General features: G+C 73.3%; 46 protein-coding genes, 3 tRNA genes and 2 pseudogenes (1 of these 51 running past the window's edge). 31 read left to right on the top strand and 20 right to left on the bottom strand.

The annotated features are described in order from the left end of the window. The 3 genes from ACFCY7_RS16590 to ACFCY7_RS16580 all read right to left on the bottom strand — a co-directional run. Positions 1-79, bottom strand: partial view of a TetR family transcriptional regulator gene (locus ACFCY7_RS16590; protein WP_376485462.1) — the start only. It extends 512 nt beyond the left edge of the window; the window shows 79 of its 591 coding nt (coding positions 1-79); its start codon is at positions 77-79; its stop codon lies off the left edge, out of view. A gap of 44 nt (positions 80-123) precedes the next feature. Then, positions 124-1,149 carry an aldo/keto reductase gene (locus ACFCY7_RS16585; protein ID WP_376485460.1) on the bottom strand — a complete coding sequence of 342 codons (1,026 nt, stop codon included), beginning with the start codon at positions 1,147-1,149 and terminating at the stop codon, positions 124-126. Between the two features lie 70 nt (positions 1,150-1,219). Next, positions 1,220-2,764 carry an MFS transporter gene (locus tag ACFCY7_RS16580; RefSeq protein ID WP_376485459.1) on the bottom strand — a complete coding sequence of 515 codons (1,545 nt, stop codon included), beginning with the start codon at positions 2,762-2,764 and terminating at the stop codon, positions 1,220-1,222. Positions 2,765-2,877: 113 nt separating this feature from the next. On the opposite strand from ACFCY7_RS16580, the gene ACFCY7_RS16575 reads away from it, so the two are divergent. The 4 genes from ACFCY7_RS16575 to ACFCY7_RS16560 all read left to right on the top strand — a co-directional run bounded on the left by ACFCY7_RS16575 (position 2,878) and on the right by ACFCY7_RS16560 (position 9,755). Continuing rightward, positions 2,878-3,840, top strand: coding sequence for a helix-turn-helix domain-containing protein (locus ACFCY7_RS16575; protein WP_376485465.1), 963 nt, complete (start codon positions 2,878-2,880; stop codon positions 3,838-3,840). Between the two features lie 63 nt (positions 3,841-3,903). Then, entirely contained in the window at positions 3,904-5,040 is a 1,137-nt protein-coding gene (dusB, locus tag ACFCY7_RS16570; protein ID WP_376485458.1) for a tRNA dihydrouridine synthase DusB, read from the top strand. A 356-nt stretch (positions 5,041-5,396) separates the two neighbouring features. Next, complete coding sequence (gene ppdK / locus ACFCY7_RS16565) at positions 5,397-8,108, top strand: pyruvate, phosphate dikinase (RefSeq protein WP_376485456.1); 2,712 nt, start codon at positions 5,397-5,399, stop codon at positions 8,106-8,108. 612 nt (positions 8,109-8,720) lie between these two features. Then, positions 8,721-9,755: a helix-turn-helix domain-containing protein gene (locus tag ACFCY7_RS16560; protein ID WP_376485454.1), complete on the top strand. Its 1,035-nt coding sequence runs from the start codon at positions 8,721-8,723 to the stop codon at positions 9,753-9,755. On the opposite strand, the gene ACFCY7_RS16555 is transcribed toward ACFCY7_RS16560, so the two are convergent. Continuing rightward, positions 9,725-10,882 carry an alkaline phosphatase PhoX gene (locus ACFCY7_RS16555; protein ID WP_376485451.1) on the bottom strand — a complete coding sequence of 386 codons (1,158 nt, stop codon included), beginning with the start codon at positions 10,880-10,882 and terminating at the stop codon, positions 9,725-9,727. The genes ACFCY7_RS16560 and ACFCY7_RS16555 overlap by 31 nt on opposite strands. 251 nt (positions 10,883-11,133) lie before the next feature. On the opposite strand from ACFCY7_RS16555, the gene ACFCY7_RS16550 reads away from it, so the two are divergent. Beyond that, complete coding sequence (locus ACFCY7_RS16550; protein WP_376485449.1) at positions 11,134-11,583, top strand: group III truncated hemoglobin; 450 nt, start codon at positions 11,134-11,136, stop codon at positions 11,581-11,583. Positions 11,584-11,672: 89 nt separating this feature from the next. Further along, complete coding sequence (locus ACFCY7_RS16545; protein ID WP_376485448.1) at positions 11,673-12,086, top strand: VOC family protein; 414 nt, start codon at positions 11,673-11,675, stop codon at positions 12,084-12,086. 54 nt (positions 12,087-12,140) lie between these two features. Here the strand turns inward: ACFCY7_RS16545 and ACFCY7_RS16540 are convergent, their stop codons facing one another. The 6 genes from ACFCY7_RS16540 to ACFCY7_RS16515 form a co-directional block, all read right to left on the bottom strand. After that, the gene (locus ACFCY7_RS16540) at positions 12,141-12,902 is read right to left on the bottom strand and encodes an SDR family NAD(P)-dependent oxidoreductase (RefSeq protein ID WP_376485445.1); all 762 of its coding nucleotides are present in this window, start codon (positions 12,900-12,902) and stop codon (positions 12,141-12,143) included. A gap of 23 nt (positions 12,903-12,925) precedes the next feature. Next, positions 12,926-14,305: an MFS transporter gene (locus ACFCY7_RS16535; protein ID WP_376485443.1), complete on the bottom strand. Its 1,380-nt coding sequence runs from the start codon at positions 14,303-14,305 to the stop codon at positions 12,926-12,928. An 84-nt stretch (positions 14,306-14,389) separates the two neighbouring features. Then, positions 14,390-14,974 carry a TetR/AcrR family transcriptional regulator gene (locus ACFCY7_RS16530; RefSeq protein ID WP_376485440.1) on the bottom strand — a complete coding sequence of 195 codons (585 nt, stop codon included), beginning with the start codon at positions 14,972-14,974 and terminating at the stop codon, positions 14,390-14,392. Between the two features lie 37 nt (positions 14,975-15,011). Further along, positions 15,012-15,383 carry a nitrite reductase small subunit NirD gene (nirD, locus tag ACFCY7_RS16525; protein WP_376485437.1) on the bottom strand — a complete coding sequence of 124 codons (372 nt, stop codon included), beginning with the start codon at positions 15,381-15,383 and terminating at the stop codon, positions 15,012-15,014. Further along, positions 15,383-17,941 carry a nitrite reductase large subunit NirB gene (nirB, locus tag ACFCY7_RS16520; RefSeq protein ID WP_376485435.1) on the bottom strand — a complete coding sequence of 853 codons (2,559 nt, stop codon included), beginning with the start codon at positions 17,939-17,941 and terminating at the stop codon, positions 15,383-15,385. The genes nirD and nirB overlap by 1 nt, the downstream gene beginning before the upstream one ends. 1 nt (position 17,942) lies before the next feature. Beyond that, positions 17,943-19,133 (bottom strand): NAD(P)/FAD-dependent oxidoreductase, encoded by a 1,191-nt coding sequence (locus ACFCY7_RS16515; protein ID WP_376485433.1) that lies wholly within the window; start codon positions 19,131-19,133, stop codon positions 17,943-17,945. Between the two features lie 197 nt (positions 19,134-19,330). On the opposite strand from ACFCY7_RS16515, the gene ACFCY7_RS16510 reads away from it, so the two are divergent. From ACFCY7_RS16510 to ACFCY7_RS16500, 3 genes are read left to right on the top strand one after another with little or no spacing between them, the layout of a single operon-like run. Next, entirely contained in the window at positions 19,331-20,830 is a 1,500-nt protein-coding gene (locus tag ACFCY7_RS16510) for a ferric reductase-like transmembrane domain-containing protein (RefSeq protein WP_376485431.1), read from the top strand. Then, positions 20,823-21,002: a hypothetical protein gene (locus ACFCY7_RS16505; protein WP_376485429.1), complete on the top strand. Its 180-nt coding sequence runs from the start codon at positions 20,823-20,825 to the stop codon at positions 21,000-21,002. The genes ACFCY7_RS16510 and ACFCY7_RS16505 overlap by 8 nt, the downstream gene beginning before the upstream one ends. 46 nt (positions 21,003-21,048) lie before the next feature. Further along, a complete protein-coding gene (locus ACFCY7_RS16500; RefSeq protein ID WP_376485427.1) occupies positions 21,049-21,834 on the top strand; it encodes a sulfite exporter TauE/SafE family protein in 786 nt (261 codons plus the stop codon). 18 nt (positions 21,835-21,852) lie between these two features. On the opposite strand, the gene ACFCY7_RS16495 is transcribed toward ACFCY7_RS16500, so the two are convergent. The 3 genes from ACFCY7_RS16495 to ACFCY7_RS16485 all read right to left on the bottom strand — a co-directional run bounded on the left by ACFCY7_RS16495 (position 21,853) and on the right by ACFCY7_RS16485 (position 24,114). After that, positions 21,853-22,470 (bottom strand): class F sortase, encoded by a 618-nt coding sequence (locus ACFCY7_RS16495; RefSeq protein WP_376485425.1) that lies wholly within the window; start codon positions 22,468-22,470, stop codon positions 21,853-21,855. 87 nt (positions 22,471-22,557) lie between these two features. Further along, entirely contained in the window at positions 22,558-23,070 is a 513-nt protein-coding gene (locus ACFCY7_RS16490) for a hypothetical protein (protein WP_376485423.1), read from the bottom strand. Positions 23,071-23,340: 270 nt separating this feature from the next. Further along, positions 23,341-24,114 carry an aminotransferase class IV gene (locus ACFCY7_RS16485; protein ID WP_376485421.1) on the bottom strand — a complete coding sequence of 258 codons (774 nt, stop codon included), beginning with the start codon at positions 24,112-24,114 and terminating at the stop codon, positions 23,341-23,343. A 92-nt stretch (positions 24,115-24,206) separates the two neighbouring features. On the opposite strand from ACFCY7_RS16485, the gene ACFCY7_RS16480 reads away from it, so the two are divergent. The 3 genes and pseudogenes from ACFCY7_RS16480 to ACFCY7_RS16470 all read left to right on the top strand — a co-directional run. After that, the gene (locus ACFCY7_RS16480) at positions 24,207-24,821 is read left to right on the top strand and encodes an NADPH-dependent FMN reductase (protein ID WP_376485419.1); all 615 of its coding nucleotides are present in this window, start codon (positions 24,207-24,209) and stop codon (positions 24,819-24,821) included. Positions 24,822-25,119: 298 nt separating this feature from the next. Then, positions 25,120-25,431 (top strand): annotated as a pseudogene (gene cutA / locus ACFCY7_RS16475) (divalent-cation tolerance protein CutA); the annotation flags it as partial. A 57-nt stretch (positions 25,432-25,488) separates the two neighbouring features. Next, positions 25,489-25,845 (top strand): annotated as a pseudogene (locus ACFCY7_RS16470) (gamma-glutamylcyclotransferase family protein); the annotation flags it as partial. A gap of 66 nt (positions 25,846-25,911) precedes the next feature. Here ACFCY7_RS16470 and ACFCY7_RS16465 read toward each other — a convergent pair. From ACFCY7_RS16465 to ACFCY7_RS16455, 3 genes are all read right to left on the bottom strand, one after another. After that, a complete protein-coding gene (locus tag ACFCY7_RS16465; protein WP_376485417.1) occupies positions 25,912-28,017 on the bottom strand; it encodes a molybdopterin oxidoreductase family protein in 2,106 nt (701 codons plus the stop codon). 72 nt (positions 28,018-28,089) lie between these two features. Then, positions 28,090-28,785 carry a vancomycin high temperature exclusion protein gene (locus ACFCY7_RS16460; RefSeq protein WP_376485414.1) on the bottom strand — a complete coding sequence of 232 codons (696 nt, stop codon included), beginning with the start codon at positions 28,783-28,785 and terminating at the stop codon, positions 28,090-28,092. A gap of 38 nt (positions 28,786-28,823) precedes the next feature. After that, positions 28,824-29,546: an aquaporin gene (locus ACFCY7_RS16455; protein WP_376485413.1), complete on the bottom strand. Its 723-nt coding sequence runs from the start codon at positions 29,544-29,546 to the stop codon at positions 28,824-28,826. Positions 29,547-29,621: 75 nt separating this feature from the next. Here ACFCY7_RS16455 and ACFCY7_RS16450 point away from each other — a divergent pair, with 75 nt between their 5' ends. The 6 genes from ACFCY7_RS16450 to ACFCY7_RS16425 all read left to right on the top strand — a co-directional run bounded on the left by ACFCY7_RS16450 (position 29,622) and on the right by ACFCY7_RS16425 (position 36,970). Continuing rightward, positions 29,622-30,323, top strand: a complete 702-nt coding sequence (locus ACFCY7_RS16450; protein ID WP_376485410.1) for a hypothetical protein — start codon at positions 29,622-29,624, stop codon at positions 30,321-30,323. Between the two features lie 104 nt (positions 30,324-30,427). Next, complete coding sequence (locus ACFCY7_RS16445; protein ID WP_376485408.1) at positions 30,428-31,201, top strand: sirohydrochlorin chelatase; 774 nt, start codon at positions 30,428-30,430, stop codon at positions 31,199-31,201. A gap of 35 nt (positions 31,202-31,236) precedes the next feature. Next, positions 31,237-32,556, top strand: a complete 1,320-nt coding sequence (locus tag ACFCY7_RS16440) for a deoxyguanosinetriphosphate triphosphohydrolase (protein ID WP_376485406.1) — start codon at positions 31,237-31,239, stop codon at positions 32,554-32,556. 117 nt (positions 32,557-32,673) lie between these two features. Beyond that, positions 32,674-33,933, top strand: coding sequence for an NAD(P)/FAD-dependent oxidoreductase (locus ACFCY7_RS16435; RefSeq protein ID WP_376485404.1), 1,260 nt, complete (start codon positions 32,674-32,676; stop codon positions 33,931-33,933). A 29-nt stretch (positions 33,934-33,962) separates the two neighbouring features. Continuing rightward, on the top strand, positions 33,963-35,852 hold the full coding sequence (gene dnaG / locus ACFCY7_RS16430) for a DNA primase (RefSeq protein ID WP_376485403.1): 1,890 nt from the start codon (positions 33,963-33,965) through the stop codon (positions 35,850-35,852). Between the two features lie 113 nt (positions 35,853-35,965). Continuing rightward, positions 35,966-36,970, top strand: a complete 1,005-nt coding sequence (locus tag ACFCY7_RS16425; RefSeq protein WP_376485400.1) for an RNA polymerase sigma factor — start codon at positions 35,966-35,968, stop codon at positions 36,968-36,970. Positions 36,971-37,032: 62 nt separating this feature from the next. Here the strand turns inward: ACFCY7_RS16425 and ACFCY7_RS16420 are convergent, their stop codons facing one another. The 4 genes from ACFCY7_RS16420 to ACFCY7_RS16405 all read right to left on the bottom strand — a co-directional run bounded on the left by ACFCY7_RS16420 (position 37,033) and on the right by ACFCY7_RS16405 (position 42,800). Further along, the gene (locus tag ACFCY7_RS16420) at positions 37,033-38,958 is read right to left on the bottom strand and encodes an ABC transporter ATP-binding protein (protein WP_376485398.1); all 1,926 of its coding nucleotides are present in this window, start codon (positions 38,956-38,958) and stop codon (positions 37,033-37,035) included. Continuing rightward, on the bottom strand, positions 38,958-40,691 hold the full coding sequence (locus ACFCY7_RS16415) for an ABC transporter ATP-binding protein (RefSeq protein ID WP_376485395.1): 1,734 nt from the start codon (positions 40,689-40,691) through the stop codon (positions 38,958-38,960). Before ACFCY7_RS16415 ends, ACFCY7_RS16420 begins: the two co-directional genes overlap by 1 nt. 307 nt (positions 40,692-40,998) lie before the next feature. Continuing rightward, positions 40,999-42,438 (bottom strand): FGGY family carbohydrate kinase, encoded by a 1,440-nt coding sequence (locus ACFCY7_RS16410; protein WP_376485393.1) that lies wholly within the window; start codon positions 42,436-42,438, stop codon positions 40,999-41,001. A 50-nt stretch (positions 42,439-42,488) separates the two neighbouring features. Next, the gene (locus ACFCY7_RS16405) at positions 42,489-42,800 is read right to left on the bottom strand and encodes a YtxH domain-containing protein (protein ID WP_376485392.1); all 312 of its coding nucleotides are present in this window, start codon (positions 42,798-42,800) and stop codon (positions 42,489-42,491) included. Between the two features lie 136 nt (positions 42,801-42,936). On the opposite strand from ACFCY7_RS16405, the gene ACFCY7_RS16400 reads away from it, so the two are divergent. The 13 genes from ACFCY7_RS16400 (at position 42,937) to ACFCY7_RS16340 (ending at position 57,555) form a co-directional block, all read left to right on the top strand. Further along, a tRNA-Asn gene (locus tag ACFCY7_RS16400) sits at positions 42,937-43,009 on the top strand. 5 nt (positions 43,010-43,014) lie between these two features. Further along, positions 43,015-43,090: transfer RNA gene (locus ACFCY7_RS16395), tRNA-Asn, on the top strand. 162 nt (positions 43,091-43,252) lie between these two features. Next, positions 43,253-43,329: transfer RNA gene (locus tag ACFCY7_RS16390), tRNA-Ile, on the top strand. Between the two features lie 400 nt (positions 43,330-43,729). Further along, positions 43,730-45,391, top strand: a complete 1,662-nt coding sequence (locus ACFCY7_RS16385; RefSeq protein WP_376485389.1) for a peptidoglycan-binding protein — start codon at positions 43,730-43,732, stop codon at positions 45,389-45,391. After that, positions 45,388-46,101 (top strand): ABC transporter ATP-binding protein, encoded by a 714-nt coding sequence (locus ACFCY7_RS16380; RefSeq protein WP_376485386.1) that lies wholly within the window; start codon positions 45,388-45,390, stop codon positions 46,099-46,101. Before ACFCY7_RS16385 ends, ACFCY7_RS16380 begins: the two co-directional genes overlap by 4 nt. After that, positions 46,095-47,360, top strand: a complete 1,266-nt coding sequence (locus ACFCY7_RS16375; protein ID WP_376485384.1) for an ABC transporter permease — start codon at positions 46,095-46,097, stop codon at positions 47,358-47,360. The genes ACFCY7_RS16380 and ACFCY7_RS16375 overlap by 7 nt, the downstream gene beginning before the upstream one ends. Positions 47,361-47,608: 248 nt before the next feature. Beyond that, positions 47,609-48,025 carry a hypothetical protein gene (locus tag ACFCY7_RS16370; protein WP_376485381.1) on the top strand — a complete coding sequence of 139 codons (417 nt, stop codon included), beginning with the start codon at positions 47,609-47,611 and terminating at the stop codon, positions 48,023-48,025. Then, positions 48,022-49,038 (top strand): phosphate ABC transporter permease subunit PstC, encoded by a 1,017-nt coding sequence (pstC, locus tag ACFCY7_RS16365; protein ID WP_376485379.1) that lies wholly within the window; start codon positions 48,022-48,024, stop codon positions 49,036-49,038. The genes ACFCY7_RS16370 and pstC overlap by 4 nt, the downstream gene beginning before the upstream one ends. Beyond that, positions 49,035-50,294 (top strand): phosphate ABC transporter permease PstA, encoded by a 1,260-nt coding sequence (pstA, locus tag ACFCY7_RS16360; RefSeq protein WP_376485377.1) that lies wholly within the window; start codon positions 49,035-49,037, stop codon positions 50,292-50,294. The genes pstC and pstA overlap by 4 nt, the downstream gene beginning before the upstream one ends. 112 nt (positions 50,295-50,406) lie before the next feature. Then, positions 50,407-52,209, top strand: a complete 1,803-nt coding sequence (locus ACFCY7_RS16355) for a phosphate ABC transporter substrate-binding protein PstS (protein WP_376485374.1) — start codon at positions 50,407-50,409, stop codon at positions 52,207-52,209. Beyond that, positions 52,206-54,875 carry a hypothetical protein gene (locus ACFCY7_RS16350; protein WP_376485372.1) on the top strand — a complete coding sequence of 890 codons (2,670 nt, stop codon included), beginning with the start codon at positions 52,206-52,208 and terminating at the stop codon, positions 54,873-54,875. Before ACFCY7_RS16355 ends, ACFCY7_RS16350 begins: the two co-directional genes overlap by 4 nt. Positions 54,876-54,970: 95 nt before the next feature. Then, complete coding sequence (locus ACFCY7_RS16345) at positions 54,971-55,966, top strand: substrate-binding domain-containing protein (protein ID WP_376485370.1); 996 nt, start codon at positions 54,971-54,973, stop codon at positions 55,964-55,966. A 14-nt stretch (positions 55,967-55,980) separates the two neighbouring features. After that, positions 55,981-57,555, top strand: a complete 1,575-nt coding sequence (locus tag ACFCY7_RS16340) for an Ig-like domain repeat protein (protein ID WP_376485367.1) — start codon at positions 55,981-55,983, stop codon at positions 57,553-57,555. The last annotated feature ends 116 nt before the right edge of the window (positions 57,556-57,671 follow it).

The following is a 57,671-nucleotide window of genomic DNA, read 5'->3' as shown; positions in this document are numbered from 1 at the left end:
TCGCGGGGCCGTACCGTCGCAGCACCTCCTCGGTGGCTTCGAGGATGCGCTCGGCGGTCAGGGTCTCGGTGGCGGCCATGGGGTGACAGTACCCGTCAGCTGCGGGGGACCGGCGGGTGCCGGTCAGCGCTCGCTGTCCAGGTGGGCCATCTGGGCCGCGGGGTAGCGGTCGCCGGCGGCGGCGCCCGCGGGGACGGCCTCCTCGATGGCGGCCAGGTCGGCGGTGTCGAGGGTGAGGTCGAGGGCGCCGAGGGCCTCGGCGAGGCGGTCGCGGCGGCGGGCGCCGACGAGGGGGACGATGTCCTCGCCCTGGGCGAGGACCCAGGCGATGGCGGTCTGGGCGACCGTGGCGCCCTTGGCCTCGGCGACCTCGCGCAGCCGGTCCACCAGGTCCAGGTTGCGGCCGAGGTTGTCGCCCTGGAAGCGCGGGGACATGCCGCGGAAGTCGCCGGGGCCGAGCGCGCGGTCCCGGGTGAAGTGGCCGCTGATCAGGCCGCGGGAGAGGACCCCGTACGCGGTGATCCCGATGCCGAGCTCGCGGGCGGTGGGGAGGATCTTCTCCTCGATGGAGCGCGAGATCAGCGAGTACTCGATCTGGAGGTCGGCGATCGGGGCGACGGCCGCCGCCCGGCGCAGGGTGTCCGCGCCGACCTCGGAGAGGCCGATGTGCCGGACGTGGCCCTGCTCGACCAGTTCGGCGATGGCGCCGACGGTCTCCTCGATCGGCACGTCGGGGTCGACGCGGGCGATCCGGTAGATGTCGATGTGGTCGGTGCCCAGGCGCTGGAGCGAGTACGCCGCGAAGTTCTTCACGGCGGCCGGGCGGCCGTCGTACCCGGTGAAGCCGCCCTCGACGGTGCGCAGCGCGCCGAACTTCACGCTGGTCAGCGCCTGCTCGCGGGCGGCGGCGGGCGCGCTGCGCAGGGCCTCGGCGATCAGCAGCTCGTTGTGGCCCATCCCGTAGAAGTCGCCCGTGTCGAGCAGCGTCACGCCGGCGTCCAGGGCGGCGTGGATCGTCGCGATCGACTCGGCGCGGTCGCTCTCGCCGTACAGGGCGGACATGCCCATGCAGCCGAGGCCCAGGGCGGAGACGGCCGGGCCCGCGGTGCCGAGGGAGCGGGTGGTGAGGGGGTTCTGTGTCGTCGTCATGAAAGAAGAATGGCATGACCGATGACAGATTTCAATATCTGTCATTCCTAAGGTGGGGAGGGGGAGGCGCTCAGCTCACCGACCGGGGCAGCCGCAGCGCGAGCACCGCCGTCAGGAGCGCCATCGCCAGCTGGATGAGGAGGGTCACCGTCAGCGCCGTACCCGTCGACCCCGAGGCGGAGAGCGACAGGAAGAGGGAGCCGAGCGTCGCGACGCCCAGCGTGATCGCCGCCTGTTGGGTGGTCACCATCACGCCGCTGCCTACGCCCGCCCGCTCCGGCGGGACGTCGGAGAGCACCACCCGGAAGAGCACCGGGAGCTGGAGCCCCTGCCCCACCCCCGCGACCGCCATGCCGGGGATCAGGCCCGCCACCGACAGGTCCGGCCACGAACGCCCGGCCGCCAGCGCGATCAGCCCGAGACCGGCGGCCTGGAGCAGGGCGCCCACCGGGACCACCCGCGTGCCCCAGCGGCGGATCAGCCGGGGACCCGCGAGGGACGCCGCGAAGAAGGCCACCGCCATCGGGACCAGGGCGAGGCCCGAGGCCACCGCGCCGAGACCCAGACCCTGCTGGAGCGAGACCGCGATCACGAACATGAAGCCGCTGAAGCCCGCCGACAGCGGCAGCACGAGCACGAGGCCGCGCCGCAGTGACGTCAGGCCGAGCAGGCTCGGCGGCACCAGCGGGGTGCCGCCCGTGCGGTCGAGCCGCCGCTCCACCCACCAGAAGCCCGCGGCCACCGGCGGGAACGCCCCCAGCGCGACCCAGGTCCACAGCGGCCAGCCCGCCGCCCTGCCCTCCGTCAGCGGCGCGAGCAGGGTGAGCAGGGCGGCCGCGAGGAGCAGCGTGCCCGCCACGTCCACCGGCGCCGGCCGTTCCGAGCGGGTCTCCGGGACGGTCCGCGCGGCCAGCAGCAGGCCGATCGCGGCGATCGGCACGTTCACCAGGAACACCGCGCGCCAGCCCGAGCCCGCGAGGTCCGCCGCGACGAGCACCCCGCCCAGGATCTGGCCGCCCGCCATCGACAGGCCGGCGGTCGCCCCGTACAGGCTCAGCGCCTTCGCCCGCCGCGGCCCCTCCGTCGCCGCGTGGATGGTCGCGAGCACCTGCGGCAGCATCAGCGCCGCCGCGGCGCCCTGTGCCACCCGCGCCCCGACCAGGCTCCAGGCGTCCGGGGCGAGCCCGCAGGCGAGCGAGGTCAGGCCGAAGGCGGCCATGCCGGCGAGGAAGAGCCTGCGGCGGCCGAAGAGGTCGCCGAGCCGTCCGCCGAGCACGAGCAGCACGGCGTACGGCAGCCCGTACCCGGCCACGACCAGCTCCAGCATCACCGGGCCCGCGGCGAGGTCGTGGTCGATGGACGGCAGGGCGACGTTGACGATGAAGAAGTCGATCAGCGGCAGCGCGGCGCCGAGGAGGACGGTGAAGAGCCCCAGGGTGCCGAGCACGCCCGCCGCCGTGCCGGGCGCGGCGGTCGTCGTACGGCCGGAGGCGGGGGAGGAACCGGGGGCGGAGGCGCCGGGAGGGGCCGAGGCGGAAGCGGGGGCGGAGGGGCGGCCGGAGGCGGAGGCGCCGCCCGGGGCGGGAGTGCGGCCGGAAGCCGGGGTCGAAGTCACGCGTCCGACGATCCGCGTCCGCTCAGCCTGGTACCAGAGTGTCTTTATCCTGGTAGTACGAATACCTGGCAACGGGCTGACGGCCCCGGCACCCTGGGAGCGTGACGACAGCGATGACGGCGGCACCCGAGACCCGGCGGCACGAGCTCGCCGCCTTCCTGCGCAGCCGGCGCGAGCGCATCAGCCCCGAGCAGGTGGGCCTGCCCCGGGGCAGGCGCCGCCGCACGCCCGGGCTGCGGCGCGAGGAGGTCGCGCACCTCTCCGCCGTCGGCGTCACCTGGTACACCTGGCTGGAGCAGGCCCGGGACATCCAGGTCTCCCCGCAGGTCCTCGACGCGCTCGCCGGCGCGCTGCTCCTCGACCCGACCGAGCGGAGCCACCTCTTCGCGCTCGCCGGACAGGCCGACCCGCACCCCGGGGCGCCCTCCCCGGCCGTCACGCCCGCGCTGCGGACGCTCCTGGACCAGCTGGAGCCCGTGCCCGCGGCCGTCCAGAACAGCCGCTTCGACTTCCTCGCCCACAACCGGACCTTCGGGCACCTCTTCTGCGACCTGGACGCGCTGCCCCGCGAGGACCGCAACTCGCTCTGGCTGGCCTTCACGAACGAGGACTTCCGGGCCGCCGCCACCGACCTGCCGGACCTCCTGCCCATCCTGGCCGGGAAGTTCCGCGCCTCCATGGCCGAGCACCTGGCCGAGCCCGCCTGGAAGGAGCTGGTCCAGCGGCTCGAAGCGGCCTCGCCCGCGTTCCGGGAGATCTGGGCCCGGCACGACGTGGTCGCGCCCGGCGGCCGCACCAAGGTCATCCACAACGCCCACGTCGGCCTCCTCAGGTTCGAGCACACCAACCTCTGGCTCGGCCCGAACTCCGGCCCCCACCTCGTCGCGTACGTCCCCGTGGACGCCGAGACCCGTGCCGGGATCGCCCGCCTCCTGGACGTGGTCACCCGCGGGCGGGCGCGTCCCGCGGCTGCGAGTCCGGCGCCGGCGGGAGCGGCCCGCACGGGTGAGCCGGCACCGGCGGGAGCGGCCCGCGCGGGTGAGCCGGCACCGGTCGGCGCGGCCCCGCGGCTGTGACCTCGGCCATGCGCGGATAGTACGGCTAACTAAAGACCTGCGGGGTGCGCGACAATGGGGCGCATGACCGCGTTCACCCCTCTCGCCATCGGGCCGCACATCGTGCAGCCGCCGGTGGTGCTCGCCCCCATGGCCGGCATCACCAACGCCCCTTTCCGTACCCTCTGCCGCGAGTTCAGCGGCGGCAAGGGGCTGTTCGTGAGCGAGATGATCACGACGCGCGCCCTGGTCGAGCGCAACGAGAAGACGATGCAGCTCATCCGGTTCGACGAGACCGAGAAGCCGCGCTCGATCCAGCTGTACGGGGTGGACCCGGTGACGGTCGGCAAGGCCGTGCGGATGATCGTCGACGAGGACCTCGCCGACCACATCGACCTGAACTTCGGCTGCCCGGTCCCCAAGGTGACGCGGAAGGGCGGCGGCTCGGCCCTGCCCTACAAGCGGCCGCTGCTGCGGGCGATCCTGCACGAGGCCGTGACCAACGCGGGCGACCTGCCGGTCACGATGAAGATGCGCAAGGGCATCGACGACGACCACATCACCTACCTCGACGCCGGCCGCATCGCGGTCGAGGAGGGCGTGACGGCGATCGCCCTGCACGGGCGGACGGCGGCCCAGCACTACGGCGGCACGGCGGACTGGGACGCCATCGCGCGCCTCAAGGAGCACGTGCCGGAGATCCCGGTGCTCGGCAACGGCGACATCTGGTCGGCGGACGACGCCCTGCGGATGATGCGGGAGACGGGCTGCGACGGCGTCGTCGTGGGCCGCGGCTGCCTGGGCCGCCCGTGGCTCTTCGGGGACCTCGTGGCGGGCTTCGAGGGCACCGGCGAGTACGCGCAGCCGGGGCTGCGCGTCGTCGCGGACGCGATGGTGAAGCACGCGCGGCTGCTCGGCGAGTGGCTGGGCGACGAGGCACGCGGTGTCATCGACTTCCGCAAGCACGTGGCCTGGTACCTGAAGGGCTTCGCGGTGGGTTCGGAGATGCGCAAGAAGCTCGCCATCACCTCGTCCCTGGACGAACTGCGCGCTCAGTTGAGCGAGCTCGACCTGGACCAGCCGTGGCCGGTGGGTGCGGACGGCCCTCGGGGCCGTACGTCCGGAAACAACCGAGTTGTCCTGCCGGACGGCTGGCTGAAGGACCCGTACGACTGCGCAGGGGTGAGCGAGGACGCCGAGCTGGACACGTCCGGCGGCTGAGATCCGGCCTTTCTTGGGGAGTGATCCTCGCCACCCCTGAGGGGGGTGGCGCTCACATGAGCATGTTACCGACGGCTGCACCGCCTGAAGGGGTGGCACTGGGTGCCACCCCTTTTGCGTTCAAGACTTGAACGCAAATGCTCGATTGGGCGCTCATGTGAGCGTGATTCCCGGGCTTTGGCTCGAACAGCCTTCGGGCGGTGAAAGCGGAATGTTTTGATCGGTAACTTTCGAAGTGCTGGCGGACGGGTGGTTAAGACCGGGTGTCCGCTAGGCGTACCTCCCCAGAAGCCTTCGATCTGGGTATGTTCCTCGCCGTCAGGGCAGCCAACCGAGTCGTCGAGGAGTCGAGACCCGTGTCGGGAAACATTGATCAGAAGTTCGTGTACGACTTCACCGAGGGCAACAGGGACCTGAAGGACCTGCTCGGTGGCAAGGGCGCCAACCTCGCCGAGATGACCAACCTCGGCCTGCCGGTGCCTCCGGGCTTCACGATCACCACCGAGGCGTGCAAGGTCTACCTCGAGAGCGGCTCGGAGCCGGTCGAGCTCCGCGACGAGGTGACCGCCCACCTCGACGCCCTCGAGCAGCAGATGGGCAAGAAGCTCGGCCAGGCCGACGACCCGCTGCTGGTCTCCGTCCGCTCGGGCGCGAAGTTCTCCATGCCGGGCATGATGGACACCGTCCTCAACATCGGCCTCTCCGACGAGTCCGTGGCCGGCCTCGCCCGCCAGGCCGACAACGAGCGCTTCGCGTGGGACTCGTACCGCCGGCTCATCCAGATGTTCGGCAAGACCGTCCTCGGCGTCGACGGCGAGCTCTTCGAGGAGGCCCTCGACGAGGCCAAGGCCGCGAAGAAGGTCGCCAGCGACACCGACCTGGACGCCGCCGACCTCAAGAAGGTCGTCAAGCACTTCAAGAAGATCGTGAAGGCCCAGACCGGCCGCGACTTCCCCCAGGACGCCCGCGAGCAGATGGACCTCGCCATCGAGGCCGTCTTCAACTCCTGGAACACGGACCGCGCCAAGCTGTACCGCCGCCAGGAGCGCATCCCGGGCGACCTCGGCACCGCCGTCAACGTCTGCTCGATGGTCTTCGGCAACCTCGGCCCCGACTCCGGCACCGGCGTCGCCTTCACCCGCGACCCCGCCTCCGGCCACGCCGGCGTCTACGGCGACTACCTGCAGAACGCGCAGGGCGAGGACGTCGTCGCCGGCATCCGCAACACCGTGCCGCTGGCCGACCTCGAGTCGATCGACAAGAAGTCGTACGACCAGCTCATGCACATCATGAGCACCCTGGAGACCCACTACAAGGATCTCTGCGACATCGAGTTCACCATCGAGCGCGGCCAGCTCTGGATGCTCCAGACCCGCGTCGGCAAGCGCACCGCCGGTGCCGCCTTCCGCATCGCGACCCAGCTCGTGGACCAGGGCCTGATCGACGAGGCCGAGGCGCTCCAGCGCGTCACCGGCGCCCAGCTCGCCCAGCTGATGTTCCCGAAGTTCGACGAGAACGCCAAGGTCGAGCAGATCGGGCGCGGCATCGCCGCCTCCCCGGGCGCGGCCGTCGGCAAGGCCGTCTTCGACTCGTACACCGCGGTCAAGTGGTCCCGCTCCGGCGAGAAGGTCATCCTGATCCGCCGCGAGACCAACCCGGACGACCTGGACGGCATGATCGCCGCCGAGGGCATCCTCACCTCCCGCGGCGGCAAGACCTCGCACGCCGCCGTCGTCGCCCGCGGCATGGGCAAGACCTGTGTCTGCGGCGCCGAGGAGCTCGAGGTCGACACCAAGCGCCGCCGGATGACCACGGCCGACGGCCAGGTCGTCGAGGAGGGCGACGTCGTCTCCATCGACGGCTCCACCGGCAAGGTCTACATCGGTGAGGTACCCGTCGTACCGTCCCCGGTCGTCGAGTACTTCGAGGGCCGCATGCACGCCGGCGCCGACGACGCCGACGAGCTCGTCGCCGCCGTGCACCGGATCATGGCCTACGCGGACCGCGTCCGCCGGCTGCGCGTCCGCGCCAACGCCGACAACGCCGAGGACGCGCTGCGCGCCCGCCGCTTCGGCGCCCAGGGCATCGGCCTGTGCCGCACCGAGCACATGTTCCTCGGCGAGCGCCGCCAGTACGTCGAGCGCCTCATCCTGGCCGACACGGACGCCGAGCGCGAGGAGTCGCTGAAGGCGCTCCTGCCGCTGCAGAAGCAGGACTTCATCGAGCTCTTCGAGGCCATGGACGGGCTGCCCGTCACGGTCCGCCTGCTCGACCCGCCGCTGCACGAGTTCCTGCCCGACATCACCGAGCTCTCGGTGCGCGTCGCCCTCGCCGAGTCCCGCAAGGAGCCGCACGAGAACGACCTGCGCCTGCTCCAGGCCGTGCACCGGCTGCACGAGCAGAACCCGATGCTGGGTCTGCGCGGCGTCCGCCTCGGCCTGGTCATCCCCGGCCTGTTCACCATGCAGGTCCGGGCGATCGCCGAGGCCGCGGCCCAGCGCATCGACGCCAAGGGCGACCCGCGCGTCGAGATCATGATCCCGCTCGTCGGCACCGTCCAGGAGCTGGAGATCGTCCGCGAGGAGGCCGAGCAGGTCATCGCCGAGGTCCGGGCGCAGACCGGCGTCGAGCTCAAGCTCGCGCTCGGCACCATGATCGAGCTGCCGCGCGCCGCCGTGACCGCCGGTCAGATCGCCGAGGCCGCGGAGTTCTTCTCCTTCGGCACCAACGACCTGACCCAGACGGTCTGGGGCTTCTCCCGCGACGACGTGGAGGCCTCGTTCTTCACCGCGTACCTGGAGAAGGGCATCTTCGGCGTCAGCCCCTTCGAGACCATCGACAAGGACGGCGTCGGCGCCCTCGTGCGCAGCGCCGTGCAGGCCGGCCGGGCCACCCGCCCCGACATCAAGCTCGGTGTCTGCGGCGAGCACGGCGGCGACCCGGAGTCGGTGCACTTCTTCCACGAGGTCGGCCTCGACTACGTCTCCTGCTCGCCCTTCCGGATCCCGGTGGCGCGCCTGGAGGCGGGCCGCGCCGCCGCCGAGGCGAAGGGCAGCGACAGCCGCTGAGCCGTGCTGAACGGGCGTTCAGCAGCGGCCACCGAGTCCTGCTGAACCGGGGTTCAGGAGCGGCGGTCGGGCCCTCCTGAACCCCGGTTCAGCAGCGGAAACCGGTGAACCACCGGGGCCACCGCCGGTCATTCATCGACCCTCACCGGCGGGCGGCGGTTCCGGAATCACAGAGACGGGGCGGACACCTTTGTGCGGAGGTGTCCGTCCCGTCGTCTTTCGTCCCGCTCATTTTGCGTGGCCGTCGATCGGATGTGAGTTCCTGTTCAATTGCGGCCGATCCAATTATTGGCTATTGAACTTTTCTGTTCCGCGCCGCAAAGAACGGATCGGGCGCGACCTCCGGATCCCCACCCGGAGGCCGCGCCCTTTACCGATGCCGGGCAGGTGAGCCGCAACCCTCGCCGACCGCCGCCAGACGCGCAAAGCCCCCCACGGTCTTCGACACGTCACCTCGGTCCTGAAGGTTTCCTGCCCGACCCGTACAGCTTTTCGGTTCCCCCCTGATCGCCGCGATGCCTTTCAACTGTGGCTGAAACACCCTGGTAACGTGTAGTGATGCTGTGCATACTCGTTGTCGGGGGTGGTTGCGAGTGCACAGGTGGGGACGTCATGCTGCGGATTCATTTCACCGGAAACGACTTGGCGGGGGTGAGGACCGCTGCCCGGCCCGATGTTCTGTGGGAAACGATTCTCAGCTTTCACCGTTTAAGAGACCGGCGCGGACCCGTGGTCTACGGGGAATGGCGCTCGGAAACCCGGATGAGGCTCGGCGGTGAGACCCGGCTCCTCGCCGCGCTGGTCCCCAGCCGCGGCTATTTTCCGGACTTCCTGACGCCCGCCGAGGGCGTCAACGGCCTCGACGAAGGCCTCCAGGCGATCCGCGCGACCGACACCGGACGGCTCCGCGGCGAGCTCTCGCTGCTCGCCGCCGACCGCTCCGGCGGCCGGACCGTGCCCCACTCGCTGCGCGCGCTCGCCGACGGCGGGGCGGAGCCCTTCGACCGGCTCGTCGGCGCGCTGCGCGGCTACCACCGCGCCGCCGTGGAGCCTTACTGGCCGCACATCCGCGCCCAGGTCGAGGCCGACCGGGCCCGGCGCGGCCGGGCGCTGCTCGACGGCGGGGCGGACGAACTCCTCGCCTCGCTGCCGCCGATGCTGCGCTGGCGCGCGCCCGTCCTGGAGGCCGACTACCCGGTCGACCGGGACGTCCACCTCGACGGGCGGGGGCTGCTGCTCCAGCCCTCGTACTTCTGCCGGGGGACCCCGGTCGTGCTGCGCGACCCCGCGCTGCCGCCCGTCCTCGTCTACCCCGTCACCCACGGCGAGGCGCCGACCGTCCGCGCGCCCGGCGGCTCCTCGCTCGCCAAGCTGGTCGGCCAGACCCGCTCGGCGGTCCTGCACGCCATCGGCGACGGCGGGACGACGAGCGAGCTGGCCCGCCGGGCAGGGGTCTCCCTCGCCTCGGCGAGCCAGCACGCGGGCGTCCTGCGGGAGGCCGGGCTCATCGCGACCCTCCGCAACGGCAACGCGGTCCTGCACACCCTGACGCCGCTGGGCGCCGCCCTCCTCGGCGGCGCCCAGCGGACGGTCGACCTGCGCTGGCACCAGGGCGGCTACGCCCGGAACGGGCCCGTCACCTCGTAGGTGATGCCGCCCGACGAGCTGCCGCTCGTGCCGCGCTGGCTGGAGAAGTACAGCCGCGTGCCGTCGGGGGAGAAGGCCGGTCCGGTGATCTCGGACGCGGACTGGCCGGTGATCCGCAGGAACGGCGCCACGACGTCGTCCGGCGTGATGATGCAGATCTCCATGTTGCCGCCGTCCTCGGCGACGTACAGGTCGCCGGAGGACGAGCCGGTGATGTTGTCGACGCCGGTCAGCGGGGCGCCGCCGCCGACCACCAGCGAGTCGTCGTAGGCCAGCTCGTACGTGCCGGCGGCGAGGTTCACCTGCCAGACGCGGTTGTCGCCCTTGGTGGTGAACCACACGGTGTCGTCCGCGTAGTGGCAGCCCTCGCCGCCGTTGAAGCGCTTGGCGCCGGAGACCTGGTTGCGGGTGGTGGTCGGCGAGCCGTCCGGGTCCGGGACGTTCTGCCAGGTGAAGGTGCCGGACGCGGCCGTGCCCGCCTTGAAGACCTGGAGCGTGCCGGAGGACAGGTTGCCCCAGGTGGTGGGGATGAACCGGTAGAAGCAGCCGTCCGTCTCGTCCTCGGTCAGGTAGACCACCTGGCGCACCGGGTCGGCCGCCGCCGCCTCGTGCTTGAACCTGCCCATCGCGTCCCGGCGGGTCGCGGTGCCGCCCCACGGGTTCGTCTCGTAGACGTAGCCGAGCGACACCTCCTCGCAGGACAGCCAGGTGTTCCACGGGGTCTTGCCGCCGGCGCAGTTCTGCCGGGTGCCGGAGAGGATGCGGTACGCGCCGGTGATCGTGCCGGCGGAGTCGAACCTCACCGCGCTCGCGCCGCCGCTCGGGTTGATCTCCGAGTTCGAGACGTAGATCCACCCGGTGCCGTCGGCGAAGCAGGCGCCGCCGTCGGGGGCGTTGTGCCAGGCGTACGAGGTGCCGGTCACGGTCTGGCCGGACCGCGCGACCACCCGGCTGGTGAAGCCGGCCGGCAGCTGGATGCCGTTCGCGTCCGCCGCGCCGAGAGCCCCGTACGGGCCCGCTCCCGGCTGGGCCGGTGCGGCGAACGCCGCGCTCTGCCACAGGCTGCCGCCGAAGGCCGCCGCCGACGTGCCGATGACCGCTCCGCGCAGGAAACTGCGTCGCTCCACGTCTCACTCCCGAGAAGGATGGTGAACCGCCCCGCCTACCGGTCGGCGACGGGGTCGCGCGCTTGAGGAACCTAGGAGCGCCGCATGGCCGGGGCAGCAACGCGCGATGAAGCGGAAGCGGCGGGTTCCGGGCCCTTCGGCGGCGGGCGGAAGCGGCGGGCGCCCGGCCCCTCGGCGGCAGCGGGCCCTTCGGCGGCGGGCGGGACCTTCGGCACTGGGGGAGTGGTGGGGAGCGGGGGACACTGGAGGGCATGCGTGCCACCCGGGACATCAGCGACCGTCACGACATCGACGTGCTGCTGCGCCGTTTCTACGGCGCCGCCTTCGCCGACCCGCTCATCGGGCCGTTCTTCACCGAGATCGCGGGGACGGACCTGGAGGTCCACCTGCCGAGGATCGGCGACTTCTGGGAGCGGGCGCTGCTGCGGAGCGCGGAGTACGGGCGGGACGCGTTCGCCCCGCACGCGGCGCTGCACTCGGCGCGGCCGCTGACGGCGGCGCACTTCGGGCGCTGGGTGCAGTTGTGGCACGCGACGGTGGACGGACTGCACCAGGGGCCGCGGGCCGAGCGGGCGAAGGGCCAGGGGGAGCGGATCGCCGTCGCGATGCTGCGTCGGCTGGCCGGGCCGGCGGCGGCGACCGGCGGCGGGGGCGGCGGGTTCGTGCCGCTGGCGGCCCTCGAACTGCGGTCGGTCGCCTGAGCGAAAAGAATTCTCCCGGGAGCGATGAGTTTCGAGGAGCGGGCCCGTCTTACCTCTCGACAGCACCGCACGACGGAAGAGAGAGCACCATGGCCCCGCAGATGATCTTCGTGAACCTGCCCGTCAAGAACGTCGACGCGAGCAAGGCCTTCTTCGAGAAGCTCGGCTACTCGTCGAACCCGCAGTTCAGCGACGAGACCACCGCCTGTGTGGTCTTCAGCGACACGATCTTCGCGATGCTCCTCGAAGAGCCCAAGTTCACGTCCTTCATGGCTCCCGGCAAGGAGGTCTCCGACGCGACCAAGACCACCGAGGTCCTGGTCACGCTGAGCGCCGGGAGCCGGGCGGAGGTCGACCGGCTGGCCGACGCTGCTTTTGCCGCGGGCGGTGGCCCGGCGAAGGACCCGATGGACCTCGGCCACATGTACGGCCGCTCCTTCACCGACCTGGACGGCCACCACTGGGAGGTCTTCTGGATGGACCCGGCGGCCGTCCAGGGCTGAGCCCCCGGAGTCGTACGCGGCAGGGCCGCCCGGCGCCGGGCGGCCGGGGCGCGCTCAGGCCGAGACGCCGCCGTCGATCACCAGGTCCGTGCCGACGGCGGAGGCCGCGTCGTCCGAGGCGAGGTAGAGCACCGCCGCCGCCACCTCGGCGGCGGACGAGATGCGGCCGAGCGGCGACTGCTCCTTCATGCGGACCTCGCGCTCGGCCTCGGACTCGCCGGGCAGCAGCGACATCGCGGACTCCGAGGCGCCGGGGCTGACCGCGTTGATGCGGACCCCGTCGGCGATGTGGTCCAGGGCGGCGGCCCGGGTGATCGCGGAGACGGCCGCCTTGGAGACCTGGTAGCCGAAGACGCCGGGGATCCGGACGTGCGGGCCCAGGTTGGACGCGATGTTCACGATCGCCCCGCCGCCGTGCGCCCGCATGTGGGCCACCTCGGCCTGGAGGGCGTGCAGCACGCCCGTCACGTTGATGTCGAGCAGCGTCTTCCAGTCCTCCAGCGGGAAGTCCGCGGCGCTGTGGCCGCCCCGGAAGACGCCCGCGTTGTTCACGGCGACGTCCAGTCCTCCGAAGAGCTCGACCGCGCGGCGGACGAGGTCGCGGGTCGACGCGGAGCTCGCCACGTCGGCGGTGACCGCGGCCGCGGTGCCGCCGGCGGCCTCGATCAGGGCGACCGTCCCGTCGAGGGGCTCGGCCGTGCGGCCGGCGACGACGACCTTCGCGCCCTCGGCAGCGAAGGCGAGCGCGATGGCCCGGCCGAGTCCGGAACCGGCGCCGGTGACGAGGGCGGTGCGGCCGGTGAAGCGTGCGGACATGGGTGACTCCCCTGTGGATGCGGTTACTTGGCGTGGTGCGTGCGAGCGGCGAGGGCGGTGGGGGCGGCCAGGGCCGCGAACAGGGCGGCCGCGGCCGCCAGCGACACCGCGTCGCCGCCGAGGGTGAGCAGGACGGCGAAGACCACGGTCGGCCCGAGCTCCATCGCCGTGTTCAGGGCGCCGCCGGCGAGCCCCGCGCGGTGCGCCGGAACCCCCTCGGTGGCGAGGACGGCGGCGCCCGCGAAGGACAGTGCGCCGCCGGCCGGGAGCAGGAGCAGGCCGGGCAGCAGCCCGTACGCGTACGGCACGGAGGTCTCGAAGCCGGTCGCGGCGAGCAGCCCGAGTCCGGCGCCGGCCGTGCCGAGTCCCGCACCGGTCACGAGCCCGGGGCCGTACCGCCCGATCAGCGGGCCCGCGAGCCGGCCTGCGCCGAGCAGCGCGACCGCGAAGGGCACGAAGGCGGCGGAGGTGAGCAGGGCGGACCAGCCGCGCTGCTGCTGGAGCGCGAGCGAGAGCAGGACGAACACCGTGGCCGTCCCGGCCGCCGTGAGCCCGATCGCCGCGAGGCCCAGGGCGCGGCGGCCGTCGCGCAGGAAGTCCGGCGGCAGCAGGGGGTCGGCGGTCCGCCGCTCGACGGCCCCGAAGGCGGCGAGCAGCCCGAGCCCGGCGAGCAGCGGTACGAGGACCGGGGCGGATCCCCAGGGGTGGGCGTCGGTGAGCACGAGCCCGTGACTGGCGAGCGTGATCCCCGCGGTGGCGAGCAGCGCGCCGGGCAGGTCGAGGGACCGGCCCGCGCCGGGCGGGGTGGCGGGCAGCACGCGCGGGGCGAGGAGGAGGGCGGCGAGGGCGACGGCGACGGGGACCGCGAAGGCGGCGCGCCAGGAGGCGGCGGCCGCGATCACCCCGGAGAGGAGGTTCCCGGCGGTGGCGCCGAGGACGGAGAGGCCGCCCCAGGTGGCCATCGCCCGTCCGTACGCGGCCGGTTCGGGGAACAGTGCCCGCAGGACCGCCATCGCGGCCGGGGCGACCAGCGCCGCGCCGACGCCCTGGCCGAACCGGGCGGCGAGCAGTGCCCCGTAGCCGGGGGCGAGCGGGGCGGCGGCGGAGGCCGCGCCGAAGAGGAGCAGTCCGGCGGTGAGGGTCCGGCGTCCGCCGAAGCGGTCGGCGAGCCGGCCGCCGAGGAGGAGCAGCCCGGCGAAGGAGAGTCCGTACGCGGCGCTCAGCAGGATCAGTTCGGCGCGGTCGAGCCGGAACTCGGTGCCGATGCGGGGCAGGGGCACGGCGAGGGAGGCGAGCGTGAAGACGAGCGTCGTCTGCACGCCGCCGAGGAGCAGGAATCCGGGGCGGGCGGGCCGGTCGGACGTGCCTCCTCGGACCGCCCGTGCCCCTGCCGTCGTCGTCATGCCCGCGCCCCCCCCGTGTTGAACTTGACCGTACGTTCCAATATGAGCGCCGAGGAAAGGGCGCCCGTCGGGGCGCCCCGTTCCTCAGTCCAGCAGTCCCAGTGCCTGTTCCGCCGCGTCCCTGACCCGGCCCGGGTCGCTCGACGCCTTGCCGACCACCCGGATGCCCTGCAGCAGCACGAGCAGCATCCGGGCGAGGGCCCGCGGGTCGCGGTCGGCCGGGAGCTCGCCCCCGGCGCGGGCCCGGGTGAGCGCCGCGTGCAGGAGCGTCTCGATCTGCTCCCAGTTGAGCTCGACCCGGCGGGCGACGGCCGTGTCGTGCGGCCCCAGTTCCGCCGCCGAGTTGGTGACGAAACAGCCGTTCAGGCGCTCGTCGTCGGCCGCCGCCTCGGCGGCGAAGCGGCGGACGAGCGCGCGCACGGCCGGCAGGGCCGGACCCGGCGCGGACAGCTCCTCGACGATCCGGGGGTCCCGTGTCTCCAGGTAGCGGTCCATCGTCTTCAGGTACAGCTCGTGCTTGTTCCCGAAGGTCGCGTAGATGCTCGCGCGGCCGATCCCGAGGTGCTCCACGAGGTCCGACATCGTCGTCGCCTCGTAGCCGCGCGCCCAGAACAGTTCGAGGGCTGCCTGGAGCGCGGCGTCCGGATCGAATTCCTTGGTCCTGGCCACGAGAAGACCGTACGTCTTTCTGGAACGACCGGTCAAGCTAGACCGAGCGGATCGAGCGGACCGGGTAGACCGCCACCGCGACCCCGTCGTCGTCCAGGCAGCGGCCCGTCTCCAGGTCGAAGCGCTGCTTCAGGAGCGGCGAGGCCACGAACGGCCGGCCGTCCGCCGAGCCCACGAGCCCCCGGGCCAGCACCTGCGCCCCCGTGAACGGATCGCGGTTGTCGATCGCGTACGCCCGCCCCGCCCGGTCGCGGAACACCGCGGCCTGCCGGCCGTCCGGGAGGAGCGCCGCCATGCCCCGGCCCGGGGTCAGCCGGGCCTCCTCGCACACCGCCATCCAGGCGTCGGGAGCGGGGGAGAGTTCGAGCATCGCCGTGGTGTCCGCGGAGTGTTCGGTGAGAGTCGTCATCAGGAGGAAGCCCCTTCCAGCGTGGTGATCGTCGGTCCGAGCGTCAGGATCGTGAGGTCCGGCTTGATCTGGTCGCGCTCCGGCACGAACCGGACCGACGGGTCCGGAGCGTCCGGGGCGTTCACGAAGGAGACGAAGCGCCGCAGCCGGTCCGGGTCGTCCAGGGTCTGCGCCCACTCGTCCTGGTAGCCCTCGACGTGCGCCGCCATCAGCGCCTCCAGCTCGTCGCAGAGGCCGAGCGAGTCGTGCACCACCACGTCCTTCAGGTGGTCGAGCCCGCCCTCCAGGCGCTCCAGCCAGGTCGACGTCCGCTCAAGGCGGTCCGCCGTCCGGATGTAGAACATCAGGAACCGGTCGATGAGCCGGACCAGTTCGGCGTCCGACAGGTCCTGCGCGAGCAGGTCCGCGTGGCGCGGGGTCGCGCCGCCGTTCCCGCCGACGTACAGGTTCCAGCCGTTCGCCGTCGCGATGACGCCGAAGTCCTTCGACTGGGCCTCCGCGCACTCGCGGGCGCAGCCGGAGACCGCCGACTTGAGCTTGTGCGGGGACCGCAGGCCCCGGTAGCGCAGCTCCAGCTGGATCGCCGTCTTCACCGAGTCCTGGACGCCGTAGCGGCACCAGGTCTGCCCGACGCAGGACTTCACCGTGCGCAGCGACTTGCCGTACGCGTGCCCCGACTCGAAGCCCGCGTCCACCAGGCGCGTCCAGATCGACGGGAGCTGGTCCACCCGCGCGCCGAAGAGGTCGATCCGCTGACCGCCGGTGATCTTCGTGTAGAGCCCGAAGTCCCGCGCCACCTCGCCGATCACGATCAGCTTCTCCGGGGTGATCTCACCGCCGGGGATGCGCGGCACGACCGAGTACGAGCCGTTGCGCTGCATGTTCGCGAGGAAGTGGTCGTTGGTGTCCTGGAGGGAGGCCTGCTCGCCGTCCAGGATGTAGCCGCCGATGCCGAGCACGGGGGCGAGGGAGGCCAGGATCGAGCCGACGGTCGGCTTGCAGACCTCGCAGCCCTCCCCGCCCTTCGCCTCGTCCCGCCCGTGCGAGTCGAGCAGCGCCGCGAAGGAGGTCACCCGCAGGGTCCGGGCGATCTCGTACAGCTCGCTGCGGGTGTACGAGAAGCAGCCGCAGAGCCCCTTGTCCTCGGCCGCCGGCAGCAGCTTCTCGATCACCTTCACGCAACTGCCGCAACCCGTACCGGCCTTGGTGCACTTCTTCACCTCGGGCAGCGAGGAGCACTGACCGATCGCGTGCTTCGTGACGTTGTGGCAGGAGCAGATCACCGCGTCGTCCGGCAGCGCCGACGGGCCGAGCGCCACCGGCGCGCCCGCGCCCGCCGGGAGCACCAGCTGCTCGGGGGAGACGGGCGGGACCGTGCCGGTGAGCGGCCGCAGCAGCCCGTACTGCTCGGCGTCGCCGACCAGGACACCGCCGAGCAGCACGCCCTCGCCGGAGATCACCAGCTTCTTGTAGACGCCCGAGCGGGAGTCCGAGTAGACGACGTCGAGGCAGCCCTCGGCCGTGCCGTGCGCGTCGCCGAACGAGGCCACGTCCACGCCGAGCAGCTTCAGCTTCGTCGACATGTCGGCGCCGGTGAAGCCGTCCACCGTCTCGTCGGCGATGGTCGACGCCGCCGTCTGCGCCATCTCGTAACCCGGCGCCACCAGGCCGTACACCCGACCGTCCGAGGCCAGGGCGCACTCGCCGATCGCGAAGACCGCCGGGTCGGACGTGCGGCACAGCTCGTCGACCGCGATGCCGCCGCGCTCGCCGACCGCGAGGCCGCAGTCGCGGGCCAACTGGTCACGGGGCCGGACGCCCGCCGAGAACACCACCATGTCCGTGGCCAGTTCGGAGCCGTCCGAGAGCTTCATCCCGGTCACGGCGCCGTCGGCCGTCACGACCTCCTGCGTGCCCGTCCCCGTGTGGACGGTCAGGCCCATCCTCTCGATGGTGCGGAGCAGGGCCGCGCCGCCGCCCTCGTCGACCTGCACCGGCATCAGCCGCGGCGCGAACTCCACGACGTGCGTGTCGAGTCCGAGCCCCTTCAGCGCGCCCGCCGCCTCCAGACCGAGCAGGCCGCCGCCGACGACCGCGCCGGTCGTCGCCGTCTTCGCGTACTCCTCGATCGCGAGCAGGTCCTCGATCGTGCGGTAGACGAAACAGCCGCGGGCGTCCTTGCCGGGGACCGGGGGCACGAAGGGGTACGAGCCGGTGGCGAGCACCAGCGAGTCGTACGCGAAGACCTGCCCGGACCGGGCGGTGACCGTGCGGGCCTCCCGGTCCACCGACTCGGCCGGGTCGCCCACGTACAGCTCGATGCCGTGCTTCTCCATGAACCCGGCCTCGACCATCGACAGGTCGTCGGGCGTCTTGCCCGAGAAGTACGAGGTCAGCTGCACGCGGTCGTACGCGGGGCGCGGCTCCTCGCAGAGGACCACGATCCGGGCCCGCTCGGTGACGCCACGGTCGGCGAGCGCCTCCAGGAACCGCTGGCCGACCATTCCGTGGCCGACCAGGACGATCGTCGGGGTGTGCGCGGTCATGTCAGCGCTCATGTCAGGAGCCTCCGTCGTGGGTGAGCAGGTGGAGCAGGGGGGCGTCGGGAAGGGCTTCGTCGCCCTCCCACGCCTGGGCGAGCGAGCCGACCGCGGCCAGATCGCCGAGGAGGACGCCCCCGACGAGCCGGTCACCGCGGACGACGACCTTGCGGTAGGCGCTGCGCGTGGCGTCGGTCAGCTGGACGACGTCGTCGCCCGGCCGGGCCGTGACCTCGCCGAACGCGGCGAGGTCGAGCGGCTGCGCACCGCCGAGGGTGAGACGGGTGAGGGCGCGGGTGCCGGTGTAGCGGGCGCCCGGGAGCTCGGCCGTGAGCAGGTCCGCCAGCACGTCGGCCTGTTCGACCGCCGGGCCGGCGAGGCCGTAGTTCCGGCCCGCGTGCTCCGCGCAGTCGCCGATCGCGTGGATGTACGGGTCGGAGGTGCGGAGCTCGTCGTCGACGACCACGCCGGTGGCGACGTCGAGCCCCGCCTCGCGGGCGAGGGCGACGCGGGGCCGCACCCCGCAGGCGAGGACGACGACCTGGGCGTCGAGGACGAAGCCGTCGGCGAGCTCGACGGCCGTGACGGCCCCGTCGCGCTGCCGCAGGCCGCTCACGCGGCACTCGGTGTGCACCTCGACGCCGAGGGACTCGACGTGTTCGCGGAGCAGGGCCGAGGCGTGGGCGTCGAGCTGGCGCTCCATCAGGCGCTCGCCCTGCTGGGTCAGGACCACCTCGGCGCCGAGCGCGGCCAGCGCCCGCGCCGCCGAGACCCCGAGGAGGCCGCCGCCGATGACGACCGCCCGCACGCCCGGCCGGACCACGGAGCGCAGCTCCAGGCAGTCGTCGAGGGTGCGGAACGGGTGGACGCCCTCCGGCAGGGCCGCCCCGCGCAGGCCGCGCAGCGGCGGCAGCACCGGGTTGGAGCCGGTGGCGAGGACCAGCCGGTCGTAGCCGACGAGGGAGCCGTCCGCGCACTCCACCGTCCGGGCCGCCCGGTCGATCCGCACCGCCCGCACCCCGAGCCGGGCCGGCTCGCGGGCCTCGGGCAGGGCGATGACCTCGGGGGCGTAGCGCCCGGCGAGGACATCGGCGAGCAGCACCCTGTTGTACGGTGCGTGCGACTCCTCGCCGAGGAGGGTGACGGGCAGGCGCTGGGCGAGCCGGGCGCCCGCCGTTCCGCCCCCGACCACCACGATCCGTGTACTCATACCCGGAAGAGTGCGCGGCCGGTGTTACCCGACGGCATCCCGACTGTTTCCCGTACGGAACGCTGATCTCAGCCCCCGCCCCGGCGCGCTGTGAGGGCCCCGGAGGATTAACCGGCGATCAGCCTCGACTCAAGCCCGCCTTAAGGATCGGGGGGAGCGGTCCGAGCCGCGGATTCCCGTATACGGGCGGACCTAGGGTGCCGGATGTGACCACCGAGGCCCGCCACCACCCCCTCTACGTACCCCTCCGCGCCGAGCCGTCCCCCGCACCGGTGGCCGCCCGGGGACCGGAGCCGATCCGGATGCCTTCACCCGCTCCCGCCCCGGCCGCGCACCCCGCCCCGGCCCCGGCCGCGCGCCCCGCCCCGTGCCCCGTCCCCGGCCCGGCGCCGCGGCTCGCCCCCGAGCGGCTGCGGACCGGGATCGTCGCCGGGGCGGGGGCCCTCGGCCTGCTCTGGGGAGTCCAGGCCAGGCCGTCCGCCCGACTCGACGCGCTCTTCGCGACCGGCGCCCACCTCACCGGCCTCCTCGCCGGCTACGGCGTCCTCGTCCTCCTCCTGCTCATGGCCCGGATCCCGGCCGTCGAGCACGGCGTCGGCGCCGACCGGCTAGCCCGCTGGCACGCGGTCGGCGGCCGGTACGCCCTCGGCCTGATCGGCGCCCACGCGCTCCTCGCGCTCTGCGGATACGCCGTCCACACCCGTACCGACCTCGTCACCGCCACCGGGGACCTCCTCTCCTACGGGGCCATCGCCACCGCCACCGCGGGCACCGCCCTCTTCGTCGCCGTCGGCGTCACCTCCGCCCGGGCCGTACGGAGCCGGGTCCGGCACGAGACCTGGCGGGCGGTCCACCTGGGCACCCTCCTCGCCGCCGCGCTCGGCTTCGTCCACCAGCTCGCCGGACCCGACCTCGCCGGCGGCCTCGCCACCCGCTGGCTGTGGTCGATGGCCCACGCCACCGTCGCCGTCCTCCTCCTCTGGTACCGGCTCGTCGTCCCCGTCCGGGCCGCGTTCCGCCACGGACTGCGGGTCGTCGAGGTCCGCGACGAGGGACCCGGAGTCGTCTCCGTCCTCGTCCGGGGCAGGGGAGTGGCCCGGCTGTGCGCCGAACCCGGCCAGTTCTTCCGCTGGCGCTTCCTGCGGCGCGGCCTCTGGGCGACCGCCCTTCCCTTCTCCCTCTCCGCCCCCGTCCGCGACGACACCCTGCGCATCACCGTCAAGGCCCTCGGCGACCACACCCGCCGCATCCGCCGGCTCCGCCCCGGCACCCGGGTCCTCGCCGCGGGACCGTTCGGCGCGCTCACCGCCCACCGCCGCACCCGCCGCAAGGTCCTCCTGCTCGCCGGCGGCGTCGGCATCACCCCGCTGCGCACCCTCTTCGAGACGCTGCCCGGCGGGCCCGGCGACGTCACCCTCCTCTACCGCGCCTCCGACGAGGCCGGCCTCGTCCTGCGCGCCGAACTGGAGGCCATCGCCCGCGAACGGCAGGCCGCCCTGCACTTCCTGCTCGGCCCCTCGGACGGCGCCTTCGACCCCCTCGCGCCCCGCGCGCTGCGCGACCTGGTCCCCGAACTCGCCGCCCACGACGTGTACCTGTGCGGCCCGCCCGGGATGTCCCGGGCCGCGACCGACTCCCTGCTCCGGGCCGGCGTACCGGCCTCCCGCATCCACAGCGAGGACTTCGACCATGGCTAGACACAGCGCGCCGCACCCCTCCGCCGAGCTCGCCCGCCGGCGGCTCGCCGCGGCGCTCCTCGGCGCCGGAGCGCTCGCCGCGACCCTGCTCACGGCGGTCGTCACACCGGCCGCCCCGCCGGCCCCGGACCGGGAGCCGGGCACGGCAACCTCAGAGCTAGCTCAACGATGAGGCGATCGATGGACGGGGCAACGAACTCCTCCGTAGGGTCACGCCCATGCCCGAGATATCGCTGACCACCCTTGTCCTGCTCTGCCTCGCCGCGCTCGTGGCGGGCTGGATCGACGCCGTGGTGGGCGGCGGCGGACTGCTCCAGCTGCCCGCCCTGCTGCTCGGCCTTCCGCACGTCCCGGCCGCGCACATCCTCGGCACCAACAAGGCCGTCTCGATCGTCGGCACCACCGGGGCCGCCGTCACCTACCTCCGCAAGGCGCCCGTCCAGGTGGGGACGGCGGTGCGGATCGGACTCGCGGCCCTCGTCGGCTCCATGTGCGGCGCGTTCTTCGCGGCCGGGATCAGCAGCGAGGTCCTGCGCCCGGTGATCATGGTGGTGCTGCTCGCGGTCGCGGCGTTCGTGATGCTGCGGCCGTCCTTCGGCGTGAAGCCCGAGGGGGAGGACCGGGCGCCGCTGACCCGGGCCAGGATCGTCACCGCGATCGTGGTCGTCGGCGGCGGCATCGGGTTCTACGACGGCCTGTTCGGCCCCGGCACCGGCACCTTCCTCGTCCTCGCGCTCACCGCCGTGCTCCACCTGGACCTGGTGACCGCCTCCGCCACCTCCAAGATCGTCAACGTCTGCACCAACGCGGGCGCGCTCGTCATGTTCGCCTACCAGGGCAGCGTGTACTGGCAGCTCGCGGCCGTCATGGCGGTCTTCAACCTGGCGGGCGGCATGCTCGGAGCCCGGATGGCGCTGAGCAAGGGCGCCGAGTTCGTCCGCGGCGTGCTGATCGTCGTGGTCTTCTCGCTGGTCGCGAAGCTCGCCTTCGACCAGTGGGCGTGACCGCCCGCCGGTGGCCCGCTACCTGACGCCGATGAGGTGGCCGAAGGCGACCACGTTGCCCTGGTAGCCGTTCTTCTTCGAGAAGCCGCCCCCGCAGGTGATCACCCGGATCTCGGCGCGGTCGGCCTCGTCGTACACCTTCCGGTCCGGGAAGTGCGCGTTGTCGTACACCTCGACCGCGTCGACCGTGAAGACGGCGGTACGGCCGTCCTGCCGGTCGACCTCGATCCGGTGCCCCTTCTTCAGCGCGCCCAGCGTGTAGAACACGGCGGGGCCGTCGGCGTTGTCGACGTGGCCCGCGACGATCGCCGTGCCCTTCGCCCCGGGCGTGGTGCCTTCCCCGTACCAGCCGGCCATGTTCCGGTTCCCGGCCGGCGGCACGTCGAGCGCGCCGTTCGCACCGAGACCCAGCCGCATCATCGGGGTGTCCACGTCGGTCTCCGGGATGCGCAGCCGGACCGGCGCCGACGGCGGCAGCGGATCGGCGGCCGCGTCCGTGTGCACGCTCGGCCCGGCGGCGAAGGCCTGGGCGGCGGACGGCACGGGCGGGGTGACGCCCTCCGAGCCGTTCTGGACGAGCCAGAGCCCGACGCAGGCGGCCACGGCTATGCCCCAGCCCTTGCTCCTGTTGCTCACCTGGGTTCCCTCGGTCGGTTCACGGATGTGGCCCTGCCCCCGCCGGGCCGTTTCCGGCGCGCGGCGGGGGCAGGACGGGCGGTCGTCTCAGTGCCCCTGCGCGCCGCTCGCCCGGCGGCGCAGGAGCCAGACTCCGCCGACGGCAGCCGCGGCCAGCACCGCCGCGCCCGCCGTGACCTGGGCGATGTCGGGGCCCACGCTGCCCCCGACACCGGTCTGTACGTGCCCGCTCGGACTCCGGTGCTTCACGTTCATCTCGCCCCGGGCGGTCCTGCCGTTGTCGCAGGCCACGCTGATCCAGTGCGTGCCGGGCCTGGCGTGCTCCGGCACGTGGAACTGCCCGACCACGACCTCCTTGTGCGTGCTCGGATTCAGCTGGAACTCGCCCGCGCCGAGCGAGTTCGCGTCCCCGACCCCGTGCCCGTTCTTGCCGCAGGCGAGGGTGTTGACGGTGACGGTGGTGCCGGGCGAGGCGGACGACGGGAAGATCTCCAGCGACTCGGAGTTCTCGTTGTTCGCGTACGCCCCCGGGGCGGCGAACGCCCCGAGCGCGACGACCGTCAGCGCGGTACCGGTGAGCAGGCGGGCAGTGGTGCGCATGGGGATCCTCCGGGGCGCGCGAGCGGTCATGCCGGGCGGTCCTCCCGGGAGGGACATCCCGGAATCGACCTTCTGTGACCGAGATAAAGGCCGCGCCACGCCCCCCGCCTGCTGATGATGCATCAGGATTGGGCCGTCCGATGCGGAGTGTCGACTGGATCCCCGACGTTTACGCAGGTCAGAGCAGGTTGTAAGGCGTCGTCCGACACTCCGTGCCGAACGGGTGACGGAGGGGTCCGGGCGGGTCCGACCCCGCCCGGACCCCTCGCCTCATCCGGCCTTTCCGAGCGCCTCCCCCTCCACCGACCCGTACGCCGCGTGCACCCGCTTCATCAGGTCCTCGTCCACCGGGAACGCGATCTCGTCGATCGCGGTGACGGCGGCGATCGTCCTGGAGTTGGTCACGAAGGCGGCGCGGTAGCCGGGGAGGTCCGCGAGGGTCACCGGGCGGCGGACCGACCCCAGGCGGGGCGCGAGGAGGGCCATGGTGATGCCCTCCAGGCACGGCGCCGACGGCCACACCACCGAAGTGCCGTCCCAGAAGGCGATGTTGGCCACGGCGCCCTCGGCGATGTCGCCGTACGGGTTCGTCAGGAGGGCCGAGTCGTAGCCGGCCCGGCGGGCCGCCGTGCCGTGGTAGTCCTGGCCGAAGCCGCCGAGGTGCTTGATGTGCGGCGCGGGGCGCCAGTAGTCGACGCTCATGAGGCGCTCCGGGGAGCCCGGCCCGTCGGGGGCCGGTTCGCGGACGGTCACCACGATGCGGGGGCCGTCGTAGACGTACACCCGTGCCGAGGCGTCCCGTCGCCCCGAGGCCGCCACGGCTCCGGCGAGCAGGGCGCGGACGCGGTCGTGGTCCAGGGGAGTGTCGAAGAGTTCGCGGGTCGACCGGTCGAGCCGGTCGAGGTGCAGGCCGAGGCCCTTCACGAGCCCGTCGCGCACCTGCATCGCCGTGAAGTGGCCGTAGCCGCTCATGAGGGTGGCGAGGAGGTCGGGGTCGGCCACCGGGGCGCCGTCGATCTCGATGTACGCGGGAGGTGTGGTCATGCCCTCACCGTACGGGCCGGGAGGAGGCCCTTCGGAGCGCCCCGGGAACGGCGCTTGACCTCAACCATGCTTGAGGTACCACGATCGTCCGCATGGACCTCACGAACTCCACTTCGCCCGCCGTCCCTTCGACCCCCCTGCAGCTCGCCCTGATCGTCGCGAGCGACCGCGAAGGCCGCTTCGGGCCGGTCGTCGCCGACTGGTTCCGCACCCGGCTCGCCGAACGCGAGGACTTCGCCGTCACCGTCGTCGACCTCGCCGAGGTCGACCTCCCGACCTCCCTCTCCCACGACCCGTCGCCGGCCGTCCGGGCCGAACTCGCCAAGGTCTCCCCGGTCCTGGCCGACGCCGACGCCTTCGTCGTCCTCACCCCCGAGTACAACCACTCCTTCCCCGCGTCCCTCAAGAACCTCATCGACCGGCACTACACCGAGTGGCAGGCCAAGCCCGTCGGCTTCGTCTCCTACGGCGGCATCTCCGGCGGTCTGCGCGCCGTCGAGCAACTCCGGCAGGTCTTCGCCGAGATGCACGCCGTCACCGTCCGCGACACCGTCTCCTTCCACCACGCCCACGGGCAGTTCGACGAGGACGGCCGCCACAAGGACCCCGCTGCCGCCGAGGGCGCGGCCAAGGTGCTCCTCGACCAGCTCGGCTGGTGGGGACGCGCCCTCAAGGACGCCAAGTCCGTCCGCCCGTACGGTTCGTGAGGCCACCCCGCCACGCCGCTCGACACGGCCCTCCGGGACGCCCGTCCCTCCGGCGGCACGGCACGGCACGGCACGGCACCGTCACCGACGCTGTCGCCCCCGAGGTGCCCGGCGAGGTGCCGCGGGAGCGGACCGCCCAGGGGGGCGGGCGATGCCTCGGGCAGGGGGCGGGATCGGCCCCGGGCAGGACGGGCGAGGCCCCGGCGCCGGCGGTGCGCGGACGCCACGCGCAACGCCCCGCGGCGGGCGGTGCGTACGCCCGGCTGCACGCGGCCCGGTTCGCCCCTACGGTGGAGGCGTGATCGTCACCGTCCGCACCACCACCGACGCGCGCGCCAAGGCCGACGCCCTGGCCCGCGGCGCCGTCGAGGCCCGGCTCGCCGCCTGCGCGCAGATCGAGGGGCCCGTCACCTCCGTCTACCACTGGCAGGGCGCGATCGAGACCACCGAGGAGTGGCAGGTCGTCCTCAAGACCACCGAGGCCCGCTACCCGGCCCTGGAGGCCCACCTCATCGCCGCGCACGACTACGAGACGCCCGAGATCGTCGCCACCCGGGTGACCCGGGTCAGCGAGGACTACGCCCGCTGGGTCGAGCGGGAGACCGAGGCGCCCCCGGCGGTCGAAGGCCTCGCGCCGGCGAACGACGAGCGGCCGTTCTTCGTCTACGGGACGCTGCGCCCGGGCGCGTACAACCACGACCGGTTCCTTGCCGGCCGGATCGGCACCGAGGCGGACGCCGTGCTGCACGGCGCGGTCCTGCACGACGGGCCCGGCTACCCGTACGTCGTCCCGTCCGACGGCGGCCGGGTGGTCGGCACCCTGCTCACCCCCGCGCCCGGCGCCTACGGCGAGCTGTTCGGCCTCCTCGACCGCCTGGAGCTGCCCGTCGGGTACGAGCGGGTGGCGATGGACGTCGTCCGGGTACGGGACGCTGCGCGGGTGTCCGCCTGGGTGTTCCTCGCGGCCCCCGACGCGCCCCTCGGCCCGGTCATCGAGAGCGGCGACTGGTTCAGCAAGCCGTAGGGACGGGGCCGGGGACGGGCCCCGTCCGGGGCGGCCGCAGGACGTGTCCCGCCGGCGGCGGCCGGGTCAGCCGGCCGTGGCGTCCGCGGAGCCGGCCGGCTCCAGGCGGACCGCGCACACCTTGAACTCGGGCATCCGGGAGACCGGGTCGAGCGCCGGGTTCACCAGGGTGTTCGCGCGCCCCTCCCCGTACCAGTGGAACGGCATGAAGACGGTGTCCGGGCGGATGGCCGAGGTGATCCGGGCGGGCGCGACGGCCCGGCCGCGCCGGGAGACCACCGCGAGCCGCTCGCCCTCGGCGACACCGAGCCGCTCGGCGAGCCGCGGGTGCAGCTCCACGAAGGGGCCGGGCGCCGCCGCGTTCAGCTCGTCGACCCGCCGGGTCTGCGCCCCCGACTGGTACTGGGACACGACCCGGCCGGTGGTCAGCACGACCGGGTAGTCGGCGTCCGTCTCCTCGGCGGCCGCCCGGTGCACGACCGGCACGAACCGGGCCCGCCCGTCGGGCGTCGCGAACCGGTCGAGGAACAGCCGGGGCGTGCCCGCGTGCCCCGGGTCCGGGCACGGCCAGAACACGCCCTGCTCCTCCTCGATCCGGCGGTAGCTGATGCCCGCGTAGTCGGCGGGACCGCCCGCCGAGGCGCGGCGCAGCTCGTCGAAGACCTCCTCGGGGTCCGTCGGGAAGCCCTTCTCCCAGCCGAGCAGCCCGGCCAGCGCGTGCAGGACCTCCAGGTCGCTGCGCACGCCCTCCGGCGCGGTCAGCGCGCGGCGGCGCAGCAGCACCCGGCCCTCCAGGTTCGTCATGGTGCCGGTCTCCTCCGCCCACTGGGTCACGGGCAGGACGACGTCGGCGAGTTCGGCGGTCTCGGAGAGCACCACGTCCGCGACGGCGAGGAAGTCCAGCGACCGCAGCCGCCCCTCGACGTGCGCGGCGTGCGGCGCGGACACCACCGGGTTGGAGCCCATGAGCAGCAGCGCCTTCACGTCGCCGCCGAGCGCGTCGAGGAGCTCGTACGCGCTCCGCCCGGGCCCCGGCAGCGACTCCGGCGGCACGCCCCAGACGCCGGCGACGTGCTCCCGGGCGGCCGGGTCGTCGAGCTTGCGGTAGCCGGGCAGCTGGTCGGCCTTCTGGCCGTGCTCGCGGCCGCCCTGGCCGTTGCCCTGGCCGGTGAGGCAGCCGTAACCGCTCAGCGGCCGGCCCGCCTTGCCGGTGGCCAGGCAGAGGTTGATCCAGGCGCCCACGGTGTCGGTGCCCTTGGACTGCTGCTCGGGGCCGCGCGCGGTCAGCACCATGCCGCTCCCGGCGTCGCAGAACATCGCGACCGCCTCCCGCAGCTGCGGCACGGACACCCCGGTGATCCGCTCGACCTGCTCGGGCCAGTGCGACATCGCCCCGGCGCGCGCCGCCTCCCAGCCGTCGGTCCGCTCCCCGACGAACTCCTCGTCGACCCGGCCCTCGGCCACCACGAGGTGGAGCATGCCGAGGGCGAGCGCGAGGTCCGTGCCGGGGCGCGGCGCCAGGTGCAGGTCGGCCTGCTCGGCGGTGCGGGTGCGGCGCGGGTCGACGACGATCAGCCTGCCGCCGTTCTCCTTCAGCTCGGTGAGGTAGCGCAGCGCGGGCGGCATCGTCTCGGCGAGGTTGGAGCCGACGAGGATCACGCAGCCCGTCTTCGGGATGTCCTCGAGCGGAAAGGGGAGTCCCCGGTCGAGGCCGAAGGCCCGCTGGTGCGCGGCGGCCGCCGACGACATGCAGAAGCGGCCGTTGTAGTCGATCTGCGAGGTGCCGAGGACGAGCCGGGCGAACTTGCCCAGCGTGTACGCCTTCTCGTTGGTGAGACCGCCGCCGCCGAAGACCCCCACGGCGTCGGGGCCGTGGTCGGCGCGGGTCCGGGACAGCCCCTCGGCGACGGCGGAGAGAGCCTCCTCCCAGGTCGCGGGCCGCAGGGCCCCCGAGTCAGGGCATCGGACCAGGGGCTCGGTGAGCCTGACCCGGGAGGAGAGTACGGAGGGGGCGGTGCGGCCCTTGCCGCACAGCGCGCCCCGGTTGACGGGGAAGTCGGTCCGCTCGACCACCTCGGCGGGCAGCTCCGGGGTGCCGGTGGGGCGGAGCGACATGCCGCACTGCAGGGCGCAGTAGGGGCAGTGGGTGGGAACCGCGGTGGCGTCGGACATGCGGCCAGCATGCGTCCGCAGTGTTACGCGGGGCCGCGCCGCGTATTACGGGCGCGGTGCTCTCCGCTCAGCTCACGGCAGGTCGCGAGGTGAGGAGAGGGCCTCGGCGACCCCGTCCTCCCGCGGCCCGAGGAAGTGCGGGTCCGGGCGCAGACCGGCGTCGAGCGCGGCCTTGCCCGCGGCGAACAGCTCCCGCGTGGTGCCGTAGTACCAGGTGCGGTCGTGGGGCTCCGCGACCCCCACGCCGTACGCGTCCACGCCCGCCCGGCCGCACAGCGCGACGGCCCGCTTGATGTGGAAGTCCTGCGTCACGAGCACCGCCCGGTCCACGCCGAACACCTTCCGGGCCCGCACGCACGAGTCCCAGGTGTCGAAGCCCGCGTAGTCGCTCACGATCCGGTCGTCCGGCACCCCGCGGGCGGTGAGGTACGTCCGCATCGCGCTCGGCTCGTCGTATGCGGTCCTGCTGTTGTCGCCGGTGACCAGCAGCACCCGCACCTTGCCCGTCCGGTACAGCTCGGCCGCCGTGTCGAGCCGGTGCGCGAGGTACGGCGTGGGCCGCCCGTTCCACAGCCCGGCGCCGAACACCACGGCGACGTCCCGGGCCGGCACGTCGGCGGTCGTCCGCAGCTTCCCGGCGGCGGCGGTGTGCATCCAGGTGACCGGGGCGAGGGCGAGCACCGCTCCCAGCATCACGGCCTGGACGGTACGGCGGCGGGCCCGGGTCGTGCGGGGGATCAGCCGGGTGAGCCGTGCCGGTGCCGGCATGCGGGAACCTCCGTGAGGTGCGGATCGGTGAGGGACTGTCACCCCGTCCGACGCGCCTCGGCGGTGTTCGGTTCACCGGCGGTCCGGGGTGTTCCGTACAACACACCGGCCAGCGCCATCCCGAGCAGCATCCCCAGCAGCTGGGCCGCGGCGAACGCCGGCACCGACCCGGGGGCGATGCCGGTGAACGAGTCGGAGAACGCGCGGCCGACCGTGGCCGCCGGGTTGGCGAACGACCCGGACGAGGTGAACCAGATCGCCGCCCCGATGTACCCCGCCACCGCGACCGGGGCGAGGCCCGGGCGGCCGATGCGGCGCAGCCCCTGCACGACGAGGACGAGGCCCGCGGTGGCGACGGCCTCCCCGAGGAGCAGGTGCGGCGCCGACCGCGGCTCGCTGGCCCAGGCGCCCGGCGCCCGCCCGAACATGGCCTCGGCGAGCAGCGCGCCCGCGACGGCCCCGGCGAGCTGGGCGGCGATGTAGACGAGGGCCTCCCGCCCGCCCCGCCGGTGGCGCCGCGACCACCACTCCGAGAGCGTCACGACCGGATTGAAGTGCGCTCCGGACAGCGGGCCGATCAGCGCGATCAGCAGGCCGAGGCCGACGGCGGACGCGGCGGCGTTGGCCAGCAGCCGGACGCCGACGTCCTGGCTCAGGGAGTCGGCGCGGATGCCGGAGCCGACGATCACGGCGACGAGGGCGGCGGTGCCGATGAACTCGGCGGCTGCGCGCCGGGGGAGTGCGGGCGGGGACATTCTCATAGTGGAAAAGATATTCCGTGATTCGGAACGAAAAAAGAGGGGAGGGGAAGGTGCCCGGGCCCGTACCATCCGCCCATGATCACCAACGACGTCCTCGGGGACGCGGTCCGCAACAACGCCGAGTGGTGCCAGGCCATGTGCGACGCCCACGGCCTGACCGGCACCTTCGGCCCCCGCACCTGGACCAGCGCCCGCCGCACCCCGCTCTACTACCCCGACGCGGTCACCCTGACCGACGACGCCGGGGTCGAGGACGTCCTCTCCGGCATCGACCGCACCACCCCCGGCGCCTCCGTCAAGGACAGCTTCGCCCGCCTCGACCTCGCCCCCGAAGGCTTCCGCCTCCTCTTCGAAGCCCAGTGGATCGCCCGCCCCGCCGGCCTCCCCGCCCCCCAGGCCCCCGGCGACTGGCGCCCCGTCCGCACCCCGGACGAACTCGCCGCCTGGGCCCTCGCCTGGAGCGGCGACGACGCCGACGACGCGGAGCTCTTCCGCCCCGGACTCCTCGCCGACCCCGCCACGACGGTCGTCGCCGGACACGACCCCGACGGCCGGATCCTCGGCGGCGCGGTCCTCACCACCAGCGCCCGCGTCACCGGCCTCTCCAACCTCTTCGCCGCCGACGGCACCGACCCCTCCCACGTCTGGGCCGGCGCGCTCTCCGCCGCCCCCGCCGACCGCCCCCTCGTCGGCTACGAATCCCCCGCCGACCTCCCCCCGGCCCTCGCCGCCGGCTTCGACGCGATCGCCCCCCTCCGGGTCTGGCTGAGCACCTGAGCCCACCCCGCCCCCGTCCGCCGCCGGGCGGGGTGTGAGGGGGTTGCAAAGACGTGTCACCCGGGCGAAACGGGGAGGCAACGCGGCGCCGGGAGGATCGGCGCATGACCCAGGAGCGGAAGATGACGTCGGGCGGCACGCTCGTGGCCGTCGGGCACGGCAGCAGGGACCCCCGGGCGCGGGCGACCCTGAGCCGCCTGCTGGAGCGGGTCCGGGAGCTGCGCCCCGGGCTCGACGTACGCCTGGCGCACATCGAGCTGAACGCGCCGCTGCTGGACGACACGCTCGCGGAGGTCGCCGCGGCGGGCGGGGAGGCGGTGCTCGTCCCGCTCCTGTTCGCGCCCGGCCACCACGTCACCCACGACCTGCCCGCCGCCGTCGCCGCGACACCCGCGCTCCGGGCCGTGGTCGCGGAGCCGCTGGGGGCGCACCCGCTGCTGGTCGAGGCGCTCGTGGGGCGGCTCGCCGAGGCGGGGTGGGAACCGGAGGACGGGCGGGCCCGGGACACCGGGGTGGTGCTCGCGTCGGCCGGGTCGCGGGACCCGCGGTCGGGGGCCGAGATCCGGCGGATCGCCGCGCTGCTCGGCGAGCGCCTCGGCGGCGTCCCGGTCGTGCCCGCGTACGCCTCCGCCGCCGCGCCCACCGTCGCCGAGGCCGTGCGGGCCCTGGCCGCCCGGGGCCGCCACCGCGTCGCCGTCGCCTCCTGCTTCACCGCGCCCGGCCTCTTCGCCACCCGGGCCGCCGACCACGCCCCCTGGATCGCCGCCGACCCGCTCGGCGCCCACCCGGCCCTCGCCCGCCTCGTCCTGCACCGCTACGACCGGGCCCGCACGGCCGCCCGTACGGCCACCCCCGCGCGGGAACTCGCCGCCATCTGAGCGCTTCTGTCGGTCCCTCCGGTTACCGTCGACGCATGGAAGGCATCACGGACACCTCAGGACAGGACACCACCACCGACACCCCGGGCTACGACTCCGCCGCGACCGACCGCTGGGCGGCGGAGCCCGACAAACGCCCCGGCCGCACCGCCTTCCAGCGCGACCGGGCCCGTGTCCTGCACTCCGCGGCGCTGCGCAGGCTCGCGGGGAAGACCCAGGTCGTCACGCCCGGCACCCGCAGCCACGCCTGGGACGCCAGCCCCCGCACCCGGCTGACCCACTCCCTGGAGTGCGCGCAGGTGGGCCGGGAGCTGGGCGCCGCGCTCGGCTGCGATCCCGACCTCGTCGAGGCCGCCTGCCTCTCCCACGACATGGGCCACCCGCCGTTCGGGCACAACGGCGAGCAGGCGCTCAACGACGTGGCGAAGGACTGCGGCGGCTTCGAGGGGAACGCGCAGTCGCTGCGCCTGCTCACCCGCATCGAGCCGAAGCGGTTCGTGAAGGACGCCGACGGGGACCTGGTCAGCGTCGGCCTCAACCTCACCCGCGCCGCGCTCGACGCGGCCACCAAGTACCCGTGGGCGCGGGGCGGGCACCCCGAGGACCCCGGTTCGCCGAAGTTCGGGGTGTACGAGGACGACCTGCCCGTCTTCGGATGGATCCGGCAGGGCGCGCCGGCCCACCGGAAGTGCTTCGAGGCACAGGTCATGGACTGGTCCGACGACGTGGCGTACTCGGTCCACGACTTCGAGGACGGCCTGCACGCGGGTCACATCGACCCGAACCTGCTGCTGGCCGAGCCCGAGCGCGCCGACGTCTTCGCGGTCGCCATCGGCCGCTACGTACCGGAGGACACCGATCCGCAGGAGCTCGCGGACGCGCTCGACCGGCTGGTCGACCAGGAGTGGTGGCCGCACGGCTACGACGGCTCGGCCGTCGCCCAGGCCCGGCTGAAGGACGCCACCAGCCAGCTGATCGGGCGGTTCTGCCTCGCGGCGGAAGGCGCCACCCGCGAGCGGTACGGATCCGGGCGCCTCACCCGCTACGCCGCGGAACTCGTGGTGCCGCGCGAGGCGCGCAACGAGTGCGCGGTCCTCAAGGCCGTCGCCGACCGGTACGTGATGCAGCGCGCCGAGCAGGAGGCACTCCGCGCCGACCAGCGGATCGTCGTCGCGGAACTCGCCGAGGCCCTCGTCGCCCGCGCTCCCGACGGCCTCGAACCGCAGTTCCGGGCGGCGTTCGACGCGGCCCGCGACGACCGTGCGCGCAAGCGCGTCATCGTCGACCAGATCGCCAACCTCACCGACGCCTCCGCCCGCGCCCTGCACGCCCGCTTCCGCCGCCACCACGCGTAGGTCCTCTTCCCTCCCCTCCCTCCGTGCGGGACGCTCGCATGCACGCCCCGAGCCGGAACGGCCCGACGAACGCCGGGGGGCGTAGGTTGGAAGCGGTCGCAAAGAGGAGGAAAAGACGTGGTCGACGCAGATCAGACCTTTGTCATCGTCGGCGGGGGCCTGGCAGGGGCCAAAGCGGCGGAGACCTTGCGGGCCGAGGGGTTCAACGGCCGGGTGATCCTCATCGGAGACGAACGCGACCACCCCTACGAGCGCCCACCCCTGTCCAAGGGCTACCTCACCGGCGCGAAGGAGCGCGACGGCGTCTTCGTCCACGAGGCCGCCTGGTACGCGGCGAACGACGTCGAGCTGCACCTCGGCCAGTCCGTCACCGCCGTCGACCGCGAGGACCGCACCGTGCGCCTCGGCGACGGCACCGTCATCCGCTACGACAAGCTGCTGCTGGCCACCGGCGCCGAGCCGCGCCGCCTCGACGTCCCCGGCACCGAGCTGGCCGGCGTCCACCACCTGCGCCGGCTCGCCCACGCCGACCGGCTCCGCCAGGTCCTCGCCGGCCTCGGCCGGGACAACGGCCACCTGGTGATCGCCGGCGGCGGCTGGATCGGCCTGGAGGTCGCGGCGGCCGCCCGGGGCTACGGCGCCGAGGTCACCGTCGTCGAGGCCGACCCGACCCCACTGCACCGGGTCCTCGGCCCCGAGCTCGGCCAGCTCTTCGCCGACCTGCACACCGACCACGGCGTCCGCTTCCACTTCGGCGCCCGGCTCACCGAGATCGTCGGCCAGGACGGCATGGTCCTCGCCGTCCGCACCGACGACGGCGAGGAGCACCCGGCGCACGCCGTGCTCGCCGCGATCGGCGCCGCGCCCCGCACCGCCCTCGCCGAGAACTCCGGGCTCGCCCTCGTCGACCGCGCCGACGGCGGCGGCATCGCCGTCGACGAGTCGCTGCGCACCTCCGACCCCGACATCTACGCGGCCGGGGACGTGGCCGCCGCGCTCCACCCGCGCCTGCACACCCGGCTGCGCGTCGAGCACTGGTCCAACGCCCTGAACGGCGGCCCGGCCGCCGCCCGCGCCATGCTCGGGCAGCACGTCTCGTACGACCGGGTGCCCTACTTCTTCACCGACCAGTACGACCTGGGCATGGAGTACTCGGGCTGGGCGCCGCCCGGCTCGTACGACCAGGTCGTGGTGCGCGGCGACACCGGGAAGCGCGAGTTCATCGCCTTCTGGCTCAAGGAGGGCCGGGTCCTCGCCGGCATGAACGTGAATGTGTGGGACGTCACAGACCCGATCCAGCAGCTCATCCGCTCCCGCACGGCCGTGGACCCCGACGCCCTCGCCGACCCCTCCGTACCCCTGGAGAGCCTGATCTGATCACCTCCGCCCCCACGTAGACTTCATGCGTGGCAGGCAGGATCAACGATGACGACGTGAAGGCGGTACGGGACGCGGTCCCGATCGACGCCGTCGTGTCCGAGTACCTCCAGCTGCGCAACGCGGGCGGCGGGAACCTCAAGGGTCTCTGCCCCTTCCACGACGAGAAGTCGCCCTCCTTCCAGGTCAGCCCCAGCAAGGGACTCTTCCACTGCTTCGGCTGCCAGGAGGGCGGCGACACCATCGCCTTCGTGATGAAGATCGACCACCTCTCCTTCTCGGAGACGGTCGAGCGCCTCGCCGCGAAGGCGGGCATCACCCTGCGGTACGAAGAGGGCGGCTACAACCCCGGACACCAGCGCGGCGAGCGCATCCGCCTGATCGAGGCGCACAAGGTCGCCGCCCAGTTCTACGTCGACCAACTCGGCTCCGCCGAGGCCGAGATCGGCCGGAAGTTCCTCGCCGAGCGCGGCTTCGACCAAGCCGCCGCCGAGCACTTCGGCGTCGGCTACTCCCCGGCCGGCTGGGACCACCTCACCCGCTTCCTGCGCGGCAAGGGCTTCTCCGACAAGGAGTTGATCGTCTCCGGCCTCTCCCAGGACGGCCGGCGCGGCCCCATCGACCGCTTCCGCGGCCGCCTCATGTGGCCGATCAGGGACGTCGGCGGCGAGGTCGTCGGCTTCGGCGCGCGCAAGCTCCGCGACGACGACAACGGCCCCAAGTACCTCAACACGCCCGAGACTCCGATCTACAAGAAGTCCCAGGTGCTCTACGGCATCGACCTGGCCAAGAAGGACATCGCCAAGGTCAGCCGGGCCGTCGTCGTCGAGGGCTACACCGACGTCATGGCCTGCCACCTCGCCGGCGTCACCACCGCCATCGCCACCTGCGGCACCGCCTTCGGCGGCGACCACATCAAGATCCTCCGCCGGCTCCTCATGGACAACGGCTCGGCCCGCGTCATCTTCACCTTCGACGGCGACTCCGCCGGCCAGAAGGCCGCCCTGCGCGCCTTCGAGGACGACCAGAAGTTCGCCGCCGAGACGTACATCGCCATCGCCCCCGACGGCATGGACCCCTGCGACCTGCGGCTCGCCAAGGGCGACGCGGCCGTCGCCGAGCTGGCCGAGCCCCGCACCCCGCTCTTCGAGTTCGCCCTCCGGCAGATCGTGAAGCGGTACGACCTGGAGACCCCGGCCGGCCGGGCCGCCGCCCTCGACGAGGCCGCGCCCGTCGTCGCCCGCATCAAGAACATCGGCGCCCAGCACGAGGTCGCCGTCCAGCTCGCCGGCATGCTCGGCATCCTCGACACGCAGTTCGTCGTCAAGCGGGTCGCCCAGCTCGCCCGCTGGGCCCGCGACCGCGGCGGCAAGGGCCCCGCGCAGCCCGCCCCGCAGCGCGGCTACGACACCCCGGCCCCGCCGGCCGCCCCCTCCGGGCCCGCGCTCAACCTGCGCAGCCCCGCCCACCGCACCGAGCGCGAACTCCTCAAGCTGGCCCTCCAGCGCCCCGAGCTGGTCTCCCCGGCCTTCGACGCGTACGGCATCGACGAGTTCACCGCCCCGCCGTACGCCGCCGTCCGCCAGTGCGTCCAGGACGCGGGCGGCGCCACCGGCGCACCCTCCGACTACCTCGACACCGTCCGCGAGGCCGCCCCCAACGACACGGTCCGCGCCCTCGTCACCGAACTCGCCGTCGAGGCGATCTTCGCCAAGAACGTCGACGAGGCCTACGCCGGCGACCAGCTCGTCACGGTCCGGCTCCGCGCCGTCGACCGCCGCATCCGCGACGTCCAGGGCACCCTCGCCCGGCTCGGCGCGAACGGCGACCCGGAGCGGCTCGCCGCCGTCCAGAACGAACTGTGGGTGCTCACCCAGTACGGGCAGTCCCTCCGGAACAACGGCGCCGCCGCACTCTGACCCACGGTCACGGAACGGACTCAAAAAGTCACCGCACGCCCCTCGTGGCGGCGATGTGTCGTACCCCACACTGGTTGACGGTGCCGTTCCGCCCCACCTGGAGGTCGCCCGCCGTGCAGACCGAGATCCAGACCACCGAACCGGACGAGCAGGCCGAACGCCCCGAGGTCCCGGTCCAGCGGCGCAGGACCGACCTCGGCGGCAACGGCCCCTCCTCCGACCTCTTCCGCCAGTACCTCCGCGAGATCGGCCGCATCCCGCTGCTCACCGCCGAGGAGGAGGTCGAGCTCGCCCGCCGGGTCGAGGCGGGGCTCTTCGCCGAGGAGAAGCTCGCCAACACCCCCGATCTGGACACCCGGTTGGCCGGCGACCTCGACCGGATCGTCGTCCTCGGCCGGATCGCCAAGCGCAAGCTGATCGAGGCCAACCTCCGCCTCGTCGTCTCCGTCGCCAAGCGGTACGTGGGCCGGGGCCTCACGATGCTCGACCTCGTCCAGGAGGGGAACCTCGGCCTCATCAGGGCCGTGGAGAAGTTCGACTACGCGCGCGGCTACAAGTTCTCGACGTACGCCACCTGGTGGATCCGCCAGGCCATGTCCCGGGCCCTCGCCGACCAGGCCCGGACCATCCGCGTCCCCGTGCACGTCGTCGAACTCATCAACCGGGTCATCCGCGTCCAGCGCCGCATGCTCCAGGAGCGCGGCTACGAACCCACCGCCGAGGAGGTCGCCGCCCAGCTCGACCTGGCCCCCGAACGGGTCGGCGAGGTCCTCCGCCTCGCCCAGGAACCGGTCTCCCTGCACGCCCCCGTCGGCGAGGAGGACGACGTCGCCCTCGGCGACCTCATCGAGGACGGCGACGCCGCCTCACCCGTCGAGTCCGCCGCCTTCCTGCTGCTCCGCCGCCACCTGGAGGACGTCCTCTCCACCCTCGGCGAACGCGAACGCAAGGTCGTCCAGCTCCGCTACGGCCTCGACGACGGCCGGCCCCGCACCCTGGAGGAGATAGGCCGCATCTTCGGCGTGACCCGCGAGCGCATACGCCAGATCGAGTCCAAGACCCTCACCAAACTCCGGGACCACGCCTACGCGGACCAACTGCGCGGCTATCTCGACTAGAAGACCGGCTCCTCGACGGTCGGCCCGTGCCGCAGGGCGTGCGGCACGGGCCACCTGCCGGGTCAGTCGACCTCGGCGACCGCCTGCGCGAACTGCGCCGCGTACAGCCGGGCGTAGGCTCCGGCGGACGCCAGCAGCTCCTCGTGGGTGCCCTGTTCGACGATCGAGCCGTTCTCCATCACCAGGATCACGTCGGCGTCCCGGATCGTGGAGAGCCGGTGGGCGATGACGAACGAGGTGCGGCCGTGGGCGAGTCGGGCCATCGCCTTCTGGATGAGCACCTCGGTGCGGGTGTCGACGGAGCTGGTGGCCTCGTCGAGGACGAGTATCACCGGGTCGGACAGGAACGCCCGGGCGATGGTGATCAGCTGCTTCTCGCCCGCACTGACCCCCGCCCCGTCGTCGTCGATCACCGTGTCGTAGCCGTCGGGCAGGGTACGGACGAACCGGTCGGCGTGCGCGGCCCGCGCGGCCTCCTCGATCTCCTCCCGCGACACCTTCCGGGTGGCGCCGTACGCGATGTTCTCCGCGATGGTGCCGCCGAAGAGCCAGGTGTCCTGGAGCACCATGCCGATGCCGGTCCGCAGCTCCTCGCGGGTCATCCGGGCGATGTCCACCCCGTCGAGGGTGATGCGGCCGCCGGTGACCTCGTAGAACCGCATGAGCAGGTTCACCAGGGTCGTCTTGCCGGCGCCGGTCGGGCCGACGATGGCGACGGTCTGGCCCGGCTCCACGGTGAGCGACAGGTCCTCGATGAGCGGCTTGTCGGCCTCGTAGCGGAAGGCCACGTCCTCCAGGGCGACCTTGCCCTTGAGGTCCGCCGGCCGCTCGCTCCTCGGCGCGTCCGGCTCCTGCTCCTGGGCGTCGAGCAGCTCGAAGATCCGCTCGGCCGAGGCGACGCCCGACTGCACCAGGTTCGCCATCGACGCGACCTGCGTCAGCGGCATCGAGAACTGGCGCGAGTACTGGATGAAGGCCTGCACGTCACCGATGGAGAGCGAGCCGGTCGCCACCTTCAGGCCGCCGACGACGGCCACCAGGACGTAGTTGAGGTTCGAGATGAAGACCATCACCGGCTGCATCACGCCGCTGTTGAACTGCGCCTTGAACCCGGCCTCGTACAGGGCCTCGTTCTGCTCGCGGAAGTCCCGCGCGGACTCGTCCTGCCGCCCGAAGACCTTCACCAGGGTGTGCCCGGTGTACATCTCCTCCACGTGGGCGTTGAGCGTGCCCGTGGACTTCCACTGCTGCACGAAGTGCGGCTGCGACCGCTTGCCGATCTTCGCGGCGACGAACACCGACACGGGCACCGTCACCAGCGCCACCACCGCGAGCAGCGGCGAGATCCAGAGCATCATGCCGAGCACGCCGACGATGGTGAGCAGCGAGTTGATCAGCTGGCCCATCGACTGCTGGAGCGTCTGCGAGATGTTGTCGATGTCGTTGGTCGCCCGGGACAGCACCTCGCCGCGCTTCGCCTTGTCGAAGTACGACAGGGGGAGGCGCGCCAGCTTCGTCTGGACGTCCTCCCGCATCCGGTAGACCGTCCGGTTGATCACCTTGATCGACATGCGGGTGGAGACCAGCATGAGCAGACCGGCCGCCACGTACACCCCGAGGACCACGAGCAGCACCTGGCCGACGGCGGTGAAGTCGATGCCCTGGCCCGGCGTGAAGTCGACCCCGGACAGCATGTCCGCCATGCCGTCGTCGCCCGACGCGCGCAGGTGCGCGATCGCCTCCGCCTTCGTCCCGCTCTCGATCTGATGCCCGACGACGCCCGCGAAGACGAGGTCGGTCGCCTTGCCGAGGATCTTCGGGCCGACCACGGAGGCCGCCACCGACAGCACGCCGGCGAAGAGCATCACCCACAGGGCGCCGCGCTCGGGAGCCAGCTGCCGCAGCAGCCGCTTGCCCGATCCCTTGAAGTCCATCGACCGCTGGTCGGGGCCGCCACCGGCCATCATGCGTCCACCAGGACCGGCCATCAGGCTGCCTCCGCCTCGGTCAGCTGGGAGAGCACGATCTCCCGGTACGTCTCGTTGTCCGCCATCAGCTCCTGGTGCCGTCCGGTGCCGACGACGCGGCCCTCGTCGAGGACGACGATCCGGTCGGCGTCCCGGATGGTGGAGACGCGCTGGGCGACGATCACCACGGTCGAGTCGGCCGTCTCGCGGGCCAGCGCGGCCCGGAGCAGGGCGTCCGTCTCGTAGTCGAGCGCCGAGAACGAGTCGTCGAAGAGGTAGATCTCCGGGCGCTGCACCAGCGTCCGCGCGATGGCGATCCGCTGCCGCTGCCCGCCGGACACGTTGGTGCCGCCCTGCGCGATCGGCGCGTTGAGACCGGCCTCCAGCTTCCGGACGAAGTCGGCGGCCTGGGCGACCTCCAGGGCGTGCCAGAGCTCCTCGTCGGACGCGTCGGGCTTCCCGTACCGCAGGTTGGTCGCGACGGTGCCGGAGAAGAGGTACGGCTTCTGCGGGACGAGTCCCACCGTCCTCGCCATCAGCTTCGGGTCGAGCTTCCGGACGTCGACGCCGTCGACGAGGACCTCGCCGCCGGTGGCGTCGAAGAGGCGGGGCACGAGCCCGAGGAGGGTCGACTTCCCGCTGCCGGTGGAGCCGATGATCGCCGTGGTCTCGCCGGGCCGGGCGACGAGCCCGACGTCCTTGAGGACCGGCTCCTCCGCGCCCGGATAGCGGAAGTCCGCGCTCCGGACCTCCAGGTGCCCGCGGCGGTCGAGGGTCGTCACCGGCTCGGCCGGCGGCACGACGCTGGACTCGGTCGCGAGGACCTCCTCGATGCGCTCCGCGCACACCTCGGCCCGCGGCACCATCATGAACATGAAGGTGGCCATCATGACGGCCATCACGATCTGCATCAGATAGGCGAGGAAGGCGGTCAGCGCGCCGATCTCCATCCCGCCGCTGTCGATGCGGTGCGCGCCGAACCACACGACGGCCACGCTGGACACGTTCACGACGGTCATCACGACCGGGAACATCAGCGCCATCAGCCGACCGGTCGCCATCGACACGTCCGTCAGCTCGGCGTTGGCCCCGCGGAACCGCTCCTCCTCGTACTCGTCCTTCACGAAGGCCCGGATCACGCGGTTGCCGGTGATCTGCTCGCGCAGCACCCGGTTCACCGTGTCGAGACGCACCTGCATGGTGCGGAACAGCGGCCGCATCCGCCGCACGATCAGCGAGACGGAGACGGCGAGGAACGGGACCACCGCGAGCAGCACGGCGGAGAGCGGCACGTCCTGGCCGAGCGCCATCACGATGCCGCCGACGCACATGATGGGCGCGGAGACCATCAGGGTGAACGCCATCAGGACCAGCATCTGGACCTGCTGCACGTCATTGGTCGTACGGGTGATCAGCGAGGGCGCGCCGAAGCGGCCGAGCTCCCGCGCGGAGAACGACTGGACGCGGTCGAAGACCGCGCCGCGGATGTCGCGGCCGAGCGCGGACGCCGTCCGGGCGCCGTGGAACACGGCCCCGACGTTGCACACGACCTGCACGACGGACACGCCGATCATCAGCGCGCCGAACCGCAGGATGTAGCCGGTGTCCCCGTTCACGACACCGTTGTCGATGATGTCGGCGTTCAGGGTCGGCAGGTAGAGGCTCGCGCAGGTCTGGAGGAACTGGAGCAGGACGAGCAGCGCGATGGGTTTTCGATAGGGCCGCAGATGGGTTCGGAGCAGTCTTATGAGCACGGCTCCACTATCGCCCGCACCCCCGGGACGTTACGACTCGGTTCGGCGCGTGTCCGGGGGTGCGCGGCGAACTCTGGCAAAGACTTTACGAACCGCGCGCGGGGCCGCCCTTCGGGTGACGACGGGAACGTGACGCCCGCCCCTAGGGCCTGTCTGACAATTCCCGCCGGGTCCGGCCCGCCCGGCACGCACGCTCGGCGCACGGCCGAAACGCCCAAGTAGCTCCGCTACGAGGGCGCCCCGGCCGCACACCGAGCGCACGCACCGAACGACCCGGCCTGATCCGACGCGAATTGTCAGACAGGCCCTAGCCGGCGAACGCGCCCGGGTGGATCTGCTCCCGCGTCGCCACGTACTGCTGCCGCACCGCCTGGCCCGCCGGGAGCTCGTCGCCGGGCTCCAGGATCTGCGCGGCCGCGCCCTGCCAGGCCGGGGGAGTGGACGGCGACAGGGTGCCGCGTGCCGCGCCGAGCGCCCAGGCGGCCTGCCGGGCCGCGCCGAGGGCGGCGTAGTCGGCCGGCTGGGGGACGACGACCTGGGCGCCGAACAGCGAGGGCGCGAGCGCCTGCACGGCCGGCAGGGCGGCCGCGGCGCCGAGCAGGAAGATCCGCCGCACCTCGACGCCCCGCCCGCGCAGCACGTCCAGGGCGTCGCCGAGCGCGCAGAGCATCCCCTCGAACGCGGCCCGCGCCAGGTGCTCGGGCTTCATCGACTCGCGCCGCAGCCCGCTGAGCGTGCCCGCGGCGTGCGGCAGGCTCGGCGTCCGCTCGCCCTCCAGATAGGGAAGCAGGACGAGCCCGTACGCGCCGGGGGTCGACTTCAGGGCGAGCGCGGAGAGCTCTTCGAGGGATTCGGCGCCCAGCATCTCGGCGGTGCCGCGCAGCGCCCGCACCGCGTTGGAGGTGTGGACGACGGGCAGGTGCATGCCGGTGGCGTCGGCGAACGAGGTGATCATGCCGTTCGGATCGGCCAGGGCCTCGTGGTGCACGGCCATCACCGAGCCGGACGCGCCGAGCGAGACCACCGCGTCGCCGTGCCCCAGGCCGAGGCCGAGGGCGGCGGCCATCGTCTCGCCCGTGCCGGCGGAGATCAGCAGGCCCTCGGGGGTGGTGCCGGCCGCCTCGGCCGGGCCGAGGACCTCGGGCAGCACCGCCTGGTGGCCGAGCGCCAGTTCCACCAGGTCGGGGCGGTAGGCGCCGGTGCGGGCGGACCAGTAGCCGGTGCCGGAGGCGGCGCCGCGGTCCGTGGTGCGGCGGGCGGGCCGGCCGAGGAGCTGCCAGACCAGCCAGTCGTGGGGCTGGAGGATCATCGCGACCCGGCGGGCGTGGTCGGGTTCGGTGCGGGCCAGCCAGCGGAGCTTCGCGACCGCCTGCCCGGGGCCGGGGACGCAGCCGACGGCCTCGGCCCACGCCTGGCGTCCGCCGAGCGACTCGACGAGGTCGGCGGCGGCGATCTGGGCCCGCCTGTCGTTGCGGACGAGCGCGGGCCGCACCAGGCCGCCCTGCGCGTCGAGCGGCACGAGCCCGTGCTGCTGCGCCGAGACGCCGATGGCCTCCACGCCCTCCAGGATCCCGCCGGTGGCGGCCTCCCCGAGCGAGAGCAGCCACGACTGCGGATCGACGTCGACGGCCTTCGGTTCACCGGGGTGCGCGGCGTAGCCCTGCCGCAGTACGGCACCCGTGTCCGTGTCACAGACGACGATGCGTGTGAACTCAGCAGAGCTGTCCAGTCCGGCGACTATCCCCATGGCACTTGATTCTGCCGCACGCGGGGGCGGTACGGGTGCCCCGGAGGCGTTCAGGTGTTGCTGGTGCCCCAGTCGTCCTCGTCGACCTTGCCGTTCGCCCGGCCGCGCTCGCGCATGGCGTGCACCCGGTCGGTCACGGCGGAGGGCAGCCGATCGCCCACGGTGTCGCCCACGAGGTGCGCCGCCTTGCCCGCGACCTGGCGCCCGGTCTGCGCGGCGGACTCGGCTGCGTTGCGCACGGCCGGGCTCTGCGCGAAGTCCCGTGCGGACTTCTTCATCTGCTCGTAGCGCTCGCGGCCTGCCCGCGTCCCGACCACGTAACCGAGGGCTAGTCCCACGACGAACGTCAGCTTGTACCGCACGGCTGTGATCCTTCCCTGGAGGCCCTGGGGATACCGATTGGCGGAGCACCCCCCTGCTTGCGCTAATGTATGTCTCGCAGCGAGCGAGTGCCTTCCCGGTTCGGCCGGACAGGGTCCGTTCGGTGCAACGCAGCAATCCCCTGTAGCTCAATTGGCAGAGCAGCCGGCTGTTAACCGGCAGGTTACTGGTTCGAGTCCAGTCGGGGGAGCGCGATCCCCTGTAGCTCAATTGGCAGAGCATTCGGCTGTTAACCGGAGGGTTACTGGTTCGAGTCCAGTCGGGGGAGCCACACGGAAGAGGACCCTTCGGGGTCCTTTTTCGCGTCTCAGGGAACCATGCGCGGTCGCATGCGGTCTTCATGGTCGGCAGAGCCGATCTTCCGGAGCAGGAGATCGTATGAGCGGCTATGCTGCGGCAGACGGCGCGCACACATGTACGCGCCTCACCGTTCGGGGCGGTAGCTCAGCCGGTTAGAGCAGCGGACTCATAATCCGTCGGCCGTGGGTTCGAGTCCCACCCGCCCCACCATCAAGTGGTGCAGCAGAATCGTTCTGACCAGGCGCTTTCCCTGGTCGGACGATTCGCACCCCGACCGCCTTCGCCCAGGCGTTCCCCCTCAGTGTGTGGACCGCGTCGGGACACGGGCGCTCCGACACGCCCAAGTCACCCGGATGCCGCGGACCCGACCCCGTCCGACCCCTGTGAGCCGCACCGCACCAGCCGACGCCGCGCGTCGTGCGGCCGCGAGCGCCTGCCTCCCCTCCGACGACGTGATGAACTCGCCCGTTTACGGCGACAACCGCTCGGGGACTGTGTACAACTTCTGATCGCCGACCCATGGCCGAGCGTGGCCGAGAAGGCACGAGCACCGGTGAAGAAGGACCAGGACGCGGTCGCCAAGTCGACCGACGAGGCATGGGCGAACTGAATGCAGAGCGACGAACAGCCCTCCACGGAGGCCGCCGAGGCGACCGGCGGCGGTGGTGGCGGGGTACGGATCAGGCGCCGCTGGGTCGCCCTGGTCGCGGTGGGCGCGGTGGCGCTCACCGGGGCCGGTTTCGGTGCCTCGCTGCTGGTGAAGTCGCCCGCTCAGGCGGCGGCGGACTCCCGGCCTCCCGCGCCGTCCGTGATCACGGCGCCGGTCGAGTACCGGGCACTGGCCTCCTCGGTGATCCTCCGCGGCACCGTGGTCGCCGGCCAGAGCGTGGAGATCACCCCCGGCGGCACGGTCGACGGGGGCAGCCCCACGGTCTCCAAGCTGCCGCTGAAGGCGGGGGACGAGGTGCGCGCGGGCCGGCTGCTGGTGGAGATATCCGGCCGTCCGGTGATCGCGCTCCAGGGTGCCGTCCCGCTCTACCGAGACCTCAAGCCCGGTGCTCAGGGCAGTGACGTGGGCCGGCTCCAGGACGCGCTCCATCGACTCGGCCACTCCACCTCCCCCGACGATCGGGGGCGGTTCGGCGAGGGTACGAAGGCGGCGGTCACCGCGCTGTACGACGCGCTCGGGTACGAACCTGTCCCGGTCGGCGGCGCCGAGGGCCCGGCCGCCGTCACCGCGGCCGAGGCGCAGGTGACGGCGGCCGAACGAGCCCTGGACGACGCCGAGGACGCCCTGAGGACCGCCGAGGCCGACTCCGGAGCCGGCATCGGCTCCGGTGCCGCCACCGATTCCGGAGCCGGCACCGACTCCGGCCCCCGCCCCGGCTCCGGCAGCTCCGGAACGGGCTCGGGCAGGACGCCCGGCCCGACCGCGGGAACGGTGGCGGGAACGGCCGCGGGAACGACGGCCGGAACGACAACCGGACCGGCCGCGGAAACGACCGCAGGAACGACCGGGGCGGCGGACGGCGGCGGCCGTGACCTGCGGGGTCCGCGCAAGGCCGTCGTACGTGCCAGGGAGGACCTGGTGACCGCGCGCGAGGGCCTCGTCGCGGCGCGGGCGGCCGCCGGCCCGATGGTTCCGTCCGGGGAGGTCGCGTTCCTGGAGAGCTTCCCGGCGCGGGTGCAGGACCTTCCCGTACGGCTCGGGGCGAAGGCGCAGGGGGCGGTGATGACCGTCGCCGCGGGCCCCCTGGTGGTGCACGGTTACGTGCCCGACCACCAGAGGGGCCTGATCAGGGCGGGGCAGAAGGCGGAGATCCTCTCCGAGCTCGACGGGGCCACCGCCCGGGCGTCCGTACGGTCCGTCGCCACCACCCGCACCACGCCCCGTCCCGGCGGCGACGCGCAGGACGGGCAGCCGGCCGGTGGGCAGGCCGGCGGGGACGGCTATCTGATGGTCCTGGTGCCGGGCCGTCCGCTGGGGGCCCAGTGGACCGGGCAGAACGTCCGGCTGACCGTCGTGGCCGCCACGACCGGCGGCAAGGTCCTGGTCGTGCCGGTCACGGCGGTGTCGGCCGGTGCCGACGGCTCCACCGCGGTCACCGTCCTTGAGGACGACGGCAGGCAGCGCCGGGTCCGGGTGCAGCCCGGCACCACCGGCGACGGCAACGTCGAGGTCGTCCCCCTGGACGGCGGGGTGCTCGGCGAGGGCGACCGGGTGGTGACCGGCGTCCGGGCCGACGCCGCCGCGCGGGGAGACGTGGGATGACCGCGTCCCCGACCCCGGCCGAACCGCCCGTCATCGAATTCCGGCAGGTCGGCCTCACCTATCCGGGGCCGCCGCCCGTGGAGGCCTTCCGCCCCAGCGACCTCACCGTCCACCGCGGCGAGTTCGTCACCGTCGTCGGCCCCTCCGGATCGGGCAAGTCCACCTTCCTGAACATCGCCGGACTCCTCGACACCCCCACGACGGGCAGCTACCTCCTCGACGGCGTCGACACCGGCCGGCTCAGGGACACCGAACGCACCACGCTGCGCGGCCGCCGCATCGGCTTCGTCTTCCAGGCCTTCCACCTGATGCCGCACCGCAGCGCCCGCGAGAACGTCGAACTCGCCATGGTCTACGGCACCGCCCCGCGCCGCGAGCGCCCGCGCAGGGCCCGCGAGGCGCTGGACCGCGTCGGCCTCGGCCACCGGACCGAGGCACTGCCCACCCGGCTGTCCGGCGGCGAACGCCAGCGGGTGGCCATCGCGCGGGCCCTGGTCGCCGAACCCTCACTGCTCCTGTGCGACGAACCGACGGGAAACCTCGACACCGGCAACGCCCAGACGGTGCTCCGACTCCTCGACGCCCTCAACGCCGAGGGCATCACGGTCGTCCTCATCACGCACGACCCGGCCGTGGCCGCCCGCGGCCGACGGACGGTCACCATCCGGGACGGCATCCTGAGCGAGAGCGAGCGGGTACGCGCATGCTGAGCCGCACCGGCAAGGCGCCGCGCGCCGCCCTCCCGCCCGGAACCGGGCGCTCCACCTTCGCGCCGCGGGACCTGCTGGCCGAAGCCCTGGCCGGGATGCTGCAACGCCCCGCCCGCTCCGCGCTCACCATGCTCGGCACCGTCCTGGGCGTCGGCGCCTTCGTCGCCGTACTCGGCCTCACCGCCACCGCCTCCTCGCAGATCGACTCCCGCTTCAACGCGCTCTCCGCGACCGAGGTGACCGTCGAGGACATCGCCCGCGAGCAGGACGAGTTCGCCGGCCCGGCGTTCCCGGACGACGCCTCGGACCGCGTCGAGCGGCTCAACGGAGTGCGGCACGCCGGCGTGCTGTGGACCGTGCGGCCCCGGCGCGGCGGCGGCGAACTCGCCGTCACCGCCGCCCCGGTGGGCGACACGGCAGGGGGAGAGGCTCTGGGCGTGGTGGCCGCCGCCCCCGGTGCCCTGCTCGCCGCCGAACCCCGCGTCTCCCAGGGCAGGCTGTACGACGACTTCCACGCCGGCACCCGCCAGCGCGTCACCGTCATCGGCTCGGGCGTCGCCGCACGGCTGGGGATCACCACGCTGGAGACCAGGCCGGCGATCCTCATCGGGGGGCAGCCGTTCACCGTCATCGGCATCGTCGACGACGTGCGGCGCCAGCCGGACGTGCTGCTCTCCGTTCTCGTACCGCAGACCACCGCGGTCGAACTCTGGGGGCGGCCCGCCGAGGGCGCCAGGATGCTCATCGCCACCGACCTCGGCGCCGCCCGCCAAGTCGCCCGAGAAGCCCCCACGGCGCTGCGTCCCGACCACCCCGAGTACGTGAAGGCGATTCCGCCGCCCGACCCGAAGGGCCTGCGCACCTCGGTGACGTCCGACCTCGAACAGCTCTTCCTGCTGCTCGCCGGGGTGTGCCTGGTCATCGGCGCCGTCGGGATCGCCAACACCACCCTGGTGGCGGTCCTTGAGCGCACCGGGGAGATCGGCCTGCGCCGCGCCCTCGGCGCGCAGCGGCGCCACGTCACCGCACAGTTCCTCGCCGAGTCCGGCACCCTCGGCGCGCTCGGCGGACTCGTCGGCACGGCCGTCGGTACGTTGGCCGTCCTGGGGGTGGCGCTCGTCAGGGACTGGACCCCGGTCATGCACCCGGCGGTCCTGGCCGCCGCTCCGTTCATCGGTCTGGCGACCGGGGTCGTGGCCGGGATCCACCCCGCCCGGCGCGCGTCGTCCGTGCAACCGGCCGAAGCCCTTCGCGGCTGACCGGCCCCGCCCGGCGGAGCCCCTCGCCCACCGGCGGGCACCGGTCCCCCTCATACCTCCCAAGGCCCTCCGTCTCGCGTTCACGTTCTCGCCGTTGCTGCTTCACCGGTCTGTGGAGTGGTCAGCGCCCAGCGCCGTGATTGTCATGCCCGCGGCCCCGAATGCGTGGCCGAATGTCGGCCCTGCACGAGGGGTCGGGCGAAGGGGGCGGTTCCGTGTCTCGGCCACGGTTTCTGTTTGTCTCACGGGTGGACCTCGAAAGACCTCAGGTACGGCACGCCGGGGAGACCGGCGCGGGACGCGCGGGCACGGTGAGCTGGCGGCTCGTCGGCGCCAACAACCACGAACTCGGGCGCGGACCCGAACTCCACCGCGACCACACGGCGTGCAGCGCCGCCGTCGGACGGCTCCGCGCCGGACTCGACCGCGCGGTGCCCCACGTGCTCATGGCCTCCGCCGACGGCGCCTGGACCTGGGAACTCGCCGTGGACGACCGCCGCGTGGCGGTCGCCTCCCGTGCCTTCCGCCGCCAGCGGGAATGCCGCGACAGCCTCCGCCTCTTCCTGGCCGCGGCCGCCGAGGGCCAGGTGGCCGCCGACGTGACGCACACCCGGCGGCTGCGCGACCTGCGGCTGCCCGACGCCGTCCAGGGGAACGCCTCGTGAGCACCGTGACCCCCGCCGCCCCCGCCGCCACCGAGGCCGAGCAGCCGCGCACCGGGACCGCGGCGCACGACCCCGCCGACCGGGTCTTCCGGATCGGCGCCCGCGGAGCGGGAGCCGTCGTCCTCGTCACCATGACGCTGGTCGGCGTCTTCCTCGCGGTCCGTGCCGCCCAGGCGCTCGGCGAGGCCGGCGGATCGTTCGTGACCACACCGGCCTGGGAGCCCGACTCCCGGCGCTTCGGCATCGCCGCCGTCCTGCCCGGCACCGTCCTCATCGGCCTCACGGCGATCGGCTTCGCCGTGCCGCTGGCCCTCGGCACGGCCCTGTACATCACCGAGTACGCGCCCCGCAGGCTGCGCCGCACCCTGGTGAGCCTCGTCGACCTGATGGCGGCCGTGCCGAGCGTGGTCTACGGCCTGTGGGGGTTCTTCTTCCTCCAGCCGCACATCACCGGCCTGGCCCGCTGGATCTCCACCTACTTCGGCTGGATCCCGATCCTCGCCGTGAACGGCGCCGACCCGGACGACCCGCTGTCCCCGGCCACCGTCTACACCTCCTCCACGTTCATCGCCGGCATCGTCGTGGCGCTGATGGTCACCCCGATCGCCTGCTCCGTGATGCGGGAGGGCTTCGCCCAGGCGCCGCCCGGCGAACGCGAGGGCGCCTTCGCGCTCGGCGCCAGCCAGTGGGGCGTCATCCGCACCGTCGTCCTGCCCTTCGGCAAGGGCGGCATCATCGGCGGCACGATGCTCGGGCTCGGCCGGGCGCTCGGCGAGACCATCGCCGTCGTCATGATCATCTCGCCGGTCTTCGTCTTCCAGCCGCACATCCTGGAGAACGGCGCCAACTCCGTCTCCGCGCTGATCGCCCTGCGCTACGGAGCGGCCAGCCCCTTCGGCATGTCCGCGCTGATGGCGGCCGGCCTCTCGCTCTTCCTGATGACCCTCGTCGTCAACTTCATCGCGTCCTCCGTGGTCGCCCGCAGCCGGTCCGGAACGGGAGCCGAGGCATGACCCTGACCACCGACCAGATCACCCCGGACACCGCCACGGTCACGCCCGACGTCGTCCCGGACGGCCCCGGCGCCCCCGCGGAGACCCGCCGCGCCACCTCCTCGCTGCACGTCAGGGACGTCTTCGCGCTGGTCGGCGCCGGTGCCGCCGCCGTCGCCCTCACGTCCGTGCTCTTCGGGCGGGTGCTGCCCTTCGACGGCGCCCTCGGCTTCACCGTCGTCACCTACCTCGCCTTCACGGCGCTGTACGCGGTGCTCGTCTCCCTCGACGAGAACGGCGCCACGATCCGCGCCCGGCTCGCCCAGACCCTCGTCCACGCCCTGGCGTTCCTGCTGCTCGCCGCGCTGCTGTTCATCGTGGGCTACGCGCTCTGGCGCGGCCGGGAGGCCCTGCCCCACCTGAACTTCTTCACGGAGGACATGTCGGGCACCGGGCCCCTCCAGCCGCTCACCGACGGCGGCATGGTCCACGCCATCGTCGGCACCCTCCAGCAGATCGGCATCTCCCTGCTGGTGACGGTGCCGCTGGGCCTGGCCTGCGCCGTCTTCCTCAACGAGGTGCCCGGCCGGTACGCCCGCTTCGTGCGCACCATCGTGGAGGCGATGACCGCGCTGCCCTCCATCGTGGCCGGCCTGTTCGTCTACGCCACCGCCATCCTCGCCCTGGGCCTCGGCAAGTCGGGCTTCGCCGCCTCCCTCGCCCTCTCGGTGATGATGCTGCCGATCATCATCCGGGCCGCGGACGTGGTCATCCGGCTGGTGCCCGGCTCGCTCCGGGAGGCGTCGTACGCCCTGGGCGCCGGACAGTGGCGCACCGTGTGGACGGTGGTGCTCCCCACCGCCCGCTCGGGCCTCACCACCGCCGTCATCCTCGGCACCGCCCGCGGCATCGGCGAGACCTCCCCGGTGCTGCTGACCTCGGGCGCCGCGACCGGCCTCAACCTCAACCCCTTCGACGGGCCGCAGACCTCGCTGCCGCTGGCCACCTTCACCCTGGTGGCCTCCCCGGAGAAGACCATGATCGCCCGTGGCTTCGGCTGCGCCGCCCTGCTGATAGCCCTCGTCCTGCTGCTCTTCCTACTCGCCCGGGTGATCGGCGGGCGGGGCCCCGGCCAGCTGAGCCGCCGTCAGCAGCGGCGCAGGGCCGCCGCCTCGCTGCGGGACCTGGAGCGCATGGCGTCACCCGCCGAAGGGCCGGCACCGGCCGGCGACCGTCCGGAGGGACCAGGGCCCACCGTGCCGCCCCCGGCCGGCTGACCGGCCGCCGTACGACCCCGACACCCCGGTACGACCCGCATCCGCCCGCGGACCCGGTTCCGTACGCGTGCCGGTACGACCCGCACCACCCGCCACCGATCAGGAGAACCCGATGTCCGGACGCCCACCGGCATTCCCCGCGAGCGTGCTGCGGCGCACCCTGGCCGTGCTCGTCACCGCCCTCGCCCTCGTGGCGCCCGCCGCTCAGCCCGCCTCCGCCGAGAGCTACGTACCGGTCTCCGGCGCCGGCTCCACCTGGAGCCAGAACGCCCTCGACCAGTGGCGGGCCAACGTCAAGCAGTACGGGATGACGGTCAACTACAACGGCACCGGCTCCTCCGACGGGCGCAACCAGTTCCGCAACGGCACCGTCGACTTCGCCGTCTCGGAGATCCCGTACGGCATCAACGACTCGGGCGTGGCCGACCCGCCGCCCTCGCGGAAGTTCAGCTACATGCCGATCGTCGCGGGCGGCACCGCCTTCATGTACAACCTGCGGATCGGCAACCGCCGGGTGACCAACCTGCGGCTGTCCGGCGAGAACGTCGCCAAGATCTTCACCGGCGCCATCACCATGTGGAACGACCCCGCGCTCAAGGCCGACAACCCGGGCATCGCGGCGAGCCTCCCGGCCCGCCGGGTCGTCCCCGTGGTCCGCTCCGACGGCTCGGGCACCACCGCCCAGCTGACCACCTGGATGAGCAGGAAGCACCCCGCGCTCTGGGACGCGTACTGCCGCCGGGCGGGCCGCAGCACCCCCTGCGGGCCGACCTCCAACTTCCCCGTGGTCGGCGGCACCGGCTTCGTCGGCCAGTCCGGCTCCAACGGCGTCTCCGGCTACGTCGCCCAGGACGGCAACCAGGGCACGATCACCTACGTCGAGTACTCGTACGCCGTGTCCACCACCGGCTTCCCGGTGGCCAAGATCCTCAACGCCAAGGGCTACTACACCGAGCCCACCGCCCAGAACGTGGCGGTCTCGCTGACCGAGGCGCGCCTCAACCCCGACCTCACCCAGCGCCTCGACGGCGTCTACGACTCCACCGACCCGCGGACCTACCCGCTCTCCAGCTACAGCTACATGATCGTCCCGACGGCGGTGGAGTCGAACTTCAACCCGCAGAAGGGCAAGTCCCTCGGCGCGTTCGCCTACTACTTCCTGTGCCAGGGACAGCAGTCGGTGGACCGGCTCGGCTACTCGCCGCTCCCCGTCAACCTGGTGCGGGCCGGCCTGGACCAGGTCCGCCGCATCCCCGGCGTGGTCGCCGAGAGCATCGACATCCGCAGCTGCAAGAACCCGACCTTCTCCAGCGACGGCACCAACACCCTCGCCAAGACCGCCCCCATGCCGCCCGCCTGCGACCTCAAGGGCGCCACCCAGTGCGACACCGGCACCGGCGGCAACAAGACCCCGACCCCGACGAACGGTTCCTCCGGCGGCACCACCGGAGCCGGCACCGGCGGCACCACCGGGGGAGCGGGCGGCAGCGGGGCGACCGGCGGTTCCGGCGGCGGCACGGGCGGCACGGGCGGCACCGGCGGCGCGGCGACCGGCGGGGCCACCGGCACCGCCGCGGGCGGCGCGACGGGCGGCTCCGGCGGCAGCACCGGCGGCGGGGCCGCCACCGGCGGCGCGGCGACCGGCGGCGCGCTCGACCCCGACACCGGCCAGCCCCTGGGCGACGGCGGCGGCACGGGAGGCGGCGCGGACGGCGGCTCCGACGGCGGCGGCTCCGGCGGCGGGAGCGGCGGCGACCTGTACGGCGTCCCCGTGACCACCGCGGCGAGCGTCGGCGGCGGCCTCCAGACCACCCTCATGGTGCTCGGCGCACTGCTGCTCGTCGCCGTCACCGTCGGCCCGCCGCTGCTGCACCGGCGGCTCGCCGCCCGCCGCGCGGGGGAGGACCCCCGATGACCCTCCGCCGCCCCGGCCGGCTGCGCACCCTCCTCGGCAGCCTCTGCCTGGCCCTCGTCCCGGTCGTCGCCACCGTCGGCACCGGCCTCGACCCGGCCGCCGCACCCGCCTACGCCGCCACCGGCGAGAACTCGGCGGTGACGGTCTCCGGCACCGGCGACTTCGCCGACCTGCGGATCACCGTCGGCCAGACCCGCAACCTCGTCAACCAGGTCGTCCGGATCAACTGGACCGGCGGCACGCCCACGGTCTCCGACACCGCCTACGCCGCCGACTACCTCCAGATCATGCAGTGCTGGGGCGACGAGCGGGGCCCCGGGACCGACCAGTGCCAGTTCGGCGGCTCCTCCGCGCTCGGCGCGGGCGCCGGCAACCAGGCCGCGGGCGCGTACACCAACGGACGGCAGCTCAACTACGGCGCCCACCTCAAGGACTCCGAGAACCAGCCGCTGCCCCCGCCCGGCCCCAGCGGCATCTCGTACGCCCCCTTCCGCTCGGTCACCGGCGACGACGTCAGCCCCGGCAACTGGAACGAGTTCTTCGACGTCAACAGCACCAACGAGGTCCCCTACGCCCGCACCGACGCCCGGGGCACCGGCGAGGTCCACTTCGAGATGCAGACCGGCGTCGAGGCACCCGGCCTCGGCTGCGGCGCCGCCGTCGAGACGCAGGGCACCGTCACCGGCCGCGGCTGCTGGCTCGTGATCGTGCCGCGCGGCACCAAGGAGGTCGACGGCACCCCGTACACCGCCCAGTCCAGCGGCCAGCTCCAGTCCTCGCCGCTCAGCCCGGCCAACTGGAAGCACCGCATCACCGTCCCCCTCGGCTTCGAACCGATCGGCAGCTACTGCCCGATCGGCGCCGAGGAACGCGGCACCCTCGGCAGCGAGATGGTCGCGGAGGTCGTCACCCGCTGGCAGCCCACCCTCTGCCGGACCGGCGAGAAGGCGATCTACGGCTACGCCCAGGTCCCCGACGAGACCGCGCGCGTCAAACTGCTCTCCGGCACGCCCGGCCTGGTCTTCCTCGGCCGAGCCGCCCCCGCCTCCCCCTCCGGGCGCACCCCGGTCTACGCCCCGGTGGCGCTCTCCGGCATCACCATCGGCTACTCCATCGAGAGCCAGGCGTCCTTCCGCGCCCCCGACGAGGTCCGGCAGCGCAACGGCACCCGGATGACGACCCTGCGGCTCACCCCGCGCCTGGTCGCCAAACTCCTGACGGAGTCGTACCGCGACGGCGTCTCCCGCTTCGCCGACAGCGTGGCGGGCAACCCCGAGAACCTGGGCCGCGACCCGGAGTTCATCCGCCACAACCCCGAGTACGCCGACCTCGACTTCGGCGGCAAGCTCGGCGACGCCCTCGTCCCGCAGCCGCTCGCCGACACCACCCGGCAACTGTGGGAATGGGTGGCGCAGGACCCGGCGGCCGCCGAGTTCCTCAAGGGCACCCCCGACGACGAGGGCACCCACGGCGACCCGGGCAACGCCGGCATGAAGGTCAACCCGCACTACCGAGGCCTCGCGACGCCCCTCGACTCCTTCCCCAAGAGCGACCCGTACTGCCAGACCTTCGACGACCGGCCCGAGCACCCGCTCTGCGTCCAGGACAAGAAGCCGTACGCCACCGACATGCACGCCGCCGCGCGCGCCGCCGGTCGCGGCGACACGCTGGCCCGCACCTCTTGGGACGCGACCGCGACCCCGCCCGCGTACAAGAAGGACCCGCCGCAGCCGGCCGGGCAGCGGGCCGTGCTCGCCGTGACGGACACCGCCACCGCCGAGCGGTACGGCCTGATGCGGGCCGAACTGCTCAATGCCTCCGGCCGGTTCACCGCGCCCGACGCGGCGTCCCTGACGGCCGCGGCGAACGCCCGCAAGCCCGGCGCGAACGGCGTGAGCGTCCCCGACCCCGGGACCGGGGACCCCGCCGCCTACCCGCTGACCGTCCTCACCTACGCCGCCACCGTCCCCGCCGACCTCACCGTCGCCGAGGGCCGCGACTACGGCACCCTGCTGGCCTACGCCGCCGACGCGGGACAGACCCCGGGCGTCACCGCCGGCAGCCTCCCGCACGGCTACGCGCCGCTGCCCGAGACGCTGCGCGCGCAGACCCGGACCGCCGCGCGGCAGGTGACCGCCCAGGCGGGCGTGAAGCCGCCGACGGCCACCCCCACGCCCACCCCCACCCCCACCCCTACGCCGACGCCGACGCCCGCGCCGTCCACCGGCGGCACGACCACCGGCACCGGTTCCGACGGCGGCACCACCACCGGCGGGTCCGGCGGCGCCACGACCACGGGCGGATCGGGGACGGGCGGAACGGGGACGGGCGGATCGGGGACGGGCGGAACGGGCGGCGACGGATCGGGTGGCGGCTCGGGAACCGGCGCCGCCGGCGCGGCAGCGGCCGGCGGTACGGGCTCCTCCGCGAGCCCGGCCCCGAGCACGAGCGGGTCCGCCCCGCCCGCCGCGACCACGAAGCCCGCCGCCGCCCCGCAGACCGTCACGGCCGTGGGCTCACCGACGCCCGCCTGGACGGTCGGCGCCGCCCGGTACGTGCTGCTCGTCTGTCTGATCGTCGGCGCGCTCGCCGCCTTCGCGGGCCCGACGCTGCCGAGGTACCTGCCGCGCCTCGTGGCGGCCGTACGCGAGCGGACGGGGAGGTGATGCCCGAGAACGTCTGATTCGTCCGCGCCAACGGAAGTCCTGCACACGCGCCCCGGGCACCACCCGGAGCGCAGCCTAGCTGAGGAGAACCCCCAGTGAACAAGAAGAAGACCGGCCTCGCGCTCGCCTTCGCGGCTTTCGCGGCCATCACCGCCGGCAGCGGCCTGGCCGCCGCCGACCCGGCCGGCCCTCCGCAGTACCGCCAGCTCGCCGGTGTCGGCTCCGACACCACCCAGGACGTCATGAACGGCCTCGCCGACGTCGTCACCGTGAACGGCCAGAAGGTCCTCGGCTCCTACGACGCCACGGGCTCGGCCACCATCACCACGAAGAACCCGGCGACCAACCCCAACTGCACGATCCCCCGCGCCAACGGCTCCAGCGCCGGACGCACCGCGCTCCTGTCCTCCCTCCAGAACGGCAACGGGTGCCTCGACTTCGCCCGTTCCTCCTCGCTGAACCTCGGCGCGGCCAGCCCCGGCCTGACGTACGTGCCGTTCGCGATCGACGGCGTCAGCTACGCCGTCACCCCCGGCTCCTCGATCCCGCGCAAGCTCTCCATGGCCGACCTCAAGGCCATCTACCACTGCGACCCGAACTACGTGGGCGCCGGGCCGAACTACGACCTGACCGTCTACCTGCCGCAGGCCGGCTCCGGCACGCGCTCCTTCTGGCAGTCGCAGATGGGCATCACCGAGTCCGACGTCGTCGCCGGCGTCTACCCCTGCATCAAGGACAAGAAGGGCACCGCCCCGGTCCAGGAGCACGACGGCCGCGTCCTCGACGACAAGTCGATCGTGCCCTTCTCCATCGCCCAGTACCAGGCGCAGTCCTCGCAGACCATCGCCGACCTCCGCGGTCGCGCCATCCTCGGCACCGTCGAGGGCGTGGCGCCCACGGTCCTCAACACCGGCTTCGGCGTGAAGCGCGACGTCTTCAACGTCATCCCGACCGCCAAGGTCACCACCTCGCCGTGGAGCGACGCCTTCGTCGGCCCCGACTCCGGGATCTGCAAGCAGTCCGCGCTGATCAACACCTACGGCTTCGCGACCAACCCGAACTGCGGCGACATCACCAAGCAGACCCCCTGACAGGAGCCTTCACCGTGCTGAAGAACAGAATCTCCCGGGCCCTCGCGCTGGGTGTCGCGGCCGTCACCACCGCCGTCGCGGCGGGCCTCGCCACCGCGGGCGCCGCGTACGCCGCCCCCATCGGGACCCTCGACATCACCCCCGCCACCGGTGCCGACACCAGCGGCGTCTCCTTCACCACCTCGGGCGCCTGCCCGGCCAACGCCACCAACGTCCTGGTGAAGGTGGAGGGTTCCGGCTTCCCCGCCGGCGGCCTCAACGTGGTCGGCAACTCGCCGATCACCACCTACCCCACCGCGGGCAACGGCGGCATGATCATCCCGCTGACGTCCACCATGCGCGACTACGCCTCCCAGGCGGGCTTCACCACCCTCCAGGGCAAGTACGCCTTCACCGTCATCTGCCGCACCGCGTTCAACGGCACCAGCCTGGGCGACTTCACGGGCGCGATCTGGTTCACGTCCAACACCACGTACCAGGCGAACGACCCGGCCGTGAAGACGGACACCGCCACCTCGCTCGCGGTCACCCCGGCCGGCCCGGCCCAGGCGGGCTCCCCGGTCACCCTGACCGCCACCGTCACCCCCTCCGGCGCCGCCGGCACCGTCCAGTTCAAGGACGGCTCCGCCGACTTCGGCACCCCGGTCACCGTCAACGGCGGCACCGCGACGCTCACCACGAGCAACCTGACGGCCGGCACCCACGCGCTCACCGCCGTGTTCACCCCGTCCAACGCCTCCTACAACGGCTCCACGTCGACCGCCGTCCCCTACGAGGTCAAGGCGGCCGCGGCCACCCGGACCAGCACGGCGCTCGCCGTCTCCCCGGCGTCCGGCACCCCGCAGTACAGCCCCGTCACCCTGACCGGCACGGTCACCCCGGCCGGCGCCACCGGCTCGCTGAAGTTCACCGACACCGTCGGCGGCGCCACCGTCCCGCTCGGCACCGTCCCGGTCACCGACGGCACCGCCGTCCTGACCACGTCCGGCCTCGCCGCCGGCGCGCACTCCCTCACCGCGGTCTTCGTCCCGGCCGACCCGGCCCGGTACACCGCCTCCGACTCCGCCGCGATCCCGTACACCGTCGGCGCGTTCACCGGCGTCACCGCCTCGGAGACCATCACCACCACCGTCAACGCCGGCGCCCTCGTCATCAGCGTCGACGCCCCGCAGGTCACCCTCCCCTCGCCGGTCCTCAACGGCGACGGCGACCTGCTCACCACCGCCGGCGCCCTCAGCCCGGTGACGCTGACCGACACCCGCGCCGGCAACCCCGGCTGGACCGTGAGCGGCCAGGTCACCGACTTCACCGACGGCGCCACCCACACCATCAACGGCCAGAACCTCGGCTGGTCCCCCAAGGTCGTCGGCAAGGCCCCCGCGCAGACCGTCACCGCCGGCTCCACCGTCCCGGCGGCCAAGGGCGTGGCCCCCGGCGACCCGGGCACCGGCGGTCTGAAGACCGCGCGCACGCTGGCCAACGGCACCGGCCTGGGCACCGCCCACATCGGCGCCGACCTGGCCCTCAGCGTCCCGACCTCGACGCAGGCCGGCACGTACACCACCACGCTCACCCTCACCGCCATCTGATCCAGGCGTGAGCTCCGGGGCGGAACCGCGCCGCGGTTCCGCCCCGGTGTATAATTAACAAATTAAGCGGGCGACGAAGGAAATTGTTTTTTTATGGGTGTTGGCCGTGTAATAAA

Origin of the sequence: Streptomyces sp. NPDC056361 (assembly GCF_042262805.1) — a bacterium.
Taxonomy (GTDB): domain Bacteria; phylum Actinomycetota; class Actinomycetes; order Streptomycetales; family Streptomycetaceae; genus Streptomyces.
The sequence above is the reverse complement of the archived record's forward strand: the minus strand, read 5'-3'. Positions and strand labels throughout refer to the sequence as shown.

Bases quoted from the DNA above. Each gene is read 5' to 3' on its own strand.
- ACFCY7_RS16385 (WP_376485389.1), top strand. From the start codon at position 43,730: ATGCAGAGCGACGAACAGCCCTCCACGGAGGCCGCCGAGGCGACCGGC.
- ACFCY7_RS16515 (WP_376485433.1), bottom strand. From the start codon at position 19,133: ATGAGTACACGGATCGTGGTGGTCGGGGGCGGAACGGCGGGCGCCCGG.
- ACFCY7_RS16585 (WP_376485460.1), bottom strand. From the start codon at position 1,149: ATGACGACGACACAGAACCCCCTCACCACCCGCTCCCTCGGCACCGCG.
- nirB (WP_376485435.1), bottom strand. From the start codon at position 17,941: ATGAGCGCTGACATGACCGCGCACACCCCGACGATCGTCCTGGTCGGC.
- ACFCY7_RS16575 (WP_376485465.1), top strand. From the start codon at position 2,878: ATGACGGCGGCACCCGAGACCCGGCGGCACGAGCTCGCCGCCTTCCTG.
- ACFCY7_RS16440 (WP_376485406.1), top strand. From the start codon at position 31,237: ATGGAAGGCATCACGGACACCTCAGGACAGGACACCACCACCGACACC.
- ACFCY7_RS16500 (WP_376485427.1), top strand. From the start codon at position 21,049: ATGCCCGAGATATCGCTGACCACCCTTGTCCTGCTCTGCCTCGCCGCG.
- ACFCY7_RS16550 (WP_376485449.1), top strand. From the start codon at position 11,134: ATGCGTGCCACCCGGGACATCAGCGACCGTCACGACATCGACGTGCTG.
- ACFCY7_RS16420 (WP_376485398.1), bottom strand. From the start codon at position 38,958: ATGGCCGGTCCTGGTGGACGCATGATGGCCGGTGGCGGCCCCGACCAG.
- ACFCY7_RS16505 (WP_376485429.1), top strand. From the start codon at position 20,823: ATGGCTAGACACAGCGCGCCGCACCCCTCCGCCGAGCTCGCCCGCCGG.
- ACFCY7_RS16485 (WP_376485421.1), bottom strand. From the start codon at position 24,114: ATGACCACACCTCCCGCGTACATCGAGATCGACGGCGCCCCGGTGGCC.
- ACFCY7_RS16460 (WP_376485414.1), bottom strand. From the start codon at position 28,785: ATGCCGGCACCGGCACGGCTCACCCGGCTGATCCCCCGCACGACCCGG.
- ACFCY7_RS16545 (WP_376485448.1), top strand. From the start codon at position 11,673: ATGGCCCCGCAGATGATCTTCGTGAACCTGCCCGTCAAGAACGTCGAC.
- ACFCY7_RS16355 (WP_376485374.1), top strand. From the start codon at position 50,407: ATGTCCGGACGCCCACCGGCATTCCCCGCGAGCGTGCTGCGGCGCACC.
- ACFCY7_RS16560 (WP_376485454.1), top strand. From the start codon at position 8,721: ATGCTGCGGATTCATTTCACCGGAAACGACTTGGCGGGGGTGAGGACC.
- ACFCY7_RS16540 (WP_376485445.1), bottom strand. From the start codon at position 12,902: ATGTCCGCACGCTTCACCGGCCGCACCGCCCTCGTCACCGGCGCCGGT.
- ACFCY7_RS16535 (WP_376485443.1), bottom strand. From the start codon at position 14,305: ATGACGACGACGGCAGGGGCACGGGCGGTCCGAGGAGGCACGTCCGAC.
- ACFCY7_RS16375 (WP_376485384.1), top strand. From the start codon at position 46,095: ATGCTGAGCCGCACCGGCAAGGCGCCGCGCGCCGCCCTCCCGCCCGGA.
- ACFCY7_RS16465 (WP_376485417.1), bottom strand. From the start codon at position 28,017: ATGTCCGACGCCACCGCGGTTCCCACCCACTGCCCCTACTGCGCCCTG.
- ACFCY7_RS16350 (WP_376485372.1), top strand. From the start codon at position 52,206: ATGACCCTCCGCCGCCCCGGCCGGCTGCGCACCCTCCTCGGCAGCCTC.
- pstA (WP_376485377.1), top strand. From the start codon at position 49,035: ATGACCCTGACCACCGACCAGATCACCCCGGACACCGCCACGGTCACG.
- ACFCY7_RS16410 (WP_376485393.1), bottom strand. From the start codon at position 42,438: ATGGGGATAGTCGCCGGACTGGACAGCTCTGCTGAGTTCACACGCATC.
- ACFCY7_RS16455 (WP_376485413.1), bottom strand. From the start codon at position 29,546: ATGAGAATGTCCCCGCCCGCACTCCCCCGGCGCGCAGCCGCCGAGTTC.
- dusB (WP_376485458.1), top strand. From the start codon at position 3,904: ATGACCGCGTTCACCCCTCTCGCCATCGGGCCGCACATCGTGCAGCCG.
- ACFCY7_RS16450 (WP_376485410.1), top strand. From the start codon at position 29,622: ATGATCACCAACGACGTCCTCGGGGACGCGGTCCGCAACAACGCCGAG.
- ACFCY7_RS16380 (WP_376485386.1), top strand. From the start codon at position 45,388: ATGACCGCGTCCCCGACCCCGGCCGAACCGCCCGTCATCGAATTCCGG.
- ACFCY7_RS16490 (WP_376485423.1), bottom strand. From the start codon at position 23,070: ATGCGCACCACTGCCCGCCTGCTCACCGGTACCGCGCTGACGGTCGTC.
- nirD (WP_376485437.1), bottom strand. From the start codon at position 15,383: ATGACGACTCTCACCGAACACTCCGCGGACACCACGGCGATGCTCGAA.
- ACFCY7_RS16480 (WP_376485419.1), top strand. From the start codon at position 24,207: ATGGACCTCACGAACTCCACTTCGCCCGCCGTCCCTTCGACCCCCCTG.
- ACFCY7_RS16445 (WP_376485408.1), top strand. From the start codon at position 30,428: ATGACCCAGGAGCGGAAGATGACGTCGGGCGGCACGCTCGTGGCCGTC.